The following is a 55,288-nucleotide window of genomic DNA, read 5'->3' on the forward strand; positions in this document are numbered from 1 at the left end:
TCTCCTCTATTTCTCCTTTGTAGACTTGGCACACATTCTGTCGGATGTGTGCGTTTTTTTTGCCTATTTAAAATAAAGGCCGTCTGAATGTTGTAATCTTTCAGACGGCCTTTGTTTGTTGAATAGAATTAGATGTCTAATACCACTTCTTCTTTGACTTCTTCCATGACAACATAGCTGCGGCTTTCGGCAGCAGCCGGCAGTTGCAGCAAGATATTGCCGAGCATATCGCGATAGGCGGACATATTGGGCAGGCGGACTTTGATAAGGTAGTCGTATTCGCCGGAGACTAAGTGACATTCGAGAATTTGCGGAATCTTCAGCACTTCGCGTTTGAAGTCTTCAAAAATATTGCCGGATTTGGAGCGCAGTTTCAGCTCGACAAAGACCAAGAGGCTTTGACCTAAAGCATGAGGATTCAGATGGGCGTGATAGCCGGTAATAAGGTTGTCGCGTTCCAAGCGGCGGACGCGTTCGGTTACCGGCGTGGTGGAGAGGCCGACTTTTTCAGCCAATTCGGTCATGGGGATACGTGCGTTTTGTTGTAGGAGCTTGAGAATTTTTAAGTCGGTTTTGTCGAGTTCTTTCATGGCATTGATGTCTGTCGTTTTCATTTGGATTAAATCATAACCTTAAAACAGGCTGAGAAGAAGCATAAATGCCTAAAGGCGCGCATGAGGTCTAAATTATGAATAGATTATTCTTGTGGATTTCATGGAATCCTGTGTAGTTTTTGACCTATAATATTTACTTCAAAGTAATGGGGCAGGCCGTCTGAAACGAAATGCCGATAAGAGGAATACATTATGCGTCCGCTCAATGCGCAAATCCGTTTGGATAATTTACGTCAAAATTATCGTTTTCTCAAAGAGTTGCATGGCAATAAATTGTTGGCTGTGATTAAGGCTGATGCTTATGGGCATGGTGCGGTCAGATGCGCACACGCGTTGGCGGATATTGCCGACGGCTTTGCGGTGGCAACGGTAGATGAAGGCGTGGAGTTGCGTCAAAACGGCATTAAAAATCCGATTGTTTTGTTGGAAGGCGTATTTGAGGCTGCGGAGTATGCGGATGTTGACCGTTATGATTTGTGGCCGGCAATCGGCAGCCAATGGCAGCTGGAGACGTTTGTACATCATGAGTGGCAACGTCCGACAACCGTATGGCTGAAAATGGACTCTGGTATGCACCGTGCCGGTTTCTTTCCGCATAACTATGCTGCCGCCTATACTGCATTGAAACAATCCGAATCGGTTGAAAACATTGTGAAATTCAGCCATTTTGCCTGCGCGGACGAACCGGAAAACGGCATGACCGAAATGCAGCTTGAAGCGTTTGATTTAGCGTGTGAAGGTTTGGAAGGCGAAGAGAGCTTGGCCAATTCCGCCGCGATTTTGAACGTACCTGAAGCACGCCGCGATTGGGGACGTGCCGGTCTGGCTTTATATGGTATTTCGCCTTTCGGCGGCGTGGATGAGCGTTTGAAACCTGTTATGCGCCTGACTTCCCGCGTTTTCGGCGAGCGTGTGTTGCAACCGCATTCTCCGATTGGCTACGGCGCAACGTTCTACACCAGCAAATCTACCCGTGTCGGTTTGATTGCCTGCGGCTATGCCGACGGTTATCCGCGTCGTGCTTCCACTAATTCCCCTGTGGCGGTGGATGGCAAACGCAGTCGTATTATCGGCAGGGTATCTATGGATATGATTACGGTTGAGTTGGAAGCCTCGAAAGAGGGCTTGGGCGCGGAAGTCGAGCTTTGGGGCGATGTAATTAATATCAATGAAGTTTCTGAAGTTGCCGGTATGATTCCGTACGAAATCCTCTGCAATATTAAACGTGCGAAGTTTACTTATATCGAATAAGCAGTAATAAAAGATCAGGCCGTCTGAAATGTGTGTTCAGACGGCCTTTTTGTTATCTGCAATTAAAACGATTCGTCAGCGCGTAAATAACGCCATTTGCCCGGCGGCAGTCTGCCGAGTTTGACTTTTCCTATGCGGATGCGTTTCAAACCGACGACGCGCAGGCCGACCAGTTCGCACATGCGGCGGATTTGGCGTTTTTTGCCTTGTCGCAAAATAAAGCGCAACTGGTCTTCGTTTTGCCATTCGACTTTGGCGGGGCGCAATTTTTCTCCGTCCAAACTCAAGCCGTGGTTGAGCAGGGCAAGGCCTTTGTCGTCCAGTTTGCCGCGGACGCGGACAAGGTATTCTTTTTCGCTGCTGCTGTTTTCGCCAATCAGCTGTTTGGCGATGCGGCCATCTTGGGTGAGCACCAACAATCCGACAGAGTCAATGTCCAAGCGGCCGGCAGGGGCTAAACCAAATTTGTGTTTTTCGCTGAAAGGGATACGGCTGTCGTCGCCTTCCCAGTGGTTTTCGGCTGTGATGAGTTCTGCGGCGGATTTATAGCCTTTTTCTGCCTGCGCGCTGACGTAGCCGACGGGTTTGTTTAGTAGGATAGTTACGCGCGCTGCTTGTTTTTCATGGGCTTGTTTGTTGAGGTCGATGCGGTCGCGCTCGGTGACTTTTTGACCGAGTACGGCGGTTTGGCCGTTGACTTTGACCCAGCCTTGCTCGATGTAGCTGTCTGCCTCGCGGCGCGAACATAAGCCTAATTGCGCCATGCGTTTGGAGAGGCGCATGGTTTCGGAATCGTTGTTTTGCATGGTATGGCAATATAGAGAAATGGGAATATCGGATTATAGCATTGACCGTTTGTCAGGCCGTCTGAAAACTGAATATTTGGATTTTCAGACGGCCTTTCGTTTGCTATATGTTAAGGAATATTTAGTTTTGAAGTAAAAAATGAAGGGTATATTGTCTGTTTGTGTTAACCTTACGGACGAACTAATCATTTTGTTTTCAGTCGAATTGGGGTTGAAATGACATTTCACTCATGAAATCATGAAGACTATAATGACTGGTCTTTCTGAAGCGCATTAAGGCAGTTTGTCGCTAAAGCAAGCCTTGGTGCATCACGTTTTAAGGATAAATCAATGAAATCGCTCAAATCATTTTTGATCTGGGGCATTGTGGTTTTGGTAGGCTTGGCCTCCTTTACTACTTTAGCTCTCAGCCGTGGCGAGCAAGTCAGTGCGATTTGGATGGTTACGGCCGCCATTTCGGTATACTGCATTGCCTACCGTTTCTACAGTCTTTACATTGCCAACCGTGTGATGCAGCTTGATCCTAACCGTCTGACTCCGGCAGAACGCCACAATGACGGCTTGGACTATGTGCCCACACATAAAGGCGTACTGTTCGGCCACCACTTTGCCGCTATTGCAGGCGCAGGCCCTCTGGTTGGTCCTGTATTGGCAGCGCAAATGGGTTATCTGCCCGGTACTTTGTGGATTATTTTCGGCGTGGTATTTGCCGGTGCCGTACAGGATATGATGGTACTGTTTGTTTCTATGCGCCGTGACGGTAAGTCTTTGGGCGATATCGTGAAACAAGAACTCGGTACCGTCCCAGGCGTGATTGCGTCTATCGGTATTTTGATGATTATGGTCATCATCATGGCGGTGTTGGCGCTGATCGTTGTGAAAGCATTGGTTCACAGCCCTTGGGGTACGTTCACCATCGCAGCGACTATGCCGATTGCTCTGTTTATGGGTATCTACACCCGTTATATCCGTCCGGGCAAAATTGGTGAGATTTCCATCGTCGGCTTTATTTTGCTGATGTTGGCCGTGATTTATGGTGAAGATGTTGCCCATAGCTCCTTTGGTCACTGGTTCGACCTTGACGGCATTCAGCTGACTTGGGCGATTATGATTTACGGTTTCGTGGCTTCCGTATTGCCGGTTTGGCTCTTGCTGACTCCACGTGACTATCTGTCTACCTTCCTGAAAATCGGTACGATTGCAGCTTTGGCTTTGGGTATCGTTATTGTAAACCCGACTCTGCAAATGCCTGCAGTTACCCACTTTATCGATGGCTCAGGTCCGGTATTCTCAGGTGCATTGTTCCCATTCTTGTTCATTACCATTGCGTGTGGTGCGGTTTCAGGCTTCCATGCGCTGATTTCTTCAGGTACCACACCAAAAATGGTGGAAAACGAAACCCACGTCCGCATGATCGGCTACGGTGGCATGATTATGGAAAGCTTTGTGGCCATTATGGCTCTGGCTGCCGCCGCTTCGCTTGATCCAGGCGTGTACTTCGCGATGAACAGCCCGGCCGCGCTGATTGGTACAGATGCCAACACAGCTGCCGAAGTCATTACCACTAAACTGAACTTCTCTGTTGATGCCGCAACCCTGTTGCACACTGCTAAAGAAGTGGGCGAAAACACCATTCTGTCTCGTGCAGGCGGTGCGCCAACCCTCGCAGTCGGTATGGCACACATTATGAGCCGTCTGATTCCGGGCGAAGCCATGATGGCGTTCTGGTATCACTTTGCCTTGCTGTTTGAAGCCTTGTTCATCTTGACCGCGGTTGACGCCGGTACACGTGTTGCCCGTTTCATGATTCAAGACTTGGGCAGTATCTTCTACAAACCATTCGGTAACACCGACTCTATCCCTGCCAACTTGGTTGCAACATTCTTGGCTGTGGCATTGTGGGGCTACTTCCTCTATACCGGCGTAACCGACCCTCTGGGTGGTATCAACTCGCTCTGGCCGTTGTTCGGTATCGCCAACCAAATGCTTGCAGGCGTAGCGTTGATTATGTGTACCGTTGTATTGGTGAAAATGAAACGCGACCGCTATGTTTGGGTAACTTTGGTTCCTGCTTTCGGCGTATTGTTTGTCACCTGCTATGCCGGTTTGCAAAAACTGTTCCACAGCGACCCACGCGTCAGCTTCTTGGCTCACGCAGGCAAATACCGCGATGCCTTGGCTTCAGGCGAAGTCCTTGCTCCAGCTAAAGACATTGGCGAAATGTCACAAATCATTTTCAACGACCAAATCAATGCCGGTTTGACCGCTTTGTTCCTGGCAGTTGTCGTGATTGTCGCCGTGTACGGTTTCCGTACCGCCATGAAAGCCCGCAAAGTCGGCTGGCCAACTGCTAAAGAAATTCCAGCAGTGTACCGCGACGGTAAACAGCCGGAGGCTCAGAATGAAGCATAAGCTTGCATCTTGGTGGAAAACCATCAAACTGACAGCAAACTTGATGGCCGGTGTCCCAGATTATGAAAACTACGTTGCCCGCCAGCGCAGACATAATCCCAACGCGCCGGTCATGACTAAGCTGCAATTTCAAGACTACTGTCGCAAACGCCGTTGCGGCGGCAACGGCGGACGCTGTTGTTAATTAAGGCATGAAAAAAAGGCCGTCTGAAAATATTTTCAGACGGCCTTTCATTATAGAATATCAATAAACATCAAAAACTTTTTCTTGTCATCAATATTTAATCGAACAACTTGTCGATATTTACTCTTCTTCGAGTAGTACCAGCGGACGCTGTATTTTTCTGAGTTCTTCCACCTCGTCTAACAGCCGCATAATCAGCCCCAATGCGGGAATGCCGGCCTCAAAATCACGGCTTAAGCGTTGTGCGCGACGGATGCGGGCAAGATGAAAACCACTGAAGGTGCTTTTTTCGGGCGCACCATCGATGCTGATGATGTCTTCTGCTATAAGTTCCAACAGCCAATCGCGACGGCAGCGGCTGGCGGCAACGATTTCTTCAAAAGTAAGGGTAATATCGGAGGACTGAATCATAATTTATCCTTTCTCTTATGCTTGTTTTGCGGCAAAGTGTTCGGCCAATTTTTCCCATGCGGCACGGTCGGCTTCGCTCTCTACTGGCGGAACATTAATGCGGATATTAAGATAAAGGTCTCCGGCTTCTTTTGCAGGAATACCTTTGCCTTTAAGGCGGATGCTTTTACCGCTTTGGCTGTTGGCAGGCAGATTGACCTGTAAGCGGCCTGAAGCGGTAGGGACGATGATTTTGCCTCCCAATACGGCTTCCCAAGGTTTGACATCTATTGTTTGATATACGTCTTTCCTGTTTTTGACATATAAATCAGGTTGGTCGTGGAACTTGATTTTTAAGTACAAGTCACCGTTTTCCCCGCCGTTGTATCCCGGCAAACCTTGACCGGCCAAACGGATTTGTTGGCCTTCTGCAATACCTTTGGGGATTTTAACGTTGAGGGTTTTATTTTGATAAACCGCACGTCCGTATTCGTCTAGAGTCGGCACATTCAAAGTCATGCTACGTTCTGCACCAACATACGCTGCATAAATATCAATACTCAATTCAGCATGTTGATCCTCGCCTTTTATTGGGCCGCGGGGTTGCTCGGAACGAGTGTGGGATTGGCGGAATGATGAAAACAGATCTTCAAAATTGAAGTCTCCCGCTCCGAACGGTTCGCCTTCATGACGTTCATAGTGGAAGCCGCCACCGTTAAATCCATTGCCAAACGGATTGCCGCCTTGACCGAACGGATTTCCTCCGGCGCTGCGTCCGTAAGGATTAGCCAACATTTCATCGTATTCAGCCCGCTTTTCTTTGTCGGAAAGCGTTTCGTAGGCACGGTTGATTTCTACCGTACGTTCGGCTGCGTCAGGTTCTTTGCTGACATCGGGGTGGTATTTGCGCACCAGTTTTCGGTAGGCTTTTTTGATTTCGGCCTCATCCGCATCTTTGGCAACGTCTAGTATTTCATAATAGTTTTTTTCTGCCATGTTATTCCTTTGACTGCTCATATACAAAATTCTTATGGTTTTAATAATTGAGGGTAGATATTCTAAAATCAAGGGCGTTAGAAATAAAATTCTCTATTTCTGACAATGATTAATGGATAATTTATTTCTTTGTTTCTAGAGAAATAGAGAATATAAAGGCCGTCTGAAATACGGTTTTTCAGACGGCCTTTATCAAATTGGGGTTTTATTTGTCTTGAGCATTTTTTTGTTCGTTAACAATCCATTGAGCAATATCTGAACCCAAGACTTTAGAAGTGCGATTTAAGACCGCACAAGAGCTTTTATAGGCACCAAACATGCCGCCGGAAGAGTTGCGGGTAAATGTTTTTTTATTAACTTGTTTGCCGTCAACATACAAAGTGGCTGAAACCGCCATACCTTTGGCGTGACCGATAAAGGCATTGCCTGCGCTCATGGCGGAAGTAATGGCGATATCAGCGTATGTGCCTTGTTTTTTACCGTCACGGACAATAGTTACATCACTTTTGGCTGCAGTTTCTTGCAAGGATTTGGACATAATGCTGCCCACTTCTAAACATTCGGAAACGATACGGGTATCGATTTCTTCTTTGTCGCGGTAAGGAATACTTTCATCAATATGGACATCTGCGCTGGCAAATGCAGACGCAAACAAGAGTGCGGTTGCAAGGATGCGGTTAGGAGACATAGTAGGGCACCTAAAATAGAATGTTAAAAAGAGTTGTCATTGTATAACGGCGTTCTCACTCAATCAACATAAGTTAAGTTGGTCAATACTTTGTTGAAATGAGTGTTATGGTGAGACAAATCAAAAGGCCGTCTGAAATAATTTTGTTTCAGACGGCCTTTTGATTGAGGTATTAATTTGTTCTGGTCAAATAAGGCAGGGGATCGACTGCTTTGCCGTTTAGACGTACTTCAAAATGAAGTTTGACGCTGTCTGAATCGCTGCTACCCATGGTGGCGATAACTTGTCCTGCTTGGACTTTTTGATCTTTTTGTACCAAAAGCGTGTCGTTGTGGGCGTAGGCGGTAATGGTGTAGTCATTGTGGCTGATCAAAATCAGCTTACCGTAGCCGCGGACTTCTTCGCCAACGTAGATAACGGTACCTGCTGCGGCGGAACGGATTTGTTGGCCTTGTGTGCCTGCAATATCTATGCCTTTGCTGGTGGTGCCGTTGTAGCGTTGGATAATGGAGGATGAAGCGTTATCGGTCGGCCATTGCAGGTTCAATCGGTTGATCGGGGTAACGGCAGTGGTTTGGCGTTGCTGCGTTGCAGTGCTGCGTGAGGCAACATGACGGCGGACACGCAATACTTGGCCGACTTCGATTTGTGAGGCGTTGGGAAGGTTATTCCATGCAACCAGTGTGTTGACATTTTGTCCGTAGCGTTTGGCGATTTGGGTCAGGGTATCGCCAGGGCGGACTTTGTAGTAGCCGTCAGGTACGGCGCGGTTGGAAGAGGTATTGTTGCCGGCGCAGGCTGCTAAGACGGCAATGGTGCTGATGAGTGCCAGACGTTTCAAGGCCGTCTGAAAGGTGGGAATAAAGTTTGTATTCATGGGATATTTCAAAATGTATCGTTATGCTGCGTATGATAGATAGGAAGAGTGGAAAAAGGTTCACTCAAAAGACACGGGATAAAATACAGAAAGGCAGTATATTAATATTGAAAATTTGTGGATATGGCGGCATATTTTTTTATCATTTTGATGATAAAGGATTTTTTCGATAAGGTAAAAGAAAGTGAAAGTTTTTTCAGACGGCATTGAATAAGGCAATAAAAATCCCCTGCCGGGATAAACGGGTAGGGGATTTTTGTCTTATCGAACTTATTTGTTCAATTCGTTAGCCAGATACAGCCAGGTTTCAATGACGGTGTCAGGGTTGAGCGATACGCTTTCGATACCTTCTTCAACCAGCCATTTGGCGAAGTCCGGATGGTCTGATGGGCCTTGACCACAAATGCCGACGTATTTGTTTTGTTTGCGGCAGGCAGAGATTGCCAAGTGCAACATCACTTTAACGGCAGGGTTACGCTCGTCGAAGGAGTCAGATACCAAACCGCTGTCACGGTCGAGGCCGAGGGTCAGCTGGGTCATGTCGTTAGAGCCGATGGAGAAGCCGTCGAAGTATTGCAAGAATTGTTCTGCCAATACAGCGTTGCTTGGCAACTCGCACATCATGATCAGGCGCAGGCCGTTTTTGCCGCGTTCCAAACCGTTTTCTTTCAGGGCTTTAACAACAGCTTCTGCTTCACCCAAAGTACGGACGAATGGAATCATGATTTCGACGTTGGTCAAACCCATTTCATCGCGAACACGTTTCAAGGCTTTGCACTCGAGTGCGAAGCAGTCTTTGAAGTTATCGGCTACATAACGCGCTGCACCACGGAAGCCCAACATTGGGTTTTCTTCGTGCGGTTCGTAGATGCTACCACCCACCAAGTTAGCGTACTCGTTGGATTTGAAGTCAGACATACGAACGATGGTTTTGCGTGGATAAACCGAAGCAGCCAAAGTTGCCACACCTTCCGCAATTTTATCGACATAGAAGTCGACAGGAGAAGCGTAGCCGGCGATGCGGCGGGTAATTTCCGCTTGCAATTCATCGTCTTGTTTATCGAATTCTAACAAGGCTTTAGGGTGGATACCGATTTGACGGTTGATGATGAATTCCATACGCGCCAAGCCGATACCTTCGCTAGGCAGGTTGGCGAAGCTGAATGCCAATTCAGGGTTACCAACGTTCATCATTACTTTTACAGGTGCTTTAGGCATGTTGTCCAAAGCAACATTGGTAATTTGTACGTCCAGCAAGCCGGAGTAGATGAAGCCGGTATCGCCTTCGGCACAAGATACGGTAACTTCTTGACCTTCAGACAGCAGATCGGTAGCGTCGCCACAACCTACAACAGCCGGAATACCCAATTCACGCGCGATAATCGCTGCGTGGCAGGTACGGCCGCCACGGTTGGTAACGATGGCGGAAGCACGTTTCATTACCGGTTCCCAATCCGGGTCGGTCATGTCGGTAACGAGTACGTCGCCTGCTTCAACGGAATCCATTTCGGACGCATCTTTCACCAAGCGAACTTTACCTTGACCAACTTTTTGACCGATAGCTCGGCCTTCGCACAAGACCACTTTTTCGCCGTTGATCGAGAAGCGGCGCAGGTTGCGGCTGCCGTCTTCTTGAGATTTCACGGTTTCAGGACGCGCTTGCAGGATGTAGAGTTTACCATCTAAGCCGTCGCGGCCCCATTCGATGTCCATTGGGCGGCCGTAGTGTTTTTCGATGGTCAGCGCGTAATGAGCCAACTCGGTTACTTCGGCATCGGTAATGGAGAAGCGTTGACGGTCTTCTGCAGGTACATCAACGTTGGTTACAGATTTGCCGGCTTCGGCTTTGTCGGTAAAGATCATTTTGATTTGTTTCGAACCCATGGTTTTGCGCAGGATAGCCGGCTTGCCTGCTTTCAAAGTAGGTTTGAATACATAGAATTCGTCAGGGTTTACCGCGCCTTGTACGACGTTTTCACCCAGACCGTAAGAAGAGGTAACGAAAACGACTTGGTCGTAACCGGATTCGGTATCGATGGTAAACATCACACCGGAAGCACCGCTGTCAGAACGCACCATGCGTTGTACGCCGGCAGAAAGGGCAACGATGTCGTGTTCGAAGCCTTTGTGTACACGGTAAGAAATGGCACGGTCGTTGTACAGGGAAGCGAATACATGACGCATTGCTTCTTTAACGTTATCCAAGCCGTTGATGTTCAGGAAGGTTTCTTGTTGGCCGGCGAAAGAAGCGTCCGGTAAGTCTTCTGCTGTTGCGGAAGAACGTACGGCAACGGAAATGTCCGCACCGCCGGCATCGGCAACCATTTTGTTCCAAGCTGTTTCGATTTCAGCATCCAGCTGCTCAGGGAACGGAGTATCCAAAATCCATTGACGGATTTCTTTACCCACGCGTGCCAATTCGGCAACGTCTTCAACATCCAGTTGTTTCAGGGCTTCGGAAATACGCTCGCTCAGACCATTGTGAGCCAGGAAAGCACGATAAGCTTCGGCTGTGGTTGCAAAACCGCCGGGAACGCGCACGCCTTTTTCAGTCAGTTGGCTGATCATTTCGCCCAACGAGGCATTTTTACCGCCCACTCGCTCAACGTCAGTCATACGCAGGTTTTCAAACCAAATAACGTAGTTTTCGGCCATTTGTGTGTCCAATCCAATCCAAAAATGTTAAAAAAGAAACAAATCCGCCTGCTTATTGTAGCCATTCGTTTGATGGCTGTCATGTGTTTTATCTTTTTAAAAATCACAAATTCGTCTGTGATATTGTGCTTTTCAGACGTGTAGCCTTCTGAAATGTGAATATCAGATTCATGTTTTTACGTGTTATCTTCTTGTTAAATATGGAAAACAAAATAAGTTAATAAATTTAAGAATCGAAATTTATTTTGCAAATGTGGAATATAATTCCAATAAATCTAAAAAAATAAAATTTTATTCTAATTTAAAATTTGTTCAAATTTGTTGTAATCCTGTGTAATCTACCGGGAATCGCTTTATTGCAAAGGCTGTAACTGCTATGATTGCCGTCTGAAATGTTACCCTCAGAAGGATTCACTATGACAGCTCCACGCCAAGTCTTCTATATTTCCGACCGCACCGGTCTGACCGCCGAAAATATCGGTGAAGCCCTGTTGAACCAATTCGGCAATGTCGAGTTCAAGCGCCATGTTTATCCATTTATCGATACGTCTGAAAAAGCGTTGGCCGTAGTGGATGAGGTCAATAAGACAGCCGAACAGTTTGGCGATCGTCCGATTGCTTTTGTCAGCGTGGTAAATGATGCAATCCGTGAAATCATCAAAAAATCCAATGCATTCCATATTGATTTCTTTGAAACGTTCTTGGGTTTGCTGGAAAAAGAATTGAATGTTGAAGCAACGATTGCCGAACGAGGCCATCATAGTATCGGCAATACCAAGCGTTACGATGCGCGTATGGAAGCAGTGAACTTTTCGCTCAACCATGATGACGGTGTCAGCGATAAAAACCTGCAGGAAGCGGATGTGATTTTGATGGGCGTATCCCGTTCGGGCAAAACGCCGACTTGTCTTTATTTGGCTCTGCAATACGGTATCCGCGCCGCAAACTATCCATTGATTCCCGATGACTTGGAATCAACCGATTTGCCGCGTATGGTTAAACCTTATAAAGACAAGCTGTTTGGTTTGACTATTCAACCCGAGCGTCTACAGGCTATCCGTCAGGAGCGCCGTCCTAATTCGACCTATGCCAAAATCGATACTTGCCGCAGCGAGATTGCTGATGCGCAAAATATGTTCAAACGCCACGGAGTGCCGTTTACCAATACAACGGATAAATCTGTGGAAGAACTCGCCGTTCATATCTTGCAGGCTTGCAAGCTGAAACGCCGTTTCTAAATGAAATGATAAAAGGCCGTCTGAAACTTCAGACGGCCTTTTTTTATTTGGTACATTAGGTTTTAGGCAGGGTGACACCGGTTTGTCCCATGTATTTGCCGTTGCGGTCTTTGTATGAAGTTTCGCAGACTTCATCGCTTTCAAAGAACAAGACTTGGGCCACGCCTTCGCCGGCATAAATTTTGGCAGGCAGGGGGGTAGTGTTGGAAAACTCAAGCGTAACGTAGCCTTCCCACTCGGGCTCGAACGGGGTAACGTTGACGATAATGCCGCAGCGAGCGTAAGTGGACTTGCCTAAGCAGACGGTCAGGACGTTGCGCGGGATGCGGAAATATTCGACTGTGCGCGCCAGTGCAAAGGAGTTGGGCGGAATGATGCAGCAGTCGTCTTCGACGGTAACGAAGTTTTTCGGGTCGAAATTTTTCGGGTCGACGATGGTGCTGTTGATATTGGTGAAGATTTTGAATTCATTGGCACAACGGATATCGTAGCCGTAGCTGGATGTGCCGTAGGAAATGATGCGTTGGCCGTTTGCCTCTTTGATTTGGTTGGGCTCGAACGGCTCAATCATGCCGTGTTCTTCGGCCATGCGGCGTATCCATTTGTCGGATTTAATGCTCATGGTGGTTGTCCTGGGGTAAGGGTTGTTTGGAAATTCTTTAAAATCAATACAACAGCCTTTAGGCAGGCTTGTTAATTGATGTTTCAGACGGCCTGAAATATGGATAAGGCCGTCTGAAAGGCTGTTTATTTGGTTTTGGAAGCAGATTTCTTAGGCAGTTTGACTTCTTTAATCATACCGTCTTCGCATTTCATGATGAAGACGGGTGTGCCGTTTTGAGAAGCGGTAAAGTTTCCGTGCGCCTTGCCTTTTTTGAACATGCCTTCCAGTGTCATATTGCGTAATTTGGCGCTGTTGGAGGAGAAAGGTTCGATAAAGGTTTCGCGGTTGCCGGAAACGGTATATGCGCCTTTGCCGTCAAATTTGCCATTTTTAAATGTGCCGACATAGCTGCGGCCGTCTTGGCATTTCCATGTGCCTTTACCGGACGGTTTGCCGTCTTTGCCGACATCGCCATCATAAGCGCAACCTTTTTCCTGATAAGGATTGATGGTTTCGGCAATGGCAGGCGTACCCAGCATGAAGGCGATAGGGAGTAGGGCGAGGTATTTCATCATTCATTCCTTTTTGCAGACAGTTTCAGACGGCCTGATATTGGGATTCAAAAGTCAGCAGGGTTTCAGCAATACGGCGTGGCAATATGGCTAAAGCGTGTTCGCGCATGGCAGTAGGGATGCCGTAGTAGGCTTCGGCAATACTGCCGGTAATGGCTGCCAAGGTATCGCTGTCTCCGCCCAGGGAAATTGCCAGTCGGATGGCGTGTTCAAAATCATCGCTTTCAAGAAAGGCGGTAATCGCTTGAGGTACGGTTTCCTGACAGCTTTCGTTGAAATGATAATGCGGGCGGATTTGGTCACAACTTTGGCTCAAGTCGTAGCCGAATTGCCGTGTAATATTTTCTTTGATTTGCGTTTTTTCCATGCCGGTACGCACCCAAAAGATGGCGGCGGCTACGGCTTGCGCACCTTTAATGCCTTCCGGGTGGTTGTGCGTCACGATGGCGGATTGTTCGGCAAAATGCAGGGTTTCTTCCAATGTGGCAAATGCCCAGCCAACGGCAGAAACACGCATGGCCGAGCCGTTGCCCCAGCTATTATAAGGTTCTGGATCTTTCCATTCTATCCATTGTGAGAAACGGCCGCCATATGCGCCTTTCGGACAGGGATATGCCCTACACCAGCCTTGCAAAATAGAGGCCAAATTATTGTTACAGCCTTGTAAAACCCAATCGGCAATGGCAACAGTGCAAATCGTATCATCGGTAAAGTCGCTGTCGGGGCTGAAAATATCAAAATCGGTGTGACGGTAGTTGTCAAACTCAAATCTTGATCCGGCAATATCGCCAATGACTGCGCCCAACATCATGACATCCTTTCTGATACTTCATTTATATTTCAGACGGCCTTTGATATTTCCCAATCAAAAGGCCGTCTGAAAAATTATTCTTGCCAGCCGCCCAAATAAGAAACCAGTTCTTCCAACATGGTGCTGATGGCTTCGGTCATCAGGATTTGCGAGGCAAAGGCGAGGCTGGCGGCATCGTCGCCGTTGCTTTCGGCTTCTTCTTGCAAAACGTCCAGATACTGGATGCGTTTGAGCGTAAAGTCTTGAGTGAGGATGAACGCAATTTGTTCGCGCCATACTAAGCCCAGCTGGGTAACGGTTTTGCCGTTTTTGACGTGTTGTACCACTTCGTCGGCGGTCAGGTCTTGTTTGGAAACTTTGACGACCGGAACAACATCGCCTACGCCTTTGAGTTCGCAATCGCTGTCCAATTCAAAACCACCTTCGCAGTGACCTTGCAGCAGCCAGCTGGTCATCAAGGAGGAGGGCGATTGTTTGATATTGGGTAGGGCTGCTTCCAAACCGCCCAAGGCTTCGCGCAGTTTGGTCAGGATATTTTCCGCTTTGGCAGATGCGGCATTGTTGACCAAAAGATAACCATGGCGCGTGTCGAAAATCGCCTGTGTGCGGCTGCTGCGCGTAAAAGCGCGGGGCAGCAGGTCGTCAGTAATCTGTTCTTTCAGCTCTTGTTTTTCCTTACGGCCGACATTGCGCGCTTCGTTGTTTTGGATTTCCAAAACCTTTTCATCCAAAATATCGCGGATGACGCCGGCAGGCAGGACTTTTTCTTCTTTTTTCAGAGCAACGCGCCAAGTGTAATCGGCAGGGAAAACCAGCTCGGGCGAAAAGGAAACCGGCGTGGCAAAGCCTTCGCTAAACCAGTCCAAACCCTGACAATGGGCAAATTCGGATTGCGCCAATTTATCGGCAAGGACTTCCAATTCGGGCAATTTGTCTTTGTTGAGCGGATAAAAACTGATTTGCTTAAACCACATGGCGAGTTTTCCTTTTATTAAAACCGGCATTATACAGGGAAAATAACATACGGAAATCGGCAGCATCTTTAAAAATGCAGTAAAGGCGTTGACAGAAGAAAAGGCTTTCTGTATAGTTCGCGCTTCGGTTACGCGCCCATCGTCTAGAGGCCTAGGACACTGCCCTTTCACGGCGGCAACCGGGGTTCGAATCCCCGTGGGCGTGCCAAAATTCTTAAAAAACGCTCCTGCTTTTTGCAGGGGCGTTTTTTGTTTTCAGACGGCCTGTCGCTGTGAAAATATCTTTAAATTGGTTTACAATAATGCCATTCTGAATCTTAACGAGAGAAAACAATGTTAGACATCCAATTGCTCCGCAGCAATACCGCCGCAGTTGCCGAACGTTTGGCCACCCGCGGTTACGAGTTTGATACCGCGCGTTTCAACGCTTTGGAAGAGCAACGCAAAGCCGTTCAAGTGAAAACAGAAGAGTTGCAGGCTTCACGCAACAGTATTTCCAAACAAATCGGCGCGTTGAAAGGCCAAGGCAAACACGAAGAGGCTCAAGCTGCAATGGATCAGGTTGCTCAAATCAAAGTGGATTTGGAGCAGGCTGCCGCTGATTTGGATGCCGTTCAGAAAGAATTGGACGCATGGTTGTTGACCATTCCGAACCTGCCGCATGAAAGCGTACCTGCTGGTAAGGATGAAACTGAAAACGTTGAAGTCCGCAAAGTCGGCACGCCGCGCGAATTTGATTTTGAAATTAAAGACCATGTTGATTTGGGCGAGCCTTTGGGTTTGGATTTTGAAGGCGGTGCGAAGCTGTCTGGTGCGCGCTTTACCGTGATGAAGGGCCAAATTGCCCGTCTGCATCGCGCTTTGGCTCAGTTCATGCTGGATACGCACACGCTGAAACACGGCTATACCGAACATTACACGCCTTACATCGTGGACGATCTGACCCTGCAAGGTACGGGCCAACTGCCTAAATTTGCAGAAGATTTGTTCCACGTTACTCGCGGCGGCGACGAGAGCAAGAAAACGCAATATCTGATTCCGACCGCCGAAGTGACGCTGACCAATACTGTTGCCGACAGCATCGTGGCCGGCAGCGATTTGCCGTTGAAATTGACTGCGCATTCCCCATGTTTCCGCTCCGAAGCGGGTGCATACGGCAAAGACGTGCGCGGTTTGATTCGCCAACACCAATTCGACAAAGTGGAAATGGTGCAAATCGTTCATCCGGAAAAATCATACGAAGCGCTGGAAGAAATGGTCGGCCATGCTGAAAATATTTTGAAAGCGTTGGAACTGCCATACCGCGTGATCACTTTGTGTACCGGCGACATGGGTTTCGGTGCAACCAAAACCTACGACTTGGAAGTTTGGGTTCCTGCGCAAAATACTTACCGCGAAATTTCCAGCTGCTCCAACTGCGAAGATTTCCAAGCTCGCCGCATGAAAGCGCGTTTCAAAGATGAAAACGGTAAAAACCGTTTGGTGCATACTTTGAACGGCTCAGGCTTGGCAGTCGGCCGTACTTTGGTGGCGGTTTTGGAAAACCATCAAAATGCCGACGGCAGCATTAATGTTCCTGCTGCGTTACAACCGTATATGGGTGGCGTGACCAAATTGGAAGTAAAATAATCGCTGTTTAAAAGAAAAGGCCGTCTGAAACTTGGGTTCAGACGGCCTTTCCTATGATTGAACAATTATTTGTTGTGTTGACGGAAATATTCCCATTCTTCGACAACGGTACTGTCAGGCAAGTGGCACACGCCGTATTCGTTGCCGTCTTTGTTTCTTTTGATTTCGGATTTGCCGCCTTGTTTGACGCAGAATTCGGAAGCCGGATTGGCCACGCCGATAGGAGATTCTTGTTTTTCAGAAGCGGAGCAGGCGGCCAAAGCGGTTGCGGCAGCGAGGCTGAGGATAACGGGTTTGATCATGGCGTGTCTTTCATTTGAAGGGTAAAAACAAGCGGATTATAGGGGACGCTTGCGTTTAATTGAGTTAAACAGATTAAAGGCCGTCTGAAAAGTTTTCAGACGGCCTTTAGTTTAGGAAGTCAAACCAGATTATTTGGCTGCTTCGGCTTTTTCGCCTTCTTTAGCAAAGTATTTGGCGTAAATTTTGTCGTATTCGCCACTTTCGCGTACTTTTTTCAGCGCATCGTTCAACATTTTGATGGTTGCTTCGTCGCCTTTGCGTGCAGCGATACCGTAGTTTTCGATGGTGAAGTCAGGCAGGGAGATGAAATCCAAGCCTTTAGTCGGGTTATTTTTCACATAGTTTGCAATAACCGCGCTGTCGCTGACTACGGAATCCAAACCGCCGTTTTCCAATTCTTTGATAATCAGGGGAACGCTTTCAAAGCGGGCGATTTTCGGATTGTCGTTGCCCAAGAGTTTGGAAACGGAGAAGTCCCCGGTGTAGCCGGTTACTACGCCGACTTTGGCCATGTTTTTCAGGTCTTCGGAAGAAGCCACTTTTTTGCCTTTTGGAACGAGGACAACTTGGGTGATTTCAAAGTATGGATCGCTGAAGAGCATGCTTTGTTTGCGGTCGTCAGTGATGGTTACGCCGGACATAACAATGTCCACGTCGCCGTTGTTCAGAGAAGGGAAGAGGCTTTCCCATGGCTGGTGTTTGAATTCGACTTTGAAGTTGCCGGCTTTAGCCATGGCATTCATCAAATCTACGTCAAAACCTTCCACTTTGCCGGCAGAATCCAAAGATTCAAATGGGGCAAACTCGGCGTTGGAGCCGACACGGTACACTTTATCGGCAGGAGCAGAGGCATTGTTGCTTTGACCACCGCAGGCAGTCAGGGCAAGGGCGGAACAAGCGAGGGCAGTGGCCAGCCATTTTTTCATGTTCATGATATGTGCTTTCTTAATAAAATGTTAACGGATAAAATCTTAGTTTAGCATAATTTTGTGAACAAACTAGCCGAAATCAGTGGTCTTTTTCTCGGAAAAATGCGTAGGTTACGTCATGGAAGAGGTCGGTGTGCGGACTGTCTTCATAGCTCAATTCCGCCAACGCGTCTTCAAAGGCAAGCTGGATGGATTCTACGGCATCGTTGGCCATGTCGGAGGGCAGGGAGCGGATAAGGCCTTTGAGTGCGGTGGCGAGGACGTGGTTTTGCATACGCAAAGCGTCGTTGGCCTCTTCCAGATATTCGAGGCGTTGTTCGATGCTGCTCATGATGTATCCTTGAGTATTAAATAAAATAGTGATTATATAGCGAATTAATATTAAAATGTGACGCTTGCGCCGGCTTGCCGGATATGTCCAACCATCGGCCGTATTTCAAGTGATTTTAGGTTTGAATACGGTTCACAATAAAAATGAAAAAACGAGATTATTATGGAAAACAACCGTCTTGACCCCGCAGCCCTCGAGGAAGAAGACCTGAATTGGGAAAAACGCTTGGAAAGATTACGTCAGGCACGACAATTCAATACTGCGCCGACTCATGCGCCATTGGTCAAAAAATCGGACGACGCTGTCGATGCTGCATCCAAAAACGCACCTAAAAAAGAATATAAATTGGATGCCGACAATCGTGAAAAAGTATTGGAAGAGTATTTGTACCGTTGGCAGTTGGAACACAATACTGCCCTTGCTGACGAGGGCGAAGCAGTGGAAACCGATGCGATGGTGGTTTTGCAGGACAACTGGTTGAGCGCGCAATCTGCGTTGCAGGCTGCGGCTTCAGAGCGTCATATCGAATCGACCCGTACCGTCAGACTGAATCCGAAATCAGGTGCGGTAGATTTTGATGTGCCTGAAGTGGAAGAAACTGAAAAACCGGAAAATGATGATGCGGAAGCGACTGAAGAGGCGGTTTCAGACGGCCTTGAACAAGAACCGGCCATTAATGTCCATATCAATGTATTAAACCCGCAAGCGATTGGCCGTCGGGAAGTATTCTGCGTTTCTGAAAAAGAGTTGACCGAGCGCCTGATTAAGCGTTTGCGTCCCCATGTGGCCGATGCGGTCAACGGCATGATTCGGATTGCCGTACAAAAACAAATGGCCTTGTTCACTTACCAGTTGCAGCAAATGCTGAACGAGCAGGCTCCGGGCTTGGTGGAAGATGTCTTGGAACACAACGTCAAACGTATTTTGGACGATATGAAGACTGAAATGAAATACCGCCGTTGAGTATCTAGGCCGTCTGAAAAATTTCAGACTGCCTTTGGCGTAAATTTCCCTTAAAATTTTACGAAGCGTGTATAATAGCGGCTCACGTTTTCGTGATAAATATCCTTTCTAAATAGTTGATATGCCCGATGCAGAATCGGGCATTTTTTTTGAGATTGTTATGAATAAAAATAAAATCATTGTATTGCTGATTGCTTTGGTTGCCGTATTTGCCTATAACAAAATGCAAAACAAGCAGCCGGTACAATCGCAGAATCAGCAGCAAATAGAAGCTGTTCAAAAACAAAATAATGCGGGCAAAAAGAATGCCGATACTGCTCAGCAGCAAATCGGTTCGGGCAAAGAATCAGCCGAAGCGGTTTTGAAACAGGCGTTTGAAAACGAGCAAAGCGATATTCAGGTTGAGGGCGAGGGCACGGTATGGAAAACACTGCCGGATGACAACAAAGGCACGCGCCATCAACGCTTTATCTTGAAGCTTTCCAGCGGTCAAACGCTTTTGGTGGCGCATAATATCGATTTAGCCGACAAAATCAAAGGCTTGAAAAAAGGTGATAAAGTAGCGTTTTACGGCGAATATGAATGGTCGGAGCAGGGCGGTGTTATCCATTGGACACATCATGATCCGGCAGGCCGTCATGAAGACGGTTGGCTGAAGCACGGCGGACAGGTTTATCAATAACCGTTCAGACGGCCTTCTGCTTGAAAGATGACAGGAATAAGCGCAAAATGTTAACAAATTAAACAGGCGTATTGTTTACTGCGCCCATCGAAACATACGGTAGATTGAAAAAAATGAGCAAAAAACTTCATCCTCAAACGCTTGCCATCCGCAGTGGCAAAGAGCAAACCGAATATTATGAACACAATCAGGCTCTGTTTTTGACCAGCAGCTTCATGTGGGAAAACGCCCAACATGCGGCTGATTTGTTTTCTAAAAAAATCAAAGGTTTTACTTATACCCGTACGGCCAATCCGACTACTGCAGCCTTTGAAAAACGCATTGCCGCATTGGAGGGTGCAGAGCGCGCAGTGGCCACTTCGACCGGTATGTCCGCGATTCAAGCAGCGTTTTTTACCTTCTTGAAAGCAGGTGATCATGTTATTTCCAGCCGCAGTCTGTTTGGTACGACTGTCGGTTTTATCAATAACATCGTAACTAAGTTCGGCATCGAGGTCAGCCATGTATCGCCGGTTGATGTAGATGAATGGAAAGCGGCAATCAAGCCCAATACCAAACTGTTTTTCTTGGAAACGCCGTCCAACCCTTTGGGCGAAGTTGCCGACTTGGAAGCATTGGCCGAACTGGCACACAGCATTGGCGCGCTTTTGGTGGTGGACAACAGCCTCTTGTCGCCCGTCGGTTCGCAGCCTTTAAAACACGGTGCGGATATTTCCGTGTCTTCCGCAACCAAAGCGATTGACGGACACGGCCGCGTGATGGGCGGCGTATTGGCCGGTTCGGAAGAGCTGATGACGCAAGTTGCCGTATATTGCAACTCTTGCGGTTTGGCAATGTCTCCGTTTAACGCATGGCAGTTGTTAAGCGGCGTGGAAACCCTGTCGCTGCGTATGGAAAAACAGTTTGATAATGCGTTAAAAATCGCCCAATGGCTGCAACAACAGCCGCAAGTCCAAGCCGTGTACTACACCGGTTTGCCCGACCATCCGCAAGCCGAACTGATCCGTAAACAGCAAAACGGCGGCGGCATCGTCATCGGCTTTGAAGTTGCCGATCAGGAAGCCGCATGGAAAATCGTGGACGGTGTAGAACTCTTTTCCCGTACTGCCAACCTCGGCGACGTGCGCTCAACCATCACCCACCCGTGGACAACGACTCACGGCCGTATGCAGCCTGAAGAAAAACTTGCCGCCAATATCCGCCCGGGATTGGTGCGCCTGTCTGTCGGCTTGGAATACGTTGACGATTTGATTGAAGATTTGAAGCAAGTCTTGAACAAATAAGTTTAAAAAAGATATTTCAGACGGCCTGTTGCGATAAGGCCGTCTGAAGTTTATGAACACACATCTGAATCATACAAGGAAAGAATATGACTGAAGCAGAATTCGCCTCATGGGCAATGAAAATCCTACTGAGCGGCCTGATTATCTTTTTGGGCTTTATCGTTTGGAACTTGGGTAAAGAATCCAAAGCCGGCAAATTCGGTATTGCCATGCTCTTCTTGGTTTTGGGCTTGGGTGTGTTTGGATTCGTATTTAAAGAATTACTGATTAGCTTTTTGGTATTGCCGAAGTAAGCAGAACGTTTATAGATAGAACAAGGCCGTCTGAAAATGTTCAGACGGCCTTTTGATTTGATGGTTTAAATTACGCCCAATTCTTGCAAGCCGCGCAATACGCCGTCTTCATCAACACTTGAACAGACGAATTGTGCGGCCGCTTTGGCTGCTTCTTCGCCATTGCCCATGGCAACACCAAAGCCGACGGTTGACAGCATTTCCAAGTCGTTGAAGCTGTCGCCGAATGCCATTACTTTGCTCATATCAATGCCCAGTTTTTCCACTGCGTGGGCGATGCCGCGTGCTTTTGAACCTTCTTTGCGCAACAGGTCTACAGCATATTCATGCCAGCGGACGGTTTTGAAGCCGTGTTGCCGGGTCAGCGGTTGCAGGATTTTTTCTTCTTCCTTGTCTACAAAGACCAACATTTGATAAACAGGTTGTTTGCGGAAATATTCTTTGTCAGTCAGGAAGTTGGGCAGGATATGCGATAAGCTCTCAACAACGCGCGGAGAGTTGGAGGAGACGGCAATTTCTTGGTTGTTGACGAATGCGTAGTCTATTTTGTGTTGTTCAAGCAGGTTGATGGCGGTTTTGATGTCGGCAATATCCAAGGGGTAGCTTTGCAGGGGTTCTCCGCGAAAAGAAATGTATTGGCCGTTGATGGTAACGAGCATGTCGATACCGCATTCTTGAATCAAGGCTTTGACTTTGGCGGGCATGGCGGCTTCAGGACGACCGGTGGCAATGGCAGTCAAAATGCCTTTGGCTTTTAATGCGCGCATGGCTTGGGCAACCGAGGGACGCAGGGTATCCGTGTATTTGCGGTAGAGGGTGTCGTCGATGTCAAAGAAGATGATTTCAGGGTTGTTCATGGTTTACTCGTTGGGCTGGGTATACACAGCTTTCATTGAAAATTGTGTGAACAGCTTGTGTATAAATTGGTTTAGTATTTGATTGCTATTATGAAAATAAGTTCTGATTAAAATTTAGGCAGAGTTTTATTTTGAGAATAAAGCGGTAAGTTATTCACAATAGGCCGTCTGAAAATTTGGTTTTCAGACGGCCTTGTTTTAAGCAATCAAACGGATATTTTCTTTGTCTTGCCTGAATTTGTTTTTAATCACCAGAGGCAGGCTGCTGTCGAAATACCAGTTTCCATCAGGCAATGCCAACGCGCCGCCGGCGCAGAGCAGGGTAATGCTGTTTCCGGTCAGGGGATCGGTTTCGGTAATTTCAATTTCGTGCGCTTTGCCCCAATCGGTTACGGGGAGTAGGGCGGCAAGCTCGGTAATGCGTTGGTTTTGATGTTTGATACCGTTTGGCTGGCGGCAGTTGCCATTACATTTTCCGACGGCCTCGACAGGGCAGGGTTCGCCTTTTGCGTAGCTGGTCGGCAAAATATTGAGAGAATCTGGGCAGAGTTTGTGTTCTTGCGACCATTGCGTCAAAGCACGTTTGGCTGCTTTTTTGTGGGCAAACAAACCGTAAGGGCGCCAATTTCTGGTGCCGCTGTTTAACAAGACGATGCGTGCTTGAAGGCTGCCGTGTTCGTCAGCGATAAAGCGGACGGTAGAAAACGATGTGGACTTTTCAGACGGCATCAGTTGGTATTCCTGCATGGTCTGGGCTTTGAGCCATAATGTATGAAGCTGTCCAACTGCCGGAATAAAACGGATAGAGGCTGCGGCTTTGATGTACGGTGGCAGTTTTTTGCTGTGCAGCAGGGTGGCGGTTTCACTGTATGCGCGTTCGTGTGCTTCAATGGCTTGGGCTTTGCCGAAATGGTCAAGCCAAACCAATACGCCGTAACTGTCGGGCAGGGCATAGAGCTGTTGGGCAAGCGAATCAGGCAACCAAATGGGCAACATTTTCGGATTCATCAATACACGGACGTGTTCGTCCCATTGTTGATGATTTTTTTCTGCCAGACTTAATTCGAGATAATCACATAATGCGACAACATCAGTCATAGCGCGGTGGCGGTTGGCCGTCTGAATGCCGGTGCGTTCGATAATACTGTCGAGACTGTGTTTGTAAAACTCAGGATACAGGCGGCGCGACAGTTGAACCGTACAGAGGGAGGGTGCGGCAAAGTCAGTATGGATACGGGCAAACTCGTGGCGTAGGAAGGTATAGTCAAAGCGGCTGTTGTGGGCAACAACCACTGCACCTTGCAATAGCGGCAACAAATCGGCTGCAATATCGGCAAAGACAGGCGCGTTTTTCACTGTTTCATCATGAATTTCGGTCAGTCTGGCAACGAATTCAGGAATGCTGCGGCAAGGATTGACCAATTGCTCGTAATGTGTGGCGCGTCCTTGCTCAAAACGAACAAGGGCGACTTCCGTTATCCTGTCTTGATAGAAATTTCCACCGGTCGTCTCCAAATCCACCACGACCACAGGCCGTTCCAAACGGGAAAATGCTTCGGATAAGAGCGGCCAGCGTGCGAAATCTGACATTTTATTCTCTGTAAATTCAATAGCAAATGCGCATTTTACACGCTGTCTGCAAGTTTTCCAAATAAAACGCTTGACAGTAAATAGCCCTCTCTTTATAATCCAAATCTTTCTTGATGCACCCGTAGCTCAGTTGGATAGAGTATCTGGCTACGAACCAGAGGGTCGGGCGTTCGAATCGCTCCGGGTGCGCCACAGAAAATCTCCGCGCCCATCGTCTAGCGGTTAGGACATCGCCCTTTCACGGCGGTAACCGGGGTTCGATTCCCCGTGGGCGTGCCAGTTTATAAAAAAAGCGCAATCTGTTTCAGATTGCGCTTTTTTGCGTCTGTCGGTTTTGAAATAATTTGAACTGCTCTTTTTATCTGCTAATGCTGGTTGACATTTGTCATAATCTACTAAAAGCATTTATTATTACATATCTAATAATCATAATTTAAGGGAAAACGTTCATGGCGTGGCAGTTTGTGTTGCCTGCTTGGGTGGTGGGTGTAGTGCTTTCATTTGCGTTGCCGTTTGTGCCTCCATGGTGGGCTTGGTTGTCTGTAATCATTGGCGCGCTTGCGTTGTGTCGAAGATTTGCTGTAGCTTGGTTGGTGCTGGCCGTCTGTGTGGGCATGGTGTTTGGGGTGTGGCGGACCGGGCTGGTGTTGGCTGGTCAATGGCCTGTGGGGGAGGCGACGGCTAAAGTTTTGACGGTTGAAGTGGCGGATATGCCGCGTGATGATGGTCGGCGTGTGCAGTTTGCGGCAAGGGCTTGGGATGAGCGTGGGCAGGCTTTTGATTTGATGTTGTCGGATTATCAGCGGCGCGATTGGGCGGTGGGCAGCAGGTGGTCTGTATCGGCGCGGGTAAGGCCGGTGATCGGTGAAGTGAATGTGCGTGGTTTGAACCGTGAAACATGGGCTTTGGCCAATGGCATTGATGGCATGGGTACTTTGGGGCACGACAGGAAACTCGTGCGCAAAGGTGGCGGTTTCGGTTTGGCTGATATGCGTGATGCGGTAAGCCGGAGTTGGCAGAGAACAGGGGACAAATATCCTGAGTTTTCAGACGGCATAGGGCTGATGCGTGCTTTGAGTATTGGCGAGCAATCGGCGTTGAGGCCGCCTTTGTGGCAGGCATTCCGCCCTTTGGGACTGACGCACTTGGTCAGTATTTCGGGTTTGCATGTGACGATGGTGGCGGTATTGTTTGCCTGGCTGATTAAGCGAATTTTCCGTTCTTTGCCGTGGATTCCGGCAAAACCGCGTGTGTGGATATTGGCCGGCGGTGTTGCCGGTGCTTTGTTTTATGCGCTTTTGGCAGGTTTTTCCGTGCCGACGCAACGCAGTGTGTTGATGTTGGCTGCGTTTGCATGGGCATGGTGGCGCGGCAGTGGCAGCTCGGGTTGGATGGCGTGGTGGCAGGCTTTGGCCGTTGTTTTGTTGTTGGACCCGTTGGCTGTATTGGCCGTGGGAACTTGGCTGTCATTCGGTTTGGTTGCTGCTTTGATTTGGGCTTCATCAGGCCGTCTGAAAGAGTCGGGGTGGCGTTTGGCTGTACGGGGACAATGGGCGGCAACTATATTGTCGGTGGTATTGCTAGGCTATTTGTTTGCTTCGTTACCTTTGCTCAGTCCGTTGGTCAATGCGCTGGCTATTCCTTGGTTTTCTTGGGTGTTGACGCCGTTGGCTTTGCTGGGGTCGGTTTTTCCGTTTGAACTTGTCCAGTTGGTAGCGGCATTTTTGGCGGAATATACTTTACGCGGTTTGGTATGGCTGGCTACGGTATCGCCTGAATTTGCCGTCGCAGCGTCGCCCGTGCCTTTGCTGGTGTTGGCGATGATGGCGGCTTTGCTGTTATTGCTGCCTAAAGGAATGGGCTTAAAACCTTGGGCATGTCTGGTTTTATTGGGCTTTGTGTTTTACCGTCCTGCCAAGCTGGAGGAGGGGGTGGCAAGGGTTACGGTGATGGATGCAGGGCAAGGTTTGTCGGTGTTGGTGCAAACGCGTAACCGCAATCTTTTGTTTGATACGGGAACGGAGCAAGTGGCGCAAACAGGTATTGTGCCGAGTTTGAACGCTATGGGTGTGCGCCGTTTGGACAGCCTGATTTTGTCGCACCATGATATTGACCATGACGGTGGTTTTCAAAGTATAGCGGCTGTCGGTACCGATAAGTTGCTTGCCGGACAACCTGAGTTTTATCCGAATGCAGAGTTTTGCCAAGAAGACAAATGGCGATGGGACGGCGTAGATTTCGAGTTGCTCAGGCCGTCTGAAAATACGGGCAAGGAAGATAACGACCAAAGCTGCGTATTGCGTGTCGTGGCAAACGGCAAAGCCTTGTTGATAACCGGAGATTTGGGCGTGAAGGGCGAGGCCGGTTTGATTGAGAAATACGGCAATGCGCTGTATAGCCAAGTGTTGATATTGGGACATCACGGCAGCAGCACGGCTTCGTCAGGCAGCTTTTTGCATACGGTTTCGCCGCAATATGCCGTGGCATCCAGCGGCTATGCCAATGCCTACAAACATCCGACCATTGCCGTACAAAATCGTGTCCGTGCGCACGGCATTACTTTGTTGAGAACGGATTTGTCAGGCGCGTTGGTGTTTGCTTTGGGACAGGGCGATATATTTCAAGGCCGTCTGAAAAAGGATAAGTTTTATTGGCAGAAGAAACCGTTTGAGTAAAAAGGATCAAAGGCCGTCTGAAAGATTTTTCAGACGGCCTTAATATTTTTTATTAACGGGCATTATCCAAATTTTGTGTGAATCCAATTGTGGATAGTTTGGTTTGATATTTGATAATAAAGAATAAATTAATTTTGATGAAAAAATAGGCAGTTTAAAAATAGGGTAATAATCACAAAGTTATGAGTAATTATCGGCTGATGTTTATTTTAAAGTTTAAGGCCGTCTGAACCTGATATTTCATGTTCAGACGGCCTTAAACTTATATAATATCCGACCTATCTGTTTAAAAAGGCAATCCCCATGAACACCATACGCACCAAAATTTGCGGCATTACCCGACCTGAAGACGCGCTGGCCGCTGCCGAATTGAGCGCGGATGCCATCGGGCTGGTGTTTTACGCCAAGAGTAAACGGGCAGTGAGTATTGAGCAGGCGCAGGCGGTTGTGAAAAACCTGCCGCCGTTTGTATCGGTGGTGGCCTTGTTTGTGAATGAAAACGAGCAAACCATCCGCGAGATTTTGCGTCAGGTGCCGATAGATGTGATTCAGTTTCACGGCGATGAAGACGATGATTTTTGCCGTCGGTTTGACCGCCCGTATTTGAAGGCTGTGCGCGTACAGTCCGCTGCCGATATTCAGACGGCCTGTGCCAAATTTCCGAATGCCCGCGCTTTGCTGTTTGATGCTTATCATCCGACCGAATACGGCGGTACGGGACAAAGTTTCGACTGGACCATGTTGCATGGCAATATCGGCAAACCGTGGATACTTGCCGGCGGATTGACGGCGGAAAACGTTGCCGAAGCGGTAAAAATCAGTGGCGCGGCGGCGGTGGATGTGTCCGGCGGCGTGGAAATCTCCGGCGGGATTAAGAGCAGGGAGAAAATGGCGGCGTTTATTCAGGCAGTAAAGGCCGTCTGAAAATTTGTTTGAATGAAAAACAACCGGAATACAGATATGCAAGAGCCAATCGTTGAGTCCCACCCCTTCGCAGCCTTGTTGCCGCCGCAGGCAACGGTCATGATGATGGGGACGTTTCCGCCTAAAGAAGAAAAACACGCGATGCAGTTTCATTATCCGAATTTTCAAAACGATATGTGGCGTGTGTATGGGCTGGTGTTTTTCGGCGATACGGCGCATTTTCAAAAGCAGGGCGAAAAAGCGTTTGATGCCGATAAAATCAAAGCGTTTTTAAGTGAGAAAGGGATTGCATCCTGTCCGACCGTATTGAAGGCAATACGCGAACATGGCAATGCTTCGGATAAGTTTTTAAAAGTGATAGAAACCGTCGATTTGGCGACAGTATTGGCGCAAATGCCCGAGTGCCGCCATCTTTGCACCACCGGCGGCAAGGCAACCGAAGTTTTGTTGGAGATTCAGGGCGGCGGTATGAAAATGCCGAAGACCGGCGAAACAGTACCGTTCCCCTATGCGGGGCGTGATTTGACTCTGACGCGCCTGCCTTCGACTTCGCGTGCCTATCCTTTGAGTTTGGCGAAAAAAGCAGCGGCGTATCGGGCTTTTTTTGAAATGGCTGGATTGACTGTTTTTCAGGAGTAGGGCGATGGATCGTTATGACATTTCTTTAATGACGTTTATGGCTTTGTGGTGGCTTTTTAATGTCGTCTCAGTGTGGCTGAAGGCCAAACAATGGCACATCAAGGTATTGTTGGGCGGAACGCTTTTGTATGTGATACAAATATCTGCAGTCATTATGTCTGTTAATGGCCTTAATTGGATATTTTTGAACATAAGCACTATAAATACCAATGAGTTGATTATTGCTTTGCTTGTGCTTAACTTTCTGGGTTGGTGGTTGCTGGCGCTGTGGCTGGGGATGTTGGTATTAAAACTATGCCTGAGAAACAAAAACAAAGAAAAATATATTGCGCCGCCGTTGGGTACGGCATTAGTTGCAACATCGAGCTGTACGCTGTTGTTTCTATTTTGTCTACTGATATTATTATTCAATTAGTTGCCGACAAAATGAATGGAAAACGGCTATAATTGCTGACAATTTTACTTTCAGACGGCCTTGTACTGAATCAGGCCGTCTGAAACCATAAAACGAACAAGGAAAAATCCCATGAAAAATTATCACGCTCCCGACGAGAACGGCTTTTTCGGCGAACACGGCGGCCTGTACGTTTCCGAAACCCTGATTCCTGCTTTGCAAGAATTGGCAGAAGCCTATAAAGCAGCGAAAGAAGATCCTTCATTTTGGGAAGAGTTCCGCCATGATTTGAAACACTATGTCGGCCGTCCCAGCCCTGTTTACCATGCCGCGCAATTGTCCGAGCATTTGGGCGGCGCGCAAATCTGGCTGAAGCGTGAAGATTTGAACCACACCGGCGCGCACAAAGTCAACAACACCATCGGTCAGGCATTGCTCGCCCGCCGTATGGGCAAAAAACGCGTGATTGCCGAGACCGGCGCGGGTCAGCACGGCGTGGCTTCTGCTACCGTCGCCGCACGCTTCGGCATGACTTGCGACGTGTACATGGGTGCGGACGATATCCAACGTCAAATGCCCAACGTGTTCCGCATGAAATTATTGGGTGCGAACGTGGTCAGCGTGGACAGCGGCAGCCGCACGCTGAAAGACGCGATGAACGAAGCCATGCGTGAATGGGTGGCACGTGTGGACGATACGTTCTACATTATCGGCACTGCCGCCGGTCCTGCGCCGTATCCGGAAATGGTACGCGATTTCCAATGCGTGATCGGCAATGAAGCCAAAGAACAAATGCTGGAAGTCATCGGCCGCCAACCTGATGTTGCCGTTGCCTGCGTGGGAGGCGGCTCCAACGCCATCGGTTTGTTCTACCCTTATATCGAAGAAGAAAACGTGCGTTTGGTCGGCGTAGAAGCCGGCGGTTTGGGTGTAGATACGCCTGACCACGCCGCACCGATTACCAGCAAAGCCCCTATCGGCGTATTGCATGGTTTCCGCAGCTATTTGATGCAGGACGAAAACGGTCAAGTCTTGGGTACGCACTCCGTTTCCGCAGGCTTGGACTACCCAGGCATCGGCCCGGAACACAGCCATTTGAACGACATCAACCGCGTGGAATACACCGTTGCCAAAGACGACGAAGCACTCGAAGCCTTTGATTTGCTCTGCCGTTTCGAGGGCATTATTCCTGCGCTGGAATCCAGCCATGCCGTTGCTTGGGCGGTGAAAAACGCACCGAAAATGAGCAAAGACCAAGTGATTTTGGTTAACCTCTCCGGCCGTGGCGACAAAGACATCAATACCGTGGCAAAACTCAAAGGCATTGAGTTGTAAGCCTTATTGATTGAGCAGTAAAGGCCGTCTGAAAAAGCTGGATTTCAGTCTTTCAGACGGCCTTTGTTTCCGTAATGATTCAGCGTAGTATTTTATCCGCGCAAACTCTATCAAGTATCGGCGGCTAAGGAAATTTATCCTTTTAAACCGAGCTTGTACGCTTTCTAAACCGATTATTCAAGTTATCCATCACCATGAAACATTTAGCAATCCATCTAAAACTATTGGGCATGGCGGCGTTTTGGGGCGCATCTTGGCCGATGGGGCGGATGCTGGGACAAGCTCTGCCGCCTTTAACGGGCGGTATGCTGCGCTTTTTGACGGCGGCAATTTTGCTTTTGGGCTGGTTGTTTGCACGGTATCGGTTGCGTACTTTGGCGGTTTTGTCGCGCAAACAATGGCTTGGATTGGCATTGGCAGCGGCATTCGGCGTATTTGGTTTTACTGTGTTGTCTATGCTGGGTTTGCAGCGGATTCCTGCTTCAAGGGCGACGGTGTTGGTCACGTTCAATCCTGTGTTGACGATGTTTTTTGCGGCTTTGCTGTTTGGCGAGAAACTCAACGGCAAGATTGTGTCGGGCATGTTGTTGGCAGTGGCAGGCTCGATATGGGCGGTCACACATGGCGAGATTGCGGCGTTTTTGTCGGGCGGCGGCATAGGGTGGGGCGAAGTGCTGGTGTTTTGCAGCCTTTGCTGCTTGGTTACTTATACGATGATAGGCAGGGCGGTGTTGCAGGGGATTGATGCGCTGACGGTTACCGTGGCTACTGCTTGGCTGGGTGCAATGATGTTGCTGCCGTCCGCGTTGATTTCAGACGGCCTGCCGTTTGGTATGCTTGCCGAAATGGACGGTAGGGGCTGGTTTGCGTTGATTGGCCTGTCTGTCGGGGCAACGGTGTTGAGCTATGCGTGGTATTTTGAAGGCGTGAAGACTTTGGGTGCAGGTAGCGCGGCAGCGTACATCACTTTGGTGCCGGTATTCGGTATTTTGTGTTCCGCTTGGTTTTTGGGCGAGGCATTGCATGTTTCCTTGGTTGCCGGCTGTTTGGCGGCAGTGGGTGGATTGGTGTTGATGCAGTACGGAAGACGTGCCGTCTGAAAAGGTAAAGATGCTATATAATAACAAAAATTTTTAATCTGTCTTTAAAAAGAATATGTCCGAACCTTCCTCTCTGCTCGATTTCGACCGCACCCATTTGCTCCATCCCTATACATCCATGACCGACCCGTTGCCTGTTTATCCGGTGCGCCGAGCGGAGGGTGTGCACATCGAATTGGCGGACGGCACGCGGCTGATTGACGGGATGTCGTCTTGGTGGTGTGCGATACACGGCTACAATCATCCCATTTTGAATCAGGCGGTTGAGGCGCAAATTAAGCAAATGTCGCATGTGATGTTCGGCGGTTTGACGCACGAGCCGGCGGTGGAACTGGGCAAGTTGTTGGTCGGGATTTTGCCGCAGGGGCTGGACCGTATTTTTTATGCGGATTCGGGTTCGGTTTCGGTAGAAGTTGCGTTGAAAATGGCGGTGCAATACCAGCAGGCGCGGGGTTTGACCGCGAAGCAGAATATCGCGACGGTGCGGCGCGGGTATCACGGCGATACTTGGAACGCGATGTCCGTCTGCGATCCGGAAACGGGGATGCATTATATTTTCGGCAGCGCTCTGCCGCAGCGTTATTTTGTCGATAACCCGACAAGCCGTTTCGACGATGAATGGGACGAGGCGGATTTGCAGCCTGCCCGCGCCTTGTTTGAAGCGCATCATGCGGATATCGCCGCCTTTATTTTGGAACCGGTCGTGCAAGGCGCGGGCGGCATGTATTTTTATCATCTGCAATATCTTCGCGGATTGCGCGATTTGTGCGACGAATTTGATATCGTGTTGATTTTTGATGAAATCGCCACCGGATTTGGGCGCACTGGCAAGATGTTTGCCTGCGAACACGCAGACGTCGTGCCGGATATTATGTGTATCGGCAAGGGCTTGAGCGGCGGTTATATGACGCTGGCGGCGGCAATCACTTCGCAAAAAGTCACCGAAACGATTTCGCGCGGCGAAGCGGGCGTGTTCATGCACGGCCCGACCTTTATGGCGAACCCGCTGGCGTGTGCCGTTGCCTGCGCTTCGGTCAAGCTGCTTTTATCCCAAGATTGGCAGGCAAATATCCGCCGCATTGAAAGCATCCTGAAAGGTCGTCTGAAAACCGCATGGGACATTCGCGGCGTGAAAGATGTGCGCATTTTGGGTGCTATTGGGGTGATTGAGTTGGAAAAAGGCGTGGATATGGCGCGTTTTCAAGCGGATTGCGTGGCGCAGGGAATTTGGGTGCGTCCATTCGGCAGGCTGGTGTACCTCATGCCGCCCTACATTATTTCAGACGGCCTCTTGACCGAACTTGCCGACAAAACCGTGCAAATCTTGAAGGAACACAGCAAATGAAAGGCGTTTACTTCGTCAGCGGCATAGACACGGACATCGGCAAAACCATCGCCACCGGCATGTTGGCAAAACAATTGTTGCAGCAGGGCAAAAGCGTGATCACGCAAAAGCCCGTGCAAACCGGTTGCCAAGACATCGCCGACGACATCGCCGTCCACCGTAAAATTATGGGCATACCCATGCAGGAAGCCGACAAACAAGGGCTGACCATGCCCGAAATCTTCAGCTATCCGGCTTCGCCCCACCTTGCTGCCCGACTGGACGGCAGGGATTTGGACTTGGAGAAAATCCGTACCGCCACGCAAGAATTGGCGGCACAATACGAAATCGTGTTGGTCGAAGGCGCGGGTGGTTTGATGGTGCCGCTGACGGAAGATTTGTTGACCATTGATTATATCCGTCAGCAAGGTTATCCCGTCATCCTCGTTACCAGCGGACGGCTCGGCAGCATTAACCACACTCTGCTCAGCTTCACCACGCTCAAACAATACGGCATCCAGTTGCACAGCCTGATTTTCAACCATATTCACGACAGCAAAGATGAAACCGTTGCCGGAGATACCTTGGAATATCTTAGAGGCCGTTTGAAAGATGAGTTTCCCAAAGCCAAATGGCAGGAATTGGCCAAGACAGAGGTGTCAGATGGAGCTTGATATACCGCGTGGCACGCTTTGTTCGTATGCCGAAGCTTCAAGTCTTTTGCCGTCTAAGGCCGGACATCTACTGACCGTTTCTTCGCTAACCGCCGCTTTACGCGCTTCTGGTAAGGATTTTTCAGTCGAGCCTGTGTATTTGGGTTTGACGAAGGGGACGGACAATAGCGATGAAATCTTTGTGCGCGATGTTTTGCTCAAACTGGACGGTGAAACAGTGATACAAGCCAGAAGCGCGTGCTGGCCGGATAGCCGTCTATGGACAGAATTATTGGATTGCGGAACGCAGCCTTTGGGTGAGCGCCTGTTTGACGGTACATTGCCGTTGAAGCGTTCGGATTTTGAGTTTCTTCGTTTTGAAGATTCCGACTATCCATCTTTCAGACGGCCTGTTACCGCGCGCCGTTCGTATTTCGATTGGAACGGGGAAACATTGGAGTTAACAGAATATTTCTTATTGAAATTAATAGATTTATACCGCTAAGGCCGTCTGAAAATAAAACCAATTACCGATATTTGTCATAATTCTGTTATAATACAATAAATTAAATTGTTAAGATCTGTTTAATTTCAGACGGCAATAAATTATAATAAGAACTAAGGCTCTAAAAAAGCCTTTCCTTCCGAATCGACACATAAACAACGACACATTACATCAATGAACATAAGGCGCTTTTTCCTACAATTTCTACCGCGTTACGCTGTCGGACGGATGGTGATATACGCCAAGCTGATGCGCGTCGACAAACCCATTGGCACACTGCTTTTGCTGTGGCCGACTTATTGGGCATTGTGGATTGCGTCTAAAGGCGTTCCTGACGCGGATATTTTTATTGCCTTTACCGTAGGCACATTTCTAATGCGCAGCGCAGGTTGCGTCGTGAATGACTTTGCCGACCGCAATTTTGACGGCGCAGTAGAGCGCACCAAAAACCGCCCGTTTGCCAAAGGCTTGGTTTCCAAAACCGAAGCACTGCTTTTGACCGTCATGCTGTGTCTGATGGCGGCTTTATGCTTGGTGCCGCTCAACCGTTTTACTTGGCTGATGAGCCTTCCGGCCTTGTTCTTGGCCGTCACATATCCCTTTACCAAACGCTTTTTCCCGTTGCCGCAGTTTTATTTGGGGCTGGCATTTTCGTTCGGCATTCCCATGGCCTTTGCCGCCGTACAAGACCGAGTGCCTCCCGAAGCATGGCTGATGTTTACCGCCAATGCCTTATGGACGCTGGCTTACGACACGATTTATGCCATGGCGGACAAAGAAGACGATTTGAAAATCGGCATTAAAACTTCGGCAATCACATTTGGCCATCACGATATTACCGCCTCTATGCTTTGCCATTTTTGGTTTACCGTATTGATGGCGGTATTGGGTATCAAAATCGGCGCAACTTGGCCTTATTGGCTGGTATTGCCGGTAACCGTTTATTGGCAGTATCAGCAGTATGCCGCCATCCGTACGCGCGACCGCCAGTTGTGTTTCGAAACGTTTTTGGCCAACAACCGCATCGGTTTGGCGTGGTTTTGCGGATTGGTCTGCCATTATTTCTAGTTGTTTTTGGTTCCCAAACTGTTTTAAAAAACTAGGTTGAGGCCGTCTGAAAAGAAAAGGAAAAGGGGTATGCCGGACATACCCCTTTTCATTTGAAGTATAGTTTGGCTAGTGATAGGATTTTTATTTTAAATTCTATATAAACAAATAGTTGGATTATTTTTGGCTCGTTAAAAAATATCAAAAACAACATGGAAAATGTTAGCAGGGCGAGTGTAAATTACGCCTTCAGGATTGAGATTTGCACCGACAATCGGTACAATCCCATTGTTTTGCGACATTTAAAAGAGATACACATGAGCCTGATCGGCGAAATTTTACCTTTGTCCCATATCGTTTTGGATTTGGAAGTCAGCAGCAAAAAGCGTCTGTTTGAAGAGGCCGCACAGCTGCTGGAGAATGAAGCAGAATTACCGAATACCAACGTGTTCGACTGCCTGTTTGCCCGTGAAAAACTTGGTTCGACCGGTTTGGGGCAGGGGGTGGCGATTCCTCACGGCCGTCACGCATGCGTGAAAAAAGCCACCGGTGCTTTTATCCGCACCAAAGAGCCGGTTGCCTTTGATGCGCCCGACGGCAAACCCGTTTCCCTGATTTTCATCCTGCTTGTGCCTGAAAACGCTACCGGCGAACATTTGGAAGTCTTGTCCAAACTTGCCGGCAGATTCTCTCAAAAAGCCATCCGTGAAGCGTTGATGGCCGCTACTTCTGCCGAAGAAGTACGTACACTCCTGAGCGAAGAGTAATTCATGCCCAGCATATCTGTCCGCCGCCTGTTTTCCGACAATCAGCACAAACTCGAACTTGCTTGGGCTGCCGGCAATTCCGGCGCGGACAACCGTATCGGTGTCGAAGCCGATAAACCCGTCTTGGCCTTGGTCGGCCACTTAAACTTTATCCATCCCAACCAAATTCAAGTTGTCGGCGTAGCTGAGGCCGAATATTTGCGCCGCTTGGAAACGGGCGAACTCAACTATGATTTCGGCGAGCTTTTCGATATTCCCATGTCTTTGGTTATCGTCGCCAACGGCTTGCCGGTTTCGCCCAAATTGCGCGATTATTGCCATACCAACAGTATCCCCTTGCTGACTTCCAAGCAGGAAAGTCCGCACCTGATGGACGTTTTGCGGATTTATCTGCAACGTACATTGGCTACTTCCACCATCAAGCACGGCGTATTTTTGGATGTATTTGAAGTGGGCGTACTCATTACCGGACAATCCGGCTTGGGTAAGAGCGAATTGGCATTGGAGCTGATTTCGCGCGGCCACAGCCTGATTGCCGATGATGCGGTCGAACTTTTCCGTACCGGCCCGGAAATGCTGGAAGGCCGTTGTCCGCCTATGCTGCGTGATTTCCTCGAAGTACGCGGTTTGGGCATACTCAATATCCGCCACATTTTTGGCGAAACCTCCATCCGTCCGAAAAAAATCCTCCAGCTGATTATTAATTTGGTTCCGGCCGACGACGGATACATGAAACAACTCGATCGATTGAGCATCCGTACCGAAACAGCATCTATCCTCAACGTCAGCGTCCGTTCCGTTACCCTGCCTGTTGCAATCGGTCGAAACTTAGCAGTATTGGTTGAAGCTGCAGTGCGCAATTACATCCTTCAATTGCGCGGTAAAGACAGTACCAAAGAATTCCTCGAACGCCATCAAACACAACTCAAAGAAAACGAACAAAATCATGAAAATCGTCCTGATTAGCGGCCTATCCGGCTCAGGAAAATCCGTAGCCCTCAAACAACTCGAAGATTCAGGCTTTTATTGCGTTGATAATCTGCCTTTGGAAATGTTGCCTTCGTTGGTGTTGTACCATATTGAACGCGGCGAAGAAACCCAGCTTGGTGTCAGCGTTGATATTCGTTCCGGTATCAATATCCAAGAAGCTCAAGAGCAAATCCAATATTTGCGTGACGAAGGACATCAGGTCGAAGTCCTCTTTGTTGAAGCAGAAGAGGGCGTGTTGGTTCGCCGCTTCTCAGAAACCCGTCGCGGACATCCTTTGTCCGGTCAAAACCTGACTTTGTTGGAAAGCCTGCAAAAAGAACGCGAGTGGCTCTTCCCGCTTAGAGACATCGCATATTGCATCGATACGTCCAAAATGAACGCGCAGCAGCTGCGTTATGCTGTGCAACAGTGGCTCAACATTGAACGTGTCGGTTTGCTGGTCATTCTTGAATCCTTTGGTTTCAAATACGGCGTTCCCAACAATGCCGACTTTATGTTTGACATGCGCAGCCTGCCCAATCCGTATTACGATCCGGAATTACGCCCCTTTACCGGCATGGACAAGCCTATTCAAGATTATTTGGGCCAGCAGCCGTTGGCTCAAGAAATGGTTGATGACATCGACCATTTTATTAGCCGCTGGCTGCCGCGCCTGCAACAAGAGAGCCGCAGTTATGTAACGATTGCCATCGGTTGTACCGGCGGTCAGCACCGCTCCGTCTATGTTGTGGAAAAACTGGCCGAACGCCTTAAAGGCCGTTACGAACTACTTGTCCGCCACCGTCAGGCACAAAGCTTGGCAGGACGCTAACTTGCCGTTTCAGACGGCCTCAAAGGAAGAAACCATGAAAAAAATCAGTCTGACCGCATTATCCCTGCTTATCTTGACCGCCTGTGCAACAGAACCTGTCACTGCTTACCGTTGGCACCGTACCGGCGCGAGCGAAGCTGAAGTTTCCCGCCAAATCAATACCTGCAAATCACAAGGCAAACGTGGCGATACATCCAAAACGTTTGAGCAATGTATGGATGAAGCAGGTTATTACAGCTACGAGCATGGTAACCTCTAAATCCTGATTGACCGATTATCCAAATACCGAGGCCGTCTGAAAAACAATGATTTTTCAGACGGCCTCAGATACGAATAGAAAGAATAAAAAGACATGGCTATCCAATGGTTTCCCGGCCACATGAACAAGGCAAAAAAAGCCATTGCCGAACGCATTAAAAGCGTTGATATGGTGATTGAGATGCTGGACGCGCGTATGCCTGCTTCCAGCGAAAACCCTTTGCTTGCCCAGTTGTCCAAAGGTAAGCCCAAACTCAAAATCTTAAACAAGCAAGACCTTGCCGATCCCGAGCGCACTAAAGTTTGGCTCGAACACTACAACAGCCGCCAAGATACCCGCGCGATTGCGCTTGATTCTTCCGAAACTGGCGCGCATGGCAAAATTACCCAAGCCTGCCGCGCCATGATTCCGCATCGCCAAGGTATCGAGAAGCCGCTGCGTGTCCTGATTTGCGGTATTCCCAACGTCGGCAAATCCACCTTGATTAACGGCATGATTGGCAAAAAATCTGCCAAAACCGGTAATGAACCCGGTATTACCAAAGCCGAACAGCGCCTTTTCCTTGCCGACGATTTCTGGCTTTACGATACCCCCGGTATGTTGTGGCCGAAAATTATTGTTGAAGAAGGCGGCTACAACCTTGCGGCCGGCGGTGCAGTCGGACGCAACGCGCTGGACGAAGAAGAAGTGGCGCTTGAGCTTTTGGATTACCTCCGCCGCCATTATCTGGCCCTGTTGCAAGAGCGCTATCAAGCCGACAAAGATCCAAGCAGCCATTGGGACGATACTTCTTGGCTGGAGTGGATTGCCAAGAAACGCGGTGCGGTTTTAAACGGCGGACGGGTCAACTACCAAAAGGCCGCTGAAAATATCCTGACCGATTTCCGCGAAGGCAAAATCGGCAGAATTACGCTGGAAACGCCAAACCAATGGGAAACTTGGCTGAAAAAAGCCAGACAGAAAGAGGCCGAACTTAAAGCCATTCGCGAAGCCAGAAAGGCGGAACGAAAAGGGCAACAGTCTTCTGCCGAGTAATATAAAAGGCCGTCTGAAATCTATTTTCAGACGGCCTTTTGTAGGAATAGACAATTTAGAGGGCGGTACGGCTGAAGCTGTCCAAGGTTTTATCGGTTTGGATTTGGTTGAACTGCATGATGGTTTTGTCGCCTTGCTTTTCGTCCAATTCGATTTTTCGTACCAGCGTATCGCCGTTGATTTCGATACGGTTGAAGATCTGACGGGTAATGGCGGTTTTCGGAGTTAAGGTCAACGTCCATTTTTTTTCGTTGCCGTTTAATTTCAAATCAAATTGTTTTTCCAAGCCTTGGGTATTGCCGCCCAAAAGGTCGAGGAAGAGTTTGATTTGGCGGCTTTGACCGTTGAGCTTGCTGGCGTTTGGGTTGACCCATTGGCTGCCGTTCCATTGCATGATGCCGTCTGAACGCACGCGCAGGGTGGTTTCAAATGGTTTTTGCATTTTCCAGAGCAGGCCTTTTTGTGGGACAAGGGTAAAGCTGCCGCTGGTGGTCATGGGTTTGCTGAGGGATTTGAGCTGGCGTTGTTGGACAAAATTGCCTTGTACGTTTTGCGGTTTTTGCAGGGTTTGTGCCAATTCGGCAGGGGAAAATGCCCACAAAGCCGGAGCGCTGATGAGGAGAGTAAGAGAAAGAATGGTTTTTTTCATTGTGCTTCCATAAGGTCTGAGGCCGTCTGAAAGTTCAGACGGCCTTTTATTGCTTTAATTATAAGGTTGACAAGGCCTGATTAAAGGTTGCGCTTGGACGCATCGCTTGTGCGGCTTTTTCAGGATTGGCTGCGTAGTAGCCGCCGATGTCGACCGCTTTGCCTTGTACGGCAGAGAGTTCTTCAACGATTTTGGCTTCGTCGGCAGTCAAAGCTGCTGCCAATGGCGCAAATGCGGCTTTCAGTTCGGCATCTTTGTCTTGCGCTGCCAATTCTTGCGCCCAATAGAGGGTGAGGTAGAAATGGCTGCCGCGGTTGTCGAGTTCACCTGCTTTGCGTTTAGGCGATTTGTCGTTCAACAGCAGTTTTTCGGTGGCGGCATCCAGCGTGTCGGCGAGGACTTGGGCTTTGGCGTTGCCGGTTTTTTGCGCCAGATGTTCAAACGATACGGCAAGCGCGAGGAATTCGCCCAAAGAGTCCCAACGCAAGTGGTTTTCTTCGAGGAACTGTTGGACGTGTTTCGGTGCGGAGCCGCCCGCGCCGGTTTCAAACATACCGCCGCCGTTCATCAATGGAACGATGGACAGCATTTTCGCGCTGGTGCCGAGTTCCAAAATCGGGAACAGGTCGGTCAGATAATCGCGCAGGACGTTGCCGGTTACGGAAATAGTGTCTTCGCCGTTTTTCAGACGACCCAAGCTGAATTTAGCGGCTTCTTCAGGAGCGAGGACGCGGATGTCGAGACCGTTGGTATCCAGTTCGGCAAGGTAGGCTTTGACTTTGGCGAGCAGGCTTTTATCGTGCGGACGGTTTTCGTCGAGCCAGAACACGGCAGGTGTATTGCTCAGACGGGCGCGGTTGACGGCAAGTTGTACCCAGTCTTTAACCGGAGCGTCTTTGGTTTGGCACATACGCCAAATATCGCCGGCTTCAACGTCGTGTTGCATCAGGACATTACCTGCTGCATCAATGACTTGAACTTGGCCGTCGGCTTCGATTTCAAAAGTTTTGTTGTGCGAACCGTATTCTTCGGCTGCCTGCGCCATCAGACCGACGTTAGGAACGGTACCCATGGTTGTCGGGTCAAACGCGCCGTGTTCGCGGCAGAAGTCGATGGTTGCCTGATAAACGCCTGCATAGCTGCTGTCGGGAATCACGGCTTTGGTGTCTTGCGCTTTGCCGTCTTTGTCCCACATACGGCCGGAATTGCGGATCATCGCAGGCATAGAAGCATCGACGATGACATCGCTAGGAACGTGCAGGTTGGTAATGCCTTTGTCGGAATCAACCATGGCTAAATCAGGGTTGGTAGCGTAAATGGCGGCGATTTCAGCTTCAACGGCTGCGCGGGTGCCCGCATCCAGTTTATCCAGATTGGCAAGCAGGTTGCCGAAGCCGTTGTTGACGTTGACACCTGCGGCAGCCAGTTTGTCGCCGAATTTTTCAAATACAGGCGCAAAGAACACTTTGACGGCGTGTCCGAAGATAATCGGGTCGGACACTTTCATCATGGTGGCTTTCATGTGCAGCGAGAACAATACGCCTTTTGCTTTCGCGTCTTTTACTTGTTCGGCAAGGAAGGCGAGCAAGGCTTTTTTGCTCATCACGGTCGCGTCGATGATTTCGCCGGCTTTCAGAGCAACAGGCTCGCGCAGCTCTTTTTTGTTGCCTTGTTTGTCGGTGAATACGATGGATACGGAAGTCGCTTCAGGTACGGTAACGGATTGTTCGTTATGGAAAAAGTCGCCGCTTTGCATGGTGGCAACGTGGGTTTTGGAGTCTTTCGTCCATGCGCCCATGCTGTGCGGATGTTTTTTCGCAAAGTTTTTTACTGCTTTAGGGGCGCGACGGTCGGAGTTGCCTTCGCGCAGGACTGGGTTTACCGCGCTGCCTTTGATGCGGTCGTAGCGTTCGCGTACGGCTTTTTCTTCATCGGTTTGAGGGTCGGCAGGATAGTCGGGAACGGCAAAGCCTTTAGACTGCAATTCTTTAATCGCGGCAGTCAGTTGAGGTACGGATGCGCTGATGTTCGGCAGTTTGATCACGTTGGCGTCGGGTTGTTTCACCAGTTCGCCCAACTCGGCAAGCGCGTTGGGTACGCGCTGAGCTTCGGTCAGATGTTCGGGGAACGCCGCCAGAATGCGGCCGGACAGGGAAATATCGCTGGTTTTGACTTCGATACCGGCATGGCGGGTAAACGCCTGCACGATTGGCAGCAGGGATTGAGTGGCCAATGCAGGAGCTTCGTCGGTGTAGGTATAGATAATGGTGGATTTAGTCATGGGATTATTCTCTATGTAGGTTAAGTTTTTCTTTTCGGGCACATTGCGAGAAGAAACGTGCTAAGCCTATTATGGCATATTTCGGCGGATTTGGTTGTTGTTTTGATGTTATTGTTTTTTAAGTTGCGGAAAAGAAAAAGGCCGTCTGAAAAGACGACCTAAATATTAAGGACTTATCCGATAATCAAAACGGCATTGCTGCCGCCGAAGGCAAATGACGAGCTGGCGGCAATGCGTTTTTCAGACGGCCAGCGGCTGTTTTCGTTGGTCAAAGCGATGTTGGGCAGCCCGGAATCGGGTACGTTGTCCCATTGTTGCGGCGGCAGTTTGCCTTCGGGATTGTATTGGCGGTTGGCCATCAACCAGGCAAACGCGGCTTCAATCGCACCGGCTGCTCCCAAGGTATGGCCGGTGGACGGCTTGGTTGAGGTGCAAAGGGTGTGGCTGCCAAATACTTCGGCAACGGCTCGGCTTTCCATGCTGTCGTTGTGTTGCGTGCCGGTGCCGTGCAGATTGATCCAGCCGATGTCTTCCGCTTTCAAACCGGCTTTATCCAAAGCGGCCTGAAAGGATTGGGCTGCACCCAAACCATCGGGGCGGGGCGAAGACATATGGTAGGCATCGCTGCTTGCACCATAGCCGAGCAATTGCATTTCGCCGTCAAAATCGGCATCGCGCGTCATCACGAAAAATGCGGCCGCTTCGCCGATATTGATGCCGTTGCGGTTGGCAGAAAAGGGCTTGGCGATGCCGTCTGAAAGCACTTCCAAAGAGGCAAAACCATTAATCGTCAGCGCCGAAAGCGTATCTGCGCCGCCGCAAATCACGGCATCACACAATCCGGCACGAAGCAGTCGGGCTGCGCTGATGAGGGCGCGTGCGCCGGAAGTGCAGGCGGTGGAGACGGTATAGCGCAAGCCGTCCAAACCGTAAACTTGGGCGATAAATTCGGAGGGAGAAGCCATGGTGTGTTGCAGTTGTTTGAACGGAACATCCGTCCACTCACCACCTTGGACAACGTGTTGGAACAAAGGGATATTTTCGTCTGCGCCACTGGTGGACGTACCGGTAACGACAGCAACCCTTTCTTTGCCGTAACGGGCAATGGCCGTCTGAATCAGTCCGTCTATTTGCGAAAGCGTGTGCAGGATAAGCTGGTTGTTGCGGCTGCGATGTGCTTCGGGGATGTTGTCGGGCAGAGGCATCAGGGTTTCTTTGATTGCACCGAAAGCATGCGTTTTGCCTTTTACCCATTGGTCTGAAAAAGTCAGGGGCGTGTTTTCAGACGGCGTGAGTAAGGCATCGGCATGAATTTGCAAGCCGCTGCCCAATGAGCTGGTCAGTGCCGGACGGCTGAGATAAACAGGAGTATTCATGGATTAGTCTTCTGCAATCGGGCTGACCGTCCAGAAAGTTTGGTCGGGGAAGCCGATAAGGAATTGTTCGGAATGATGGGCGACACACCACAAATCACGCTCGCGATAGCTAAATACCGCACCTTTGCCATCAGGGCAGAAGCCTTGATTAGTGGCATTTTGTTGACGGGCTTCAGGGTAAAGCGTGGCGGCGTGTTCGGCGGCCAAAAGCGGCAACAGGGCGGCAAATAGTCGGCGCGAAGCGGCATTGGGCATCACAAAACCGTCATTTTTCCAACCTTTGGTGCTGACTGATTGACGCGATACCGGCGCACCCAGTGCATCGGTTTGGACAAAGCGGATGCCGTCTGAATGAGGTTCGACTGCCAAGAGATTGGTTTGAACGGTTTGCCCCGCCGCATTGGTCTGCTCGAGTTTGAACCATTGGCCTTCTTTGGAAAGCGGCGGCAGCGTTTGCGGCTGGGGGAGCGAGGTTGCGCATGCGGAAAGTAGCAGTGCAGCAAGCAAAGGGATAAATCGCATAAGGTTTTATCTATCGGTCAAAATATTTAATGGCGTGGATGAAGTTTCAGACGGCCTGTTCTGTTTTCAGTCTAGGCCGTCTGAAAGACATTCGTCCTTATTCTACCTTCAAATCGCCCACCAATGCGGCAAGTGTGGACAAGCGTTGCTCGGATTTTTCCACGAATGGATTGTTCGTATCCCAAGCGTAGCCTGCCAGAATAGACGAAATCATGCGGCTGATTTCAGGGCTGCGGTTGGGCGCGTAGATGGCATTTTGGAAGCGGAAATCGTACCAGCCGGTTACATAAGTGCGGAACGCGTTCACGCCGATCATCAGTTGGTCGGCAAATTCGGTTTGCCAATCGGCCGCTTCGCCTTTGAGCTGTTTGCCCAGTAAATCGGCAGCCAGTTTGGCAGAGTGCAGGGCAATGGTCACGCCGGAGGAGAAAACGGGGTCGAGGAATTCGGCGGCGTTGCCCAAAAGGGCGAAATGTTTGCCGTATAAGGTTTTCACGTTGGCGGAGTAGCCTTGGATAGAGCGGAACGGGAAGTCGTTTTCCCAAACGGCTTTATCCAAAATTTCCGCCAGCATCGGGCATTCGTACACAAATTTTTTCAACACGGCTTCTGATTCGCCTGCCAGTTTGTCGGGCGTGCCGACAACGCCGATGGAGCAGCGGTTGTCGCCGAAAGGAATCAGCCAAATCCAGACATCGCGATGTTCAGGATGCGTGTTGATCAGGATTTTATTGCGGTCGAATTTCGGGCTGGTGATGTTGTCGTCGATATGCGTGAAGTGGGCTTGGCGCGGAGACAGCTCGGACGGGCTTTCCAAGTCCAAAAGGCGGGGCAGGACGCGGCCGTAACCGCTGGCATCCAAAACAAATTTGGCGGTCAGTTCATAGTTTTCGCCTGTATCGGTCGCAACGCTCAAACGTGCCACATCGCCGCTGTTGTCAAACGCGGTTACACCATATCCGAAGCGGACATCGACGCCTTGTTTTGCCGCTTCATCAATCAGGATTTTGTCGAAGATGCCGCGGCGCACTTGATAAATGGTGCCGGGGCCGTCTGAAAATTTTTCAGTAAAGTTGAAATCTGTGTAACGGCTACCCCATGAAAACGCAGCGCCGTCTTTAAATTGAAAGCTGGGCTCGGCATGCACTGCGTCGGCAAAACCGGCTTCTTCCAACATTTCCATGCAATGCGGCAACAGGCTTTCGCCGATGACAAAGCGCGGGAAATGTTGTTTTTCCAATACGCAAACTTTAAAGCCTTGTTTGTTCAGCAAAGCAGACGCAACCGAACCTGAAGGGCCAGCGCCGATAACGGCAACGTCAAATTCTACAGACATTTGAAAATGCCTTTGATTTTAATGATAAAAAAATGTTTAATCCATCGCCTGAAATTTTTCAGACGGCCTTTTGCAATTTGGCGATAGAAGTTGAAACAAAATATCGCTTCAATTTCAATCGTCTTCATCTTTTGTCTAATTTTTCAACAATGTGCCTGCCAGCCAAATATTGAATGCCACGCCGATGGTAACCGTCATGCCGAACGCGGCAACAGCGGGTGTGCTGCTGATGGCGAGCAGGGCAAAGGAAATGGCTGTCGTCGCGGCGGCAAGCAGCATGCCGCCTAATTTTGCCGGCGCGCTGTGGTGTGCGGTGGCGGCATAGACGGCATAGTCCACGCCGATGGCGGACACTAAAAGCAGGCCGAACATGGCAAACAGGCTGACGGGAATGCCTGCCAAACCGAGTACGGCAACGGTGCAGATGGCCGCGGCCAGCGGCACGGCAAGTATTTTGCTGCCGCGTTTGAAACCGAACATTTTCCACAAGAGCAACCATGCCAACGCATAGGAAGCCAGTTTCAACCATGCGGCCTGATTGCGCGTGTGGTGGAAAAGTTCGTTTAAGTGGGCGCGCTTGTCTGCCCAGTGTACGCCGGAGACGTGTTGAGCTACGGCGCGTACGGCAGCTTCATCGGTCATGCCGTTCAAACGCACGACGGCAGCAAAACGGCCTGGTTCCACTTCGCCCAAATACAAGGAACGCCAAGCTTCTGCCAAATCGGTATTTAGGCCGTCTGAAAGCGACAATGGTTGCGTATCAGCAGCTTGCAGCAGGGCATCGCGCACGGTTTTGCGCGGAATACCGATTTCGGTAAGCGGTTTCCAACTATCAGGCAATTTGGTCAATTCGCGCAGGCGGTTTTGCAGTTTTTGCTGTTCCGTTGTCGGCAGGATGAATTGGTCGGGCGATTGGATGCCGGAAAGTTTTCCTTGCGCGATTAAGGGCTGCAGGGCGCGGCCGAGTTCGGCGGTTTTCTTCAATAGGGCATCTTCGCTTTGTGCTTCGGCCACCAAATATTTGCCGCCAAAATCCGTGCCGCTCAACTGGCCGATTTGTTGTACTTCGGTCAACATCTCGGTCGGCATATTGACCCATTGACGGATGTCATCACGCCAGTCGCTGCGCCACAGTCCGACTGTCAGCAAAAATCCGCCTACGATTAACCAGCCGCGTTTGTGCAGGCGGTTTTTCAGACGGCCGGACAAGGAATAGAGCTTTTCGGTTAATGCAGTAAAAGGCACGGTTTTGGCTCGGTAGCGGCGAAACAGCGGCGGCAGCCATAAAACGGTGGCACCAAACGCGCCAAATAAAGCGAAGCCTGAAAATACCGCAGTTTGGCGTAATACAGGCAAAGGAGTGAACCACAGCAGCGCGTAGCCCAAGACGGTAATCGTCAGGCTGACGGCAAAACTCGGCAAGACATGTTTCATTGCCGATTCAGCCTGCCAAACGGTCTTTTCAGACGGCCCGAATACCGACGGAGCAAGCCAGTGCAACGGGAAATCCACCAACATACCCACCAGGCTGGTGCCGATGACGATGGTCAGGATATGCACTTCGCCGAAGGTTAATAGCGCAACCGCCAATCCGGTCAACATACCGGCCGCCAGCGGCAAGGACAGCAAAAATACGCGGCCGCTGCGGAAGACCCACAACAGCAGCGCAAAGGTCAGCCCAAGCCCGACCATGCTCATCAGCCGACTTTCTTTTTCTGCGGCTGCTTTGGATACGGCGGCGAACAATGCGCCACCTGCGCTTAAGGTTTCTGCGCCGTTTTCCGAAGCGATTTGACGGCTTTGCGTCATCAGCGGCAAGAGGGCATCGTTGCCGGAAAATTGATCGCCGCCGGCGAGCCGTCCGCGCAAGAACACCCAAGTTTTGCCTTTGTCTTCGGCAAACAGCATGCCGTTGTCCATGTCCCACTGCAAGCGGCTTTGCGGATTGGCTTTGTCGGCAACAAAGCGTCCGAAGCCCAGCCAGTCTTGTTCTAAAGACAAAGGGGAGGGGGCGGCAAACGGATTGGCCGCGGCTTCTGCACGCGCTTGAAAATAGGCTTGCGGCTGCTCAAACAGCTGGCGTATTTCGTCTTGAGGCAAAACCGCCAAGCTCAGTTTTTGCATATCCGCCCGCACTTTGTCCAAATTCGGCGTCATGCTGCTGTCGACTTGTTCAAATACGCCGCTCTTGCGCCATGCGTCGGCAATTTGTGAGGCCGTCTGAAAAGCGGTTTCGGCATCGGTACTGCCTGCAAGCAAAATAACTTGCGAATTAAGCTGCGCTTCTGCGGCTTTATCCGCGGCCGTCAGTAAGGCATCGGGTTGCTGCTCGCTTGGCAACAACGCGGTCAAATCGGTTTGGATACGCGCTTGTGAAGCAAAGGCATAAACCAAAAACAGGGTAAGAAACAGGATAAGGGCAGTATAGAGGCGGTTTAGGAGGCGAAGATTCATCGTTCAGACGGCCTTTTGCAAATGCTGCTGTTGGTGTGTGAAATAAGGAAAAGTGCAGTAAATTAAATCAGATTATTATTATTTTGTCAGTTGTTAGATAGTTTGCCGGTCGGTTAAATCATTGGGCTTGAGCGAACCGAAAAACTGCCATTGCAGAGCGACGGCTTTTCCCTTCCAAACGCAGGCAAGTGCCATCGTATCCGCCAAAATCGCGCTTGTGCCGTACCAATCGGTTTGCTTTCCAGCGCGTAAACCGACGGGTTGCCCTGAATCGAAAACATAGCCGACCGATTTCATGTCTGACGGAAAATCCAAATTCGCCGCTTTAATCAAGGCTTCTTTGAAACACCACAATCGGTAAAACGTTTCAGACGGCCAGTTTGCCGTTTCCAAATAGTCTTGTTCTTCCTGTGTGCAGACCAAAGCCGATAGCGCTTTGAAATCACGCGGGCGGATAAATTCGATATCGACACCGGCTGTTAAGGGCTGAGGCGCACATAATAAAGCGGCAAAGCCTTTGCTGTGGCTCAGCGATACAGTCGCTAAATCGGTTTGCTGTTTTAATGCGCGGCTGACTTGCCAGTCTTGACGCTGCGCCAGTTGAGGCGTGGTAGCCAAACGTTGTGAGTCGGCTGCGTTTAGAGACGCATGGTCGTAGCAGGCGGCAAAAGACGGATCGGCCAACAGGCATTGAAGGGGTGTCGTATCCATAAAATAGAAAAATGCCAAACTTCATATTGAAGTCCGGCATTTTTGACATTGCTTAGTGGAAGCTGCCTTTCAAAACCACACGGCTGTTGAATGTAGCGATGTGGCATTCGTACTCGTTACCGCCTTTGGTTACTTTGTCAAAGTAGCTAACCAGATGAACGGATTTGGCTTTTTTACGAAGTGCAGTGCTTTGGAAGCGTTTAACCGCGCTTAAGAATGCGCGTTGGCAAGTTTCATCAGGGGTTTTGCCGACTGAGTTGGAGATTTGACGGGAAGTCAAAGTCGCGCCGGACGTACTGCCGTAGTGAACGCGGATGCTAGGATCCAAAGCGGATTTGGCTTCGGCAGAGTTCAAAGCCACATCGACTTTACACATATAGATATCGTTTTGACCTTTGCCATTGACTTTATGGCCTTCACCCATGCTGCGGCAGGCAGAACCGGCTGCAGTTGTTTTTTGAGTAGAAGTTTGAGAGGAGGAAGTAGATGGTTGGGAATTGCCGGATTGTGAGCAGGCGGCAAGCATCAGGGCGGATACGGCAACCAAAGCAGAAAAACGTAACATACGAACTCCTTTGTAATAATGGGCGTAGAAAAAGTTTACAGAAAGCAGAATCATTTTAACATATATGAAAGAAGTATAAAAATAGGGTTATGCAAAAAAATATTATATTTTTATTTAAATGATTTCATGGCGTTAAGAAAGTTTGAGGCGGTAATGCTTGACGAAGGAAGGGAGAAAGCGTATATTGCGGTCTTCCTTAGGAGTAATGGCTGAGAGGCTGAAGGCACTTCCCTGCTAAGGAAGCATGTGGGGTCAACCTGCATCGAGGGTTCGAATCCCTCTTACTCCGCCAAATATGAAAGACACCGTTTATACGGTGTCTTTTTTATTATCCGGAATTTCTTGAAATCCAAGGCCGTCTGAAAGTGTGAAATGAACGATTTGATTATTCTAAACAAGCCTTATGGCGTGATTTGCCAGTTTTCTGCGCATGAAAAACATCAGTGCCTTAAGGATTTTGTCGAGAAACCGGGATTTTATCCGGCCGGACGTTTGGATACGGACAGCGAGGGTTTGCTGTTGCTGACCAATAATGGCCGTTTGCAGGCGCAGATTGCCGACCCGAAATTTAAGCAGGTTAAAACTTATTGGGCACAGGTTGAGGGTTCTCCTGATGAAGCCAAATTGGATTTGATGCGCCGTGGCGTAGATTTAGGTGATTTTGTCACCCGTCCGGCCGAGGTCAGGGTATTGGAAGAGGGCGAAGCGGATGTTTTATGGCCACGCGTGCCGCCGATTCGCGTGCGCAAATCTGTGCCTGATTTTTGGGTGGAAATCAAAATTTTGGAAGGGAAAAACCGTCAAGTGCGAAGGATGACGGCGAAAGCAGGCTTTCCGTGTTTACGCTTGGTCCGTGTGGCAATAGGCCGTCTGAATCTGTTTGATTTGAATTTGGAATTGGGACAATGGCAGTTTGCGCCGCATCGTCCTTAAATAGGATGAATAAAGGCCGTCTGAAATATTCAGACGGCCTTTTGTTATGGAAAAATCAATGATGTGAATGACCGATTTGGAAGGTCATTGTGGTGTAGTTTGCCTGTTTTTGGCACACACTTTGATCAGGGAAATCGGCTTTGTGTTCTACGCTGGCCTTCCAGAAACCTTGGCGTAATGGAATGATGCTGACTTCGCCTTTGTCATCGGTGGTATCAGAGAAGGCTTGGGCTTCGGTTTTATGGGTTTTGCTGCGGTCGCTGGTGTCGAAGCCGTCAAATGTAGCGGTAACGGTGGCGTTAGGCAGCGGCTCGCCATTGAAGAGGACGCGGACTTTGAAGCGTTCGCCGACGTGGACGTTGGCAGGGTTGTCCAAAGGTACGATTTCTAAATGTTGGCCGACTTGCTTGGTGATGATGGCGGTATCTGCGCTTTCATGACCGACATTGACGATGTTTTTACCGAACATACGGGTTTGCTCGCAATAGCTTGCATCAGGCATTTCTTTGATGCTTGCCTGCTTCCAGCCCGCGCTGTTTTTTGACCAGAAAGTCGGTTGGTATTCGGCGGTTACCAAGTAGCTGCCGTCTTTGACCGGCAATTTGCTGCGGTATTGGTAATTGTATGTACCTTTTTGAATCATGTTTTCTTTGCCTTTTTCAGTCACCAGTTGCATGGGTTTGCTGAAAATGTGCAGGCGGTCTTTGGCGATGGGCTCAAGCTCCGGGAATTCGCCATAGCCCAATTCGGCTTCAAGGTATTCGCCGCCATGTGTGTGGGCGGTTTCAACCCAAACGCGGTGGGCGTGTGCGGCAGTGCTGAACAGGAAGGCGGATGCGATAAGCAAAGCAGTTTTTTTCAAGATTTCTCTCCGATTTTCGATGTGTAGAAAAGATAGAATAAAGCGTTCGTTATAATATAACAAAATTATTTAAATTTAAAGAGAGGCCGTCTGAAAACTTTCAGACGGCCTTTTAGATGATTGTTTTTTGAGGCGGATTATAGAAACGGTTTAATCCCCGTCACGACAAACGTCAATCGCCTCCTGCAAACTGCTGACGCCGTAGATTTTCAGGTTTGGAAACTCTTTGGCATTGCGCGGCATATTGGCTTTGGGGACGATGGCACGTTTGAAGCCGAGTTTTTCCGCTTCTTTGAGCCGCTCTTGTCCGCGCGCGACGGGGCGGACTTCGCCGCTCAAGCCGATTTCGCCGAATGCGACCATTTTTTCGGGCAGCGGGCGGTTACGGAAGCTGGAGAGCATGGCGAGGATGACGGCGAGGTCGGCGGCGGGCTCGCCGATTTTGACGCCGCCGACGGCGTTGAGGAACACGTCTTGGTCGAAACAGGCGATGCCGCCGTGTCGGTTGAGGACGGCGAGCAGCATGGCGAGGCGGTTTTGTTCGAGGCCGACGGTGAGGCGTTTGGGGGTAAAGCCGTGTGCGTCATCGACCAATGCCTGAATTTCGACCAGAAGCGGGCGGCTGCCTTCCTGCGTGACCAAAACGCACGAACCGGGCGTGTCGTCGCGGTAGCTGGCAAGGAAGATGGCGGACGGGTTGGACACGCCCTTCAAACCGTTTTCAGTCATGGCGAATACGCCCAATTCGTTTGCCGCGCCGAAGCGGTTTTTGATGGCGCGTATCATGCGGTAGTTGGAATGTTGGTCGCCCTCGAAATACAGCACGGTATCGACCATGTGTTCCAGTACGCGCGGGCCGGCAATCGCGCCATCTTTGGTAACGTGTCCGACCAGTATCATGGCGATGCCCATTTGTTTCGCCATGCGCGTCAGTTGGGCGGCGCATTCGCGTACCTGCGACACGGAACCTGGGGCGGAGGTGATTTGGTCGGAATACATGGTTTGGATGGAGTCGATGACGACGACTTCGGGCTGATGCTGTTTCAAGGCCGTCTGAATCGCTTCCATGCGGATTTCGGCAAGCAGGTTCACGCCTTCGGTCGGCAGTTCCAAACGTTGCGCGCGCAGGGCGACTTGTTGGGCGGATTCTTCGCCGGAAACGTACAGCACTTTGCGGCTTTGCGCCATTTTGGCGATGGTTTGCAACAGCAGCGTGGATTTGCCAATGCCGGGGTCGCCGCCGAGCAGGATGACCGCGCCATCAACCAGGCCACCGCCCAATACGCGGTCGAGTTCGCCCATGCCGGTCGGATTGCGCGGCACTTCGGTAGCGGTAACGGCGGAGAGGGATTGGACGGTCGAGGTATCCGCCGCCCAAGATTGGAAGCGGGCGTTTTTCGGTTCGGGCGCGGCAAGGCTTTCCTGAAGCGTGTTCCACTCGCCGCAATGCGGGCATTTGCCTTGCCATTTCGGGGAAGTGCCGCCGCATTCGGTACATTGGTAGATGGTTTTGGGGGCTTTTGCCATGATGTTTTCCCTGTGGAATATTTGATGTGTGAAAAGGTCGTCTGAAAACAATCATATCGTTTTCAGACGACCTTTTTTATTGAGAAATAACAGGTTTATTTTTTGCTGTCTTTATCTGCATCTTTTTTCGGTGCAGGTTTTTTCGCTGCCAAGCCCAAAGATTTTTGCCATTCGGCTGGATTTTTCACCAAGTCCAAGGCTTTACGGAGCTGATCGTCTTTGGCCGGATTTGGAATGCGGCGGCTGGAGATGTCTTCGTCTTTATCTTTTTTGGACTTATCTTTATCGGCTTTGGTTTCGGCGTTGGCAGGCGTTTCAGTACTGCTGTTGACGTCTTGGCCGCCCAACGGATTGCCGATATGGCCGACCAAATCGGCTTCGCGGCTTTCAAAAGCGCGGTCTTTGTCTTTGACTTCAACGTCAGGAACAATGCCTTGCGCTTGAATCGAGCGGTCGTTTGGCGTGTAGTAAAGGGCAGTGGTCAGTTTGACTGCGCTGCCGCCGGAAAGCGGAATCAGGGTTTGCACTGAGCCTTTGCCGAAACTTTGTGTGCCGACGACGACGGCGCGCTTGTGGTCTTGCAATGCGCCGGCAACGATTTCGGAAGCAGAGGCCGAGCCTGCGTTAATCAGGACGGTCATTGGAATGGTTTTCAGCTCGGCAGGCAATCCGGCCAACGGGTCTTTGCCGCTGGTGGTGATGTAGTCTTCGGCAGTTGCTTTGAGAACCATGCCTTCTTTTTTGTTGCGGCCTTTGGTGCTGACAACGGTTACGTCAGGTTGCAGGAAGGCTGCGGATACGCCGACTGCACCGTTGAGCAGGCCGCCCGGGTCATCGCGTAAGTCGAGGATGATGCCTTTGAGCGGGCCTTTGTTTTCTTTGACAAGGGCCTGTGCGGCTTCGTTGAGCGCGGCAACGGTGCGCTCTTGGAATTGGGAGACGCGGATGTAGCCGTAGTCTTTTTCAAGCAGGTGATGGCGCACGCTTTTGACTTTGATGATGGCGCGGGTCAGGTTGACGACGATGGGTTTGTCGGCATTTTTGCGTGAAAGGGTCAGGGTGATTTTGGTACCCGGTTTGCCGCGCATTTTTTTGACGGCTTCGCTGACGGTCAGGCCGCGTGTAGAGGTATTGTCGATTTTGACGATGAAGTCGCCACTTTTCACACCGGCGCGTTCTGCCGGAGTGTCTTCAATCGGGGCAACAACTTTGACGAAGCCGTCTTCTTGTCCGATTTCCATGCCCAAGCCGCCGAATTCGCCGCTGGTGGATTCTTTCATTTCGGCATAGCCTTTTTTGTCCATATACTCGGAATGCGGATCGAGATCGGACACCATGCCTTTCATTGCGCCTTCAAAGAGCTCGGCGTCGGGTTTGTCTTGGTAATAATTGGCTTTGATTTGGCCGTACACTTCTGCCATGGTGCGGATGGTTTGCACAGGCAGGGCCTCGTTGTCTTTTTTGTCTTTTTCGGCGGCAAAACTTTGTACACTCAGACTGAGGGCGATGCCGCTAAATGCGCCGAGAGTGTAGATTGCAACTTTTTTCAAAGTGGATTTTGTTGACATTCGTTTGACTTTCTTTTTGTGTACGGTAAGCAAAGTGGTTTTTGTTTTCTCTGAACCCGTTGACTTTATGTGATTTAAACGCTTGGAACAATAAGTTTAAGGTAAAAGTTTGTTGTTTAATGTGCTGAACAGGCGTGAAAATCGTGTTTTATTGTAGTTTATGATGAAAATTCAGGCGGCCTGAAGGGGAAAGCCCACTCAGGCCGTCTGAAACATCAGTTAATCCAGGAAAGCGGATTCATGACTTGTCCGTTGTAGCGGACTTCAAGGTAAAGGCCGGTTTCGCCCGACGGCAAAGTGCCGCTGGTGCCAATCTTGCTGCCGGCATTGACGGCGTAGTTTTGGGCGGTGTCGATTTCGTTCAGGCCGGAGTAAATGCTGACATAGCCGTCGCCGTGGTCGAGGACGACTACTTTGCCGTAGCCTTCAAGTTCGCCGGCAAAAGTGACTGTACCGGAAGCAATGCTGCTGACCGGAGCAGGAACGGTATTGTAGAACACGCCTTTCCAAACTTCACCATCGCCACGGTCTTGACCGAACAGGCCTGCCAGTGTGCCGTTGACCGGTTTTTTCAGACGGCCTTGCATACGGCTGAAGCTGTTGGCGTTGCTGACGGTAAAGCCTTGGGTGTTCGGGGCTTGCAGTTTCATGTCTTCGTCAGTCAGCGTGGACATGGCGGCGCGTTCGGCTTCGGCTTTTTGTTGGGCGGCAGCCTGCTCTTTGCGGGCTTTTTCGGCAGCGGCCAAGCGGGCTTCGGCGGCTTTTTTACGCGCTTCAGCCTCGGCTTTGCGTTGCTCGGCTTTGCGTTTTTCCAAATCTTTCAAGAGATTGTTGAGGCGTTGCTCGTTTTCTCTGTGGTTGATTTTCTTTTGCGCTTCTTTGGCCATTTGCGCGTTTTGACGGCGGCTTTCAGCTTGTTCGGCGGTATTGGTTACACCTTGTTGACGCAAAGAAGCTTGGATATTGGCTTGCAGTTTTTTCAGGTAAGCCAATTCATTGTTGATTTTTTGCTCTTGCGCTGCCAGCTCTTTCTGTTGTTTTTCCAAGTCTCTCATGACTTGGTCGTTGGCGTTGTTGATATAACGCGTGTAACGCAGGAAGCGGGTCTTTTGACCGGCATCGGCGTTTTTCAGGAAGAGGGCGACCGCGTTGGGCTGGCTGTTTTTATAGTTGCCGGACACAAAGCGCGAAATTTGGGCGCGCGTGTTGGAAACTTCGGCTTTCAACTGGTTGGCATCGGCATTGAGCTTTTGGAATTTTTCCCATGCGTCGCGTTGTTTGCGGTTGATGCCGGAGAGGTTGTTGCGTGTTTGTTGCAGTTGTTTGAGCGTGGCATTGACATGGATAATGAAACCCTCGTTGCGTTTGGCAAAGGATTTTTTGGTTTCCATATCGTTGGCGGCGGCAGTTACGGCTGCTTTGAAATCGTTGTCAGCTGAAGAAGCAGCTTTAGGCTCAACTTTAGGCTCGGTTTTTTTGTTTTGCTCTTTGGCTTTTGTGTCTTTTTTAGCGTCTTTTTTGTCTTCAACAGCTTTTTTAGCAGGCTCTTTGGCTTCTTTAGCGTCGGCCTTTTTGTCTTCGGCTGCTTTTTTTACGGGCTCTTTGGTTTTTTTGCCGTCTTTTTTATCCTCGGCCGCTTTTTTAGCAGGCTCTTTAGCTTTGGTTTCCTTCGTGTCTGCTTTTTTTACGGGTTCTTTGGCTTTGCTGTCTTTTTTATCTTCAACAGGTTTCTTGTCTTGTTCTTTGGCATTGCCGGATTTTGCGGCTGCGGCTTTTTTGTCTTTTGCCGTTTCTTTAGGCTCTTCGGTTTTGCGGCTGGCCTTTTTATTGTCGGCAGCTACTTCGGCGGTTTTAGCCGTTTTGTTTTTGGCTGAAGCGCGTTCGTTTTTGTCGGCGGTTTCCTTCTCTTTGGAGGCTTTGGCTTTAACCGCTTTTTTGTCTTCCTCTTTTTCTTTTACCGCTTGTTTTTTTGAGGTTTCTTTTTTGACATCTGCCTTGGCGGCTTCTTTCTCTTTTTTCACGGGCGCAGCCTTTTTGACGGTGGCCGCTTTTTCTTTCGGCGCGTCTTTGGCAGCATAGGTTGGCAGGGAGAAACTGAGCAACAGGGCGAGAAT

General features: G+C 49.6%; 53 protein-coding genes and 4 tRNA genes (1 of these 57 running past the window's edge). 29 read left to right on the top strand and 28 right to left on the bottom strand.

Annotation, left to right across the window (positions count from 1 at the left end; genetic code table 11):
• Positions 1–128 precede the first annotated feature (128 nt).
• Entirely contained in the window at positions 129–590 is a 462-nt protein-coding gene (locus HMPREF3052_RS01805) for a winged helix-turn-helix transcriptional regulator (protein WP_003747450.1), read from the bottom strand.
• A gap of 216 nt (positions 591–806) precedes the next feature.
• Here HMPREF3052_RS01805 and alr point away from each other — a divergent pair, with 216 nt between their 5' ends.
• Positions 807–1,865 (top strand): alanine racemase, encoded by a 1,059-nt coding sequence (gene alr, locus HMPREF3052_RS01810; protein ID WP_070748124.1) that lies wholly within the window; start codon positions 807–809, stop codon positions 1,863–1,865.
• A 62-nt stretch (positions 1,866–1,927) separates the two neighbouring features.
• Here the strand turns inward: alr and HMPREF3052_RS01815 are convergent, their stop codons facing one another.
• On the bottom strand, positions 1,928–2,671 hold the full coding sequence (locus tag HMPREF3052_RS01815; protein WP_070748126.1) for a pseudouridine synthase: 744 nt from the start codon (positions 2,669–2,671) through the stop codon (positions 1,928–1,930).
• A gap of 330 nt (positions 2,672–3,001) precedes the next feature.
• Between HMPREF3052_RS01815 and HMPREF3052_RS01820 the strand changes: the two genes are divergently transcribed.
• On the top strand, positions 3,002–5,083 hold the full coding sequence (locus tag HMPREF3052_RS01820; protein ID WP_070748127.1) for a carbon starvation CstA family protein: 2,082 nt from the start codon (positions 3,002–3,004) through the stop codon (positions 5,081–5,083).
• The gene (locus HMPREF3052_RS01825) at positions 5,073–5,267 is read left to right on the top strand and encodes a YbdD/YjiX family protein (RefSeq protein WP_070748129.1); all 195 of its coding nucleotides are present in this window, start codon (positions 5,073–5,075) and stop codon (positions 5,265–5,267) included. The genes HMPREF3052_RS01820 and HMPREF3052_RS01825 overlap by 11 nt, the downstream gene beginning before the upstream one ends.
• A 120-nt stretch (positions 5,268–5,387) precedes the next feature.
• On the opposite strand, the gene HMPREF3052_RS01830 is transcribed toward HMPREF3052_RS01825, so the two are convergent.
• The 5 genes from HMPREF3052_RS01830 to ppsA all read right to left on the bottom strand — a co-directional run bounded on the left by HMPREF3052_RS01830 (position 5,388) and on the right by ppsA (position 10,873).
• Complete coding sequence (locus HMPREF3052_RS01830; protein ID WP_003685006.1) at positions 5,388–5,678, bottom strand: chaperone modulator CbpM; 291 nt, start codon at positions 5,676–5,678, stop codon at positions 5,388–5,390.
• A gap of 15 nt (positions 5,679–5,693) precedes the next feature.
• Positions 5,694–6,653, bottom strand: coding sequence for a DnaJ C-terminal domain-containing protein (locus HMPREF3052_RS01835; RefSeq protein WP_070748131.1), 960 nt, complete (start codon positions 6,651–6,653; stop codon positions 5,694–5,696).
• A gap of 205 nt (positions 6,654–6,858) precedes the next feature.
• Positions 6,859–7,341, bottom strand: coding sequence for a hypothetical protein (locus HMPREF3052_RS01840; RefSeq protein ID WP_070748133.1), 483 nt, complete (start codon positions 7,339–7,341; stop codon positions 6,859–6,861).
• A gap of 172 nt (positions 7,342–7,513) precedes the next feature.
• Positions 7,514–8,218 (bottom strand): peptidoglycan DD-metalloendopeptidase family protein, encoded by a 705-nt coding sequence (locus HMPREF3052_RS01845; protein ID WP_070748135.1) that lies wholly within the window; start codon positions 8,216–8,218, stop codon positions 7,514–7,516.
• Between the two features lie 270 nt (positions 8,219–8,488).
• The gene (gene ppsA, locus HMPREF3052_RS01850; RefSeq protein WP_070748137.1) at positions 8,489–10,873 is read right to left on the bottom strand and encodes a phosphoenolpyruvate synthase; all 2,385 of its coding nucleotides are present in this window, start codon (positions 10,871–10,873) and stop codon (positions 8,489–8,491) included.
• Positions 10,874–11,289: 416 nt separating this feature from the next.
• Here ppsA and HMPREF3052_RS01855 point away from each other — a divergent pair, with 416 nt between their 5' ends.
• Positions 11,290–12,111 (top strand): posphoenolpyruvate synthetase regulatory kinase/phosphorylase PpsR, encoded by an 822-nt coding sequence (locus HMPREF3052_RS01855; protein ID WP_049352599.1) that lies wholly within the window; start codon positions 11,290–11,292, stop codon positions 12,109–12,111.
• 55 nt (positions 12,112–12,166) lie between these two features.
• On the opposite strand, the gene dcd is transcribed toward HMPREF3052_RS01855, so the two are convergent.
• The 4 genes from dcd to rdgC all read right to left on the bottom strand — a co-directional run bounded on the left by dcd (position 12,167) and on the right by rdgC (position 15,072).
• Positions 12,167–12,733 (bottom strand): dCTP deaminase, encoded by a 567-nt coding sequence (gene dcd, locus HMPREF3052_RS01860; protein ID WP_003680541.1) that lies wholly within the window; start codon positions 12,731–12,733, stop codon positions 12,167–12,169.
• A gap of 125 nt (positions 12,734–12,858) precedes the next feature.
• Positions 12,859–13,290 carry an MORN repeat-containing protein gene (locus tag HMPREF3052_RS01865; protein ID WP_070748138.1) on the bottom strand — a complete coding sequence of 144 codons (432 nt, stop codon included), beginning with the start codon at positions 13,288–13,290 and terminating at the stop codon, positions 12,859–12,861.
• A gap of 22 nt (positions 13,291–13,312) precedes the next feature.
• Positions 13,313–14,095, bottom strand: coding sequence for an ADP-ribosylglycohydrolase family protein (locus tag HMPREF3052_RS01870; RefSeq protein WP_070748140.1), 783 nt, complete (start codon positions 14,093–14,095; stop codon positions 13,313–13,315).
• 77 nt (positions 14,096–14,172) lie between these two features.
• Complete coding sequence (rdgC, locus tag HMPREF3052_RS01875) at positions 14,173–15,072, bottom strand: recombination-associated protein RdgC (RefSeq protein ID WP_070748142.1); 900 nt, start codon at positions 15,070–15,072, stop codon at positions 14,173–14,175.
• Positions 15,073–15,204: 132 nt separating this feature from the next.
• Here rdgC and HMPREF3052_RS01880 point away from each other — a divergent pair.
• A tRNA-Glu gene (locus tag HMPREF3052_RS01880) sits at positions 15,205–15,280 on the top strand.
• 125 nt (positions 15,281–15,405) lie between these two features.
• Positions 15,406–16,701, top strand: a complete 1,296-nt coding sequence (serS, locus tag HMPREF3052_RS01885) for a serine--tRNA ligase (protein ID WP_049352604.1) — start codon at positions 15,406–15,408, stop codon at positions 16,699–16,701.
• 65 nt (positions 16,702–16,766) lie between these two features.
• On the opposite strand, the gene HMPREF3052_RS01890 is transcribed toward serS, so the two are convergent.
• The 3 genes from HMPREF3052_RS01890 to HMPREF3052_RS01900 all read right to left on the bottom strand — a co-directional run bounded on the left by HMPREF3052_RS01890 (position 16,767) and on the right by HMPREF3052_RS01900 (position 18,264).
• On the bottom strand, positions 16,767–17,003 hold the full coding sequence (locus tag HMPREF3052_RS01890) for a putative hemolysin (protein WP_070748144.1): 237 nt from the start codon (positions 17,001–17,003) through the stop codon (positions 16,767–16,769).
• Positions 17,004–17,132: 129 nt separating this feature from the next.
• Positions 17,133–17,936 carry a basic amino acid ABC transporter substrate-binding protein gene (locus tag HMPREF3052_RS01895; protein ID WP_049332057.1) on the bottom strand — a complete coding sequence of 268 codons (804 nt, stop codon included), beginning with the start codon at positions 17,934–17,936 and terminating at the stop codon, positions 17,133–17,135.
• A 76-nt stretch (positions 17,937–18,012) separates the two neighbouring features.
• Positions 18,013–18,264, bottom strand: coding sequence for an NGO1151 family protein (locus HMPREF3052_RS01900; RefSeq protein ID WP_003680526.1), 252 nt, complete (start codon positions 18,262–18,264; stop codon positions 18,013–18,015).
• 162 nt (positions 18,265–18,426) lie between these two features.
• Here HMPREF3052_RS01900 and HMPREF3052_RS01905 point away from each other — a divergent pair, with 162 nt between their 5' ends.
• The 4 genes from HMPREF3052_RS01905 to HMPREF3052_RS01920 all read left to right on the top strand — a co-directional run bounded on the left by HMPREF3052_RS01905 (position 18,427) and on the right by HMPREF3052_RS01920 (position 21,485).
• A complete protein-coding gene (locus HMPREF3052_RS01905; protein ID WP_070748146.1) occupies positions 18,427–19,227 on the top strand; it encodes a hypothetical protein in 801 nt (266 codons plus the stop codon).
• 121 nt (positions 19,228–19,348) lie between these two features.
• Positions 19,349–19,909 (top strand): DUF3465 domain-containing protein, encoded by a 561-nt coding sequence (locus tag HMPREF3052_RS01910; RefSeq protein WP_070748148.1) that lies wholly within the window; start codon positions 19,349–19,351, stop codon positions 19,907–19,909.
• Positions 19,910–20,022: 113 nt separating this feature from the next.
• Positions 20,023–21,192, top strand: a complete 1,170-nt coding sequence (metZ, locus tag HMPREF3052_RS01915) for an O-succinylhomoserine sulfhydrylase (RefSeq protein WP_070748150.1) — start codon at positions 20,023–20,025, stop codon at positions 21,190–21,192.
• An 86-nt stretch (positions 21,193–21,278) separates the two neighbouring features.
• Positions 21,279–21,485 (top strand): DUF2788 domain-containing protein, encoded by a 207-nt coding sequence (locus HMPREF3052_RS01920; RefSeq protein ID WP_003680520.1) that lies wholly within the window; start codon positions 21,279–21,281, stop codon positions 21,483–21,485.
• A 65-nt stretch (positions 21,486–21,550) separates the two neighbouring features.
• Here the strand turns inward: HMPREF3052_RS01920 and HMPREF3052_RS01925 are convergent, their stop codons facing one another.
• Together HMPREF3052_RS01925 and HMPREF3052_RS01930 are read right to left on the bottom strand one after the other, a co-directional pair.
• Positions 21,551–22,342: a Cof-type HAD-IIB family hydrolase gene (locus tag HMPREF3052_RS01925; RefSeq protein ID WP_070748152.1), complete on the bottom strand. Its 792-nt coding sequence runs from the start codon at positions 22,340–22,342 to the stop codon at positions 21,551–21,553.
• Between the two features lie 198 nt (positions 22,343–22,540).
• On the bottom strand, positions 22,541–23,932 hold the full coding sequence (locus tag HMPREF3052_RS01930) for a 3'-5' exonuclease family protein (RefSeq protein ID WP_070748154.1): 1,392 nt from the start codon (positions 23,930–23,932) through the stop codon (positions 22,541–22,543).
• A gap of 115 nt (positions 23,933–24,047) precedes the next feature.
• On the opposite strand from HMPREF3052_RS01930, the gene HMPREF3052_RS01935 reads away from it, so the two are divergent.
• From HMPREF3052_RS01935 to ylqF, 17 genes are all read left to right on the top strand, one after another.
• Positions 24,048–24,124, top strand: a tRNA-Arg gene (locus tag HMPREF3052_RS01935).
• Positions 24,125–24,136: 12 nt separating this feature from the next.
• A tRNA-Glu gene (locus tag HMPREF3052_RS01940) sits at positions 24,137–24,211 on the top strand.
• Positions 24,212–24,381: 170 nt separating this feature from the next.
• On the top strand, positions 24,382–26,607 hold the full coding sequence (locus tag HMPREF3052_RS01945) for a DNA internalization-related competence protein ComEC/Rec2 (protein ID WP_070748156.1): 2,226 nt from the start codon (positions 24,382–24,384) through the stop codon (positions 26,605–26,607).
• 303 nt (positions 26,608–26,910) lie between these two features.
• Positions 26,911–27,531 (top strand): phosphoribosylanthranilate isomerase, encoded by a 621-nt coding sequence (locus HMPREF3052_RS01950; protein ID WP_049351423.1) that lies wholly within the window; start codon positions 26,911–26,913, stop codon positions 27,529–27,531.
• Between the two features lie 36 nt (positions 27,532–27,567).
• Positions 27,568–28,170 (top strand): DNA glycosylase, encoded by a 603-nt coding sequence (locus HMPREF3052_RS01955; RefSeq protein ID WP_070748211.1) that lies wholly within the window; start codon positions 27,568–27,570, stop codon positions 28,168–28,170.
• A 4-nt stretch (positions 28,171–28,174) separates the two neighbouring features.
• Complete coding sequence (locus HMPREF3052_RS01960) at positions 28,175–28,585, top strand: hypothetical protein (RefSeq protein WP_070748158.1); 411 nt, start codon at positions 28,175–28,177, stop codon at positions 28,583–28,585.
• 111 nt (positions 28,586–28,696) lie between these two features.
• Positions 28,697–29,899 carry a tryptophan synthase subunit beta gene (trpB, locus tag HMPREF3052_RS01965; protein WP_070748160.1) on the top strand — a complete coding sequence of 401 codons (1,203 nt, stop codon included), beginning with the start codon at positions 28,697–28,699 and terminating at the stop codon, positions 29,897–29,899.
• Between the two features lie 194 nt (positions 29,900–30,093).
• Positions 30,094–30,999, top strand: coding sequence for a DMT family transporter (locus tag HMPREF3052_RS01970; protein ID WP_070748162.1), 906 nt, complete (start codon positions 30,094–30,096; stop codon positions 30,997–30,999).
• Positions 31,000–31,054: 55 nt separating this feature from the next.
• Complete coding sequence (gene bioA, locus HMPREF3052_RS01975; protein WP_070748164.1) at positions 31,055–32,344, top strand: adenosylmethionine--8-amino-7-oxononanoate transaminase; 1,290 nt, start codon at positions 31,055–31,057, stop codon at positions 32,342–32,344.
• Positions 32,341–32,997, top strand: coding sequence for a dethiobiotin synthase (gene bioD / locus HMPREF3052_RS01980; RefSeq protein WP_070748166.1), 657 nt, complete (start codon positions 32,341–32,343; stop codon positions 32,995–32,997). Before bioA ends, bioD begins: the two co-directional genes overlap by 4 nt.
• Entirely contained in the window at positions 32,987–33,481 is a 495-nt protein-coding gene (locus HMPREF3052_RS01985) for a chorismate--pyruvate lyase family protein (protein WP_070748168.1), read from the top strand. The genes bioD and HMPREF3052_RS01985 overlap by 11 nt, the downstream gene beginning before the upstream one ends.
• Positions 33,482–33,655: 174 nt before the next feature.
• Positions 33,656–34,549, top strand: coding sequence for a 4-hydroxybenzoate octaprenyltransferase (gene ubiA / locus HMPREF3052_RS01990; protein ID WP_070748170.1), 894 nt, complete (start codon positions 33,656–33,658; stop codon positions 34,547–34,549).
• 296 nt (positions 34,550–34,845) lie between these two features.
• The gene (gene ptsN, locus HMPREF3052_RS01995) at positions 34,846–35,295 is read left to right on the top strand and encodes a PTS IIA-like nitrogen regulatory protein PtsN (protein ID WP_003680500.1); all 450 of its coding nucleotides are present in this window, start codon (positions 34,846–34,848) and stop codon (positions 35,293–35,295) included.
• A 3-nt stretch (positions 35,296–35,298) separates the two neighbouring features.
• Positions 35,299–36,261, top strand: a complete 963-nt coding sequence (gene hprK / locus HMPREF3052_RS02000; RefSeq protein ID WP_003685274.1) for an HPr(Ser) kinase/phosphatase — start codon at positions 35,299–35,301, stop codon at positions 36,259–36,261.
• Positions 36,242–37,096, top strand: coding sequence for an RNase adapter RapZ (gene rapZ, locus HMPREF3052_RS02005; RefSeq protein ID WP_070748172.1), 855 nt, complete (start codon positions 36,242–36,244; stop codon positions 37,094–37,096). Before hprK ends, rapZ begins: the two co-directional genes overlap by 20 nt.
• A gap of 34 nt (positions 37,097–37,130) precedes the next feature.
• Positions 37,131–37,355 carry a protocatechuate 3,4-dioxygenase gene (locus tag HMPREF3052_RS02010; RefSeq protein WP_070748174.1) on the top strand — a complete coding sequence of 75 codons (225 nt, stop codon included), beginning with the start codon at positions 37,131–37,133 and terminating at the stop codon, positions 37,353–37,355.
• Between the two features lie 93 nt (positions 37,356–37,448).
• Positions 37,449–38,390 carry a ribosome biogenesis GTPase YlqF gene (gene ylqF, locus HMPREF3052_RS02015; RefSeq protein ID WP_070748176.1) on the top strand — a complete coding sequence of 314 codons (942 nt, stop codon included), beginning with the start codon at positions 37,449–37,451 and terminating at the stop codon, positions 38,388–38,390.
• 55 nt (positions 38,391–38,445) lie between these two features.
• On the opposite strand, the gene HMPREF3052_RS02020 is transcribed toward ylqF, so the two are convergent.
• The 8 genes from HMPREF3052_RS02020 to HMPREF3052_RS02055 all read right to left on the bottom strand — a co-directional run bounded on the left by HMPREF3052_RS02020 (position 38,446) and on the right by HMPREF3052_RS02055 (position 48,284).
• The gene (locus HMPREF3052_RS02020) at positions 38,446–39,039 is read right to left on the bottom strand and encodes a LolA family protein (protein WP_003685091.1); all 594 of its coding nucleotides are present in this window, start codon (positions 39,037–39,039) and stop codon (positions 38,446–38,448) included.
• 58 nt (positions 39,040–39,097) lie between these two features.
• Positions 39,098–41,320 (bottom strand): NADP-dependent isocitrate dehydrogenase, encoded by a 2,223-nt coding sequence (locus tag HMPREF3052_RS02025; RefSeq protein ID WP_070748178.1) that lies wholly within the window; start codon positions 41,318–41,320, stop codon positions 39,098–39,100.
• A 173-nt stretch (positions 41,321–41,493) separates the two neighbouring features.
• A complete protein-coding gene (locus HMPREF3052_RS02030) occupies positions 41,494–42,696 on the bottom strand; it encodes a beta-ketoacyl-ACP synthase (protein WP_070748180.1) in 1,203 nt (400 codons plus the stop codon).
• A gap of 3 nt (positions 42,697–42,699) precedes the next feature.
• Complete coding sequence (locus tag HMPREF3052_RS02035; RefSeq protein ID WP_049351435.1) at positions 42,700–43,218, bottom strand: hypothetical protein; 519 nt, start codon at positions 43,216–43,218, stop codon at positions 42,700–42,702.
• A 97-nt stretch (positions 43,219–43,315) separates the two neighbouring features.
• Positions 43,316–44,554 (bottom strand): NAD(P)/FAD-dependent oxidoreductase, encoded by a 1,239-nt coding sequence (locus HMPREF3052_RS02040; protein WP_070748182.1) that lies wholly within the window; start codon positions 44,552–44,554, stop codon positions 43,316–43,318.
• Positions 44,555–44,689: 135 nt separating this feature from the next.
• Complete coding sequence (locus HMPREF3052_RS02045; protein WP_070748185.1) at positions 44,690–47,008, bottom strand: MMPL family transporter; 2,319 nt, start codon at positions 47,006–47,008, stop codon at positions 44,690–44,692.
• 93 nt (positions 47,009–47,101) lie between these two features.
• Positions 47,102–47,719 carry a 4'-phosphopantetheinyl transferase family protein gene (locus HMPREF3052_RS02050; protein ID WP_070748188.1) on the bottom strand — a complete coding sequence of 206 codons (618 nt, stop codon included), beginning with the start codon at positions 47,717–47,719 and terminating at the stop codon, positions 47,102–47,104.
• A 52-nt stretch (positions 47,720–47,771) separates the two neighbouring features.
• Positions 47,772–48,284 (bottom strand): hypothetical protein, encoded by a 513-nt coding sequence (locus HMPREF3052_RS02055; protein ID WP_224783511.1) that lies wholly within the window; start codon positions 48,282–48,284, stop codon positions 47,772–47,774.
• A gap of 199 nt (positions 48,285–48,483) precedes the next feature.
• Between HMPREF3052_RS02055 and HMPREF3052_RS02065 the strand changes: the two genes are divergently transcribed.
• A tRNA-Ser gene (locus HMPREF3052_RS02065) sits at positions 48,484–48,576 on the top strand.
• 80 nt (positions 48,577–48,656) lie between these two features.
• Positions 48,657–49,217 carry a pseudouridine synthase gene (locus HMPREF3052_RS02070; RefSeq protein ID WP_049328637.1) on the top strand — a complete coding sequence of 187 codons (561 nt, stop codon included), beginning with the start codon at positions 48,657–48,659 and terminating at the stop codon, positions 49,215–49,217.
• A gap of 55 nt (positions 49,218–49,272) precedes the next feature.
• Here the strand turns inward: HMPREF3052_RS02070 and HMPREF3052_RS02075 are convergent, their stop codons facing one another.
• The 4 genes from HMPREF3052_RS02075 to HMPREF3052_RS02090 all read right to left on the bottom strand — a co-directional run.
• The gene (locus tag HMPREF3052_RS02075) at positions 49,273–50,079 is read right to left on the bottom strand and encodes a DUF4198 domain-containing protein (protein ID WP_049336457.1); all 807 of its coding nucleotides are present in this window, start codon (positions 50,077–50,079) and stop codon (positions 49,273–49,275) included.
• Positions 50,080–50,229: 150 nt separating this feature from the next.
• Positions 50,230–51,606, bottom strand: coding sequence for a DNA repair protein RadA (gene radA / locus HMPREF3052_RS02080; RefSeq protein WP_070748190.1), 1,377 nt, complete (start codon positions 51,604–51,606; stop codon positions 50,230–50,232).
• A 95-nt stretch (positions 51,607–51,701) separates the two neighbouring features.
• Entirely contained in the window at positions 51,702–53,174 is a 1,473-nt protein-coding gene (locus HMPREF3052_RS02085) for a S41 family peptidase (protein ID WP_004520081.1), read from the bottom strand.
• 215 nt (positions 53,175–53,389) lie between these two features.
• A protein-coding gene (locus HMPREF3052_RS02090) for a murein hydrolase activator EnvC family protein (protein WP_070748192.1) crosses the window boundary here: on the bottom strand, positions 53,390–55,288 show its 3' portion. The gene runs 18 nt beyond the window's last position; only the last 1,899 of its 1,917 coding nucleotides appear in the window; the start codon falls outside the window, past its right edge; its stop codon occupies positions 53,390–53,392.

Source organism: Neisseria sp. HMSC056A03 (assembly GCF_001815685.1).
Classification (GTDB): domain Bacteria; phylum Pseudomonadota; class Gammaproteobacteria; order Burkholderiales; family Neisseriaceae; genus Neisseria; species Neisseria subflava.

What these genes read in the sequence shown, in the direction of transcription:
- HMPREF3052_RS02070 (WP_049328637.1), top strand. Translation starts at nt 48,657, where the DNA reads ATGAACGATTTGATTATTCTAAACAAGCCTTATGGCGTGATTTGCCAG.
- HMPREF3052_RS02085 (WP_004520081.1), bottom strand. Translation starts at nt 53,174, where the DNA reads ATGTCAACAAAATCCACTTTGAAAAAAGTTGCAATCTACACTCTCGGC.
- HMPREF3052_RS01955 (WP_070748211.1), top strand. Translation starts at nt 27,568, where the DNA reads ATGCAAGAGCCAATCGTTGAGTCCCACCCCTTCGCAGCCTTGTTGCCG.
- metZ (WP_070748150.1), top strand. Translation starts at nt 20,023, where the DNA reads ATGAGCAAAAAACTTCATCCTCAAACGCTTGCCATCCGCAGTGGCAAA.
- HMPREF3052_RS01845 (WP_070748135.1), bottom strand. Translation starts at nt 8,218, where the DNA reads ATGAATACAAACTTTATTCCCACCTTTCAGACGGCCTTGAAACGTCTG.
- radA (WP_070748190.1), bottom strand. Translation starts at nt 51,606, where the DNA reads ATGGCAAAAGCCCCCAAAACCATCTACCAATGTACCGAATGCGGCGGC.
- HMPREF3052_RS01950 (WP_049351423.1), top strand. Translation starts at nt 26,911, where the DNA reads ATGAACACCATACGCACCAAAATTTGCGGCATTACCCGACCTGAAGAC.
- HMPREF3052_RS01815 (WP_070748126.1), bottom strand. Translation starts at nt 2,671, where the DNA reads ATGCAAAACAACGATTCCGAAACCATGCGCCTCTCCAAACGCATGGCG.
- alr (WP_070748124.1), top strand. Translation starts at nt 807, where the DNA reads ATGCGTCCGCTCAATGCGCAAATCCGTTTGGATAATTTACGTCAAAAT.
- HMPREF3052_RS01945 (WP_070748156.1), top strand. Translation starts at nt 24,382, where the DNA reads ATGGCGTGGCAGTTTGTGTTGCCTGCTTGGGTGGTGGGTGTAGTGCTT.
- HMPREF3052_RS01870 (WP_070748140.1), bottom strand. Translation starts at nt 14,095, where the DNA reads ATGTTGGGCGCAGTCATTGGCGATATTGCCGGATCAAGATTTGAGTTT.
- HMPREF3052_RS02035 (WP_049351435.1), bottom strand. Translation starts at nt 43,218, where the DNA reads ATGCGATTTATCCCTTTGCTTGCTGCACTGCTACTTTCCGCATGCGCA.
- HMPREF3052_RS01820 (WP_070748127.1), top strand. Translation starts at nt 3,002, where the DNA reads ATGAAATCGCTCAAATCATTTTTGATCTGGGGCATTGTGGTTTTGGTA.
- HMPREF3052_RS01855 (WP_049352599.1), top strand. Translation starts at nt 11,290, where the DNA reads ATGACAGCTCCACGCCAAGTCTTCTATATTTCCGACCGCACCGGTCTG.
- HMPREF3052_RS01890 (WP_070748144.1), bottom strand. Translation starts at nt 17,003, where the DNA reads ATGATCAAACCCGTTATCCTCAGCCTCGCTGCCGCAACCGCTTTGGCC.
- HMPREF3052_RS01930 (WP_070748154.1), bottom strand. Translation starts at nt 23,932, where the DNA reads ATGTCAGATTTCGCACGCTGGCCGCTCTTATCCGAAGCATTTTCCCGT.
- HMPREF3052_RS01840 (WP_070748133.1), bottom strand. Translation starts at nt 7,341, where the DNA reads ATGTCTCCTAACCGCATCCTTGCAACCGCACTCTTGTTTGCGTCTGCA.
- dcd (WP_003680541.1), bottom strand. Translation starts at nt 12,733, where the DNA reads ATGAGCATTAAATCCGACAAATGGATACGCCGCATGGCCGAAGAACAC.
- bioD (WP_070748166.1), top strand. Translation starts at nt 32,341, where the DNA reads ATGAAAGGCGTTTACTTCGTCAGCGGCATAGACACGGACATCGGCAAA.
- HMPREF3052_RS01970 (WP_070748162.1), top strand. Translation starts at nt 30,094, where the DNA reads ATGAAACATTTAGCAATCCATCTAAAACTATTGGGCATGGCGGCGTTT.
- hprK (WP_003685274.1), top strand. Translation starts at nt 35,299, where the DNA reads ATGCCCAGCATATCTGTCCGCCGCCTGTTTTCCGACAATCAGCACAAA.
- HMPREF3052_RS02040 (WP_070748182.1), bottom strand. Translation starts at nt 44,554, where the DNA reads ATGTCTGTAGAATTTGACGTTGCCGTTATCGGCGCTGGCCCTTCAGGT.
- ylqF (WP_070748176.1), top strand. Translation starts at nt 37,449, where the DNA reads ATGGCTATCCAATGGTTTCCCGGCCACATGAACAAGGCAAAAAAAGCC.
- HMPREF3052_RS01910 (WP_070748148.1), top strand. Translation starts at nt 19,349, where the DNA reads ATGCCCGATGCAGAATCGGGCATTTTTTTTGAGATTGTTATGAATAAA.
- bioA (WP_070748164.1), top strand. Translation starts at nt 31,055, where the DNA reads ATGTCCGAACCTTCCTCTCTGCTCGATTTCGACCGCACCCATTTGCTC.
- HMPREF3052_RS02050 (WP_070748188.1), bottom strand. Translation starts at nt 47,719, where the DNA reads ATGGATACGACACCCCTTCAATGCCTGTTGGCCGATCCGTCTTTTGCC.
- HMPREF3052_RS01985 (WP_070748168.1), top strand. Translation starts at nt 32,987, where the DNA reads ATGGAGCTTGATATACCGCGTGGCACGCTTTGTTCGTATGCCGAAGCT.
- ubiA (WP_070748170.1), top strand. Translation starts at nt 33,656, where the DNA reads ATGAACATAAGGCGCTTTTTCCTACAATTTCTACCGCGTTACGCTGTC.
- HMPREF3052_RS01925 (WP_070748152.1), bottom strand. Translation starts at nt 22,342, where the DNA reads ATGAACAACCCTGAAATCATCTTCTTTGACATCGACGACACCCTCTAC.
- serS (WP_049352604.1), top strand. Translation starts at nt 15,406, where the DNA reads ATGTTAGACATCCAATTGCTCCGCAGCAATACCGCCGCAGTTGCCGAA.
- HMPREF3052_RS01835 (WP_070748131.1), bottom strand. Translation starts at nt 6,653, where the DNA reads ATGGCAGAAAAAAACTATTATGAAATACTAGACGTTGCCAAAGATGCG.
- HMPREF3052_RS01920 (WP_003680520.1), top strand. Translation starts at nt 21,279, where the DNA reads ATGACTGAAGCAGAATTCGCCTCATGGGCAATGAAAATCCTACTGAGC.
- HMPREF3052_RS02020 (WP_003685091.1), bottom strand. Translation starts at nt 39,039, where the DNA reads ATGAAAAAAACCATTCTTTCTCTTACTCTCCTCATCAGCGCTCCGGCT.
- HMPREF3052_RS02025 (WP_070748178.1), bottom strand. Translation starts at nt 41,320, where the DNA reads ATGACTAAATCCACCATTATCTATACCTACACCGACGAAGCTCCTGCA.
- HMPREF3052_RS02045 (WP_070748185.1), bottom strand. Translation starts at nt 47,008, where the DNA reads ATGAATCTTCGCCTCCTAAACCGCCTCTATACTGCCCTTATCCTGTTT.
- rdgC (WP_070748142.1), bottom strand. Translation starts at nt 15,072, where the DNA reads ATGTGGTTTAAGCAAATCAGTTTTTATCCGCTCAACAAAGACAAATTG.
- trpB (WP_070748160.1), top strand. Translation starts at nt 28,697, where the DNA reads ATGAAAAATTATCACGCTCCCGACGAGAACGGCTTTTTCGGCGAACAC.
- HMPREF3052_RS01830 (WP_003685006.1), bottom strand. Translation starts at nt 5,678, where the DNA reads ATGATTCAGTCCTCCGATATTACCCTTACTTTTGAAGAAATCGTTGCC.
- HMPREF3052_RS02010 (WP_070748174.1), top strand. Translation starts at nt 37,131, where the DNA reads ATGAAAAAAATCAGTCTGACCGCATTATCCCTGCTTATCTTGACCGCC.
- HMPREF3052_RS02055 (WP_224783511.1), bottom strand. Translation starts at nt 48,284, where the DNA reads ATGTTACGTTTTTCTGCTTTGGTTGCCGTATCCGCCCTGATGCTTGCC.
- HMPREF3052_RS01900 (WP_003680526.1), bottom strand. Translation starts at nt 18,264, where the DNA reads ATGAGCAGCATCGAACAACGCCTCGAATATCTGGAAGAGGCCAACGAC.
- HMPREF3052_RS01865 (WP_070748138.1), bottom strand. Translation starts at nt 13,290, where the DNA reads ATGATGAAATACCTCGCCCTACTCCCTATCGCCTTCATGCTGGGTACG.
- HMPREF3052_RS01895 (WP_049332057.1), bottom strand. Translation starts at nt 17,936, where the DNA reads ATGAACATGAAAAAATGGCTGGCCACTGCCCTCGCTTGTTCCGCCCTT.
- rapZ (WP_070748172.1), top strand. Translation starts at nt 36,242, where the DNA reads ATGAAAATCGTCCTGATTAGCGGCCTATCCGGCTCAGGAAAATCCGTA.
- HMPREF3052_RS01960 (WP_070748158.1), top strand. Translation starts at nt 28,175, where the DNA reads ATGGATCGTTATGACATTTCTTTAATGACGTTTATGGCTTTGTGGTGG.
- ppsA (WP_070748137.1), bottom strand. Translation starts at nt 10,873, where the DNA reads ATGGCCGAAAACTACGTTATTTGGTTTGAAAACCTGCGTATGACTGAC.
- HMPREF3052_RS01805 (WP_003747450.1), bottom strand. Translation starts at nt 590, where the DNA reads ATGAAAGAACTCGACAAAACCGACTTAAAAATTCTCAAGCTCCTACAA.
- HMPREF3052_RS02030 (WP_070748180.1), bottom strand. Translation starts at nt 42,696, where the DNA reads ATGAATACTCCTGTTTATCTCAGCCGTCCGGCACTGACCAGCTCATTG.
- HMPREF3052_RS01825 (WP_070748129.1), top strand. Translation starts at nt 5,073, where the DNA reads ATGAAGCATAAGCTTGCATCTTGGTGGAAAACCATCAAACTGACAGCA.
- ptsN (WP_003680500.1), top strand. Translation starts at nt 34,846, where the DNA reads ATGAGCCTGATCGGCGAAATTTTACCTTTGTCCCATATCGTTTTGGAT.
- HMPREF3052_RS01905 (WP_070748146.1), top strand. Translation starts at nt 18,427, where the DNA reads ATGGAAAACAACCGTCTTGACCCCGCAGCCCTCGAGGAAGAAGACCTG.